The sequence below is a fragment of the Streptomyces sp. Tu6071 genome (assembly GCF_000213055.1).
Lineage (GTDB): Bacteria > Actinomycetota > Actinomycetes > Streptomycetales > Streptomycetaceae > Streptomyces > Streptomyces evansiae.
This window is the reverse complement of sequence record NZ_CM001165.1, coordinates 3,727,674-3,784,711: the sequence shown is the minus strand read 5'-3', so window position 1 is coordinate 3,784,711 and position 57,038 is coordinate 3,727,674. Positions and strand designations below refer to the sequence as shown.

Here is a 57,038-nt window from a genome sequence, read left to right as displayed (position 1 = left end):
CTCCTGGCTCCTCGACCTCGCGGTCAACGCGCTCGACGAGGACGAGCACCTGGAGCAGCTTCGCGGCTACGCGGCCGACTCCGGCGAGGGCCGCTGGACGGTCGAGGCCGCGATCGACAAGTCCGTGCCGCTCCCCGCCATCACGGCCTCGCTCTTCGCGCGCTTCTCCTCGCGGCAGGAGGACTCGCCGCAGATGAAGATGATCGCCGCGCTGCGCAATCAGTTCGGTGGCCACGCGGTCGAGAAGAACAGCAAGTAGGACGCCGGCGGGGCGGTGTGCGGCACGGTCGACGTGACGCGCACCGCCCCGCGCCGGTGAGTCCCGCGTCGGGAGTCGAGGAGCCCGCTCAGCCCATGCACGTCACGCATCTGTCGCTGGCCGATTTCCGCTCGTACGAGCGTGCCGAGGTGAGCCTCGAACCGGGCGTCACCGCCTTCGTGGGGCCCAACGGGCAGGGCAAGACCAACCTCGTCGAGGCGGTCGGCTACCTCGCGACCCTCGGCAGCCACCGCGTCGCCTCCGACGCGCCCCTCGTCCGCGCGGGCGCCGAGCGCGCCTTCGTACGCGCCGCCGTGACCCAGGGCGAGCGCAGTCAGCTCGTCGAGCTGGAGATCAACCCGGGCCGCGCCAACCGGGCCCGGATCAACCGCTCCTCGCAGGTCCGCCCGCGCGATGTGCTCGGCATCGTACGCACCGTGCTCTTCGCCCCCGAGGACCTCGCCCTCGTCAAGGGCGACCCCGGCGAGCGGCGCCGCTTCCTCGACGAGCTCCTCACCGCCCGCCACCCCCGGATGGCCGGGGTCCGCTCCGACTACGAGCGCGTCCTCAAGCAGCGCAACACCCTGCTGAAGTCCGCCGCGCTCGCGCGCCGCCACGGCGGGCGCACCCTCGACCTGTCCACGCTCGACATCTGGGACCAGCACCTCGCCCGCGCGGGCGCCGAACTCCTCGCCCAGCGCACCGACCTCATCGCCGCGCTGCAACCCCTCGTCGACAAGTCCTACGAGCAGCTCGCCCCCGGCGGCGGGCCCGCTCTCCTGGAGTACCGGCCGTCCGCGCCCGGCACCGCGCAGGGCCGCGAGGAGTTCTACGCGCAGTTGCTCGCCGCGCTCGGCGAGGTCCGCAAGCAGGAGATCGAGCGCGGCGTGACCCTCGTCGGGCCGCACCGCGACGACCTCCTCCTCAAGCTCGGCGACCTCCCCGCCAAGGGGTACGCGAGCCACGGCGAGTCCTGGTCGTACGCGCTCGCGCTCCGCCTCGCCTCGTACGACCTGCTCCGCGCCGAGCCCTGGGCCCCGCAGACGGCCCCGGGGCCCGAGGGGCAGCGCAGCGGCGAGCCGGTCCTGATCCTCGACGACGTCTTCGCCGAACTCGACGCCCGCCGCCGTGACCGCCTCGCCGAGCACGTCGCTCCCGGCGAGCAGGTCCTCGTCACCGCGGCCGTCGAGGAGGACGTGCCCGCCCCGCTCAAGGGCACCCGGTACGCGGTCTCCGAAGGGACGGTGCGGCGCGCATGAGCGAGGAACAGGCGAGGGGCGGGCGTCCGCGCGGGCAGGCGTCGGGGCAGTCCTCGGGGGCGCACCAGCCCGCCCTCGACGCCGCCGCCGTGCCCGAACAGCCCGCGAAGCCCGCGCCGAAGACCGGGTCAGGTGCCGACCTCGCGCGCGAGGCGCTGCGCGCCGCCCAGAAGCAGGCCCGCGAACAGGGGCTCGGCGTCCACGCGCACGGCCCCGGGCGGCGGGGCGGCCGGCGCGGGGCACGCGGCGAGGGACGCGAGCCGCTCGCCTTCGGCGCCGCGATCCACCGGCTCATGTCCGACCGCGGCTGGGAGACCCGCGCGGCCGTCGGCGGCGTCATGAACCGCTGGCCGCAGATCGTCGGCGAGGACGTGGCGCGCAACAGCGAGCCCCTGCACTACGACGAGGACGAGCGGGTCCTGCGCGTGCGCTGCCAGTCCAACAGCTGGGCCACCGAGCTGCGCCTCCTCGCCCCCCAGCTCGTCGCCCGCCTCAACGAGGCCCTCGGCCACGACACCGTGCGGCTGCTGCGCATCGAGGGCCCCTCCAGCCCGGCCCGCCGCTACGGCCCCCTGCGGGCCCCCGGCAGCCGCGGCGACAGGGACACCTGGGGCTAGGGCTCCGCGCCCGGCCGTACGGGCATCGGCACGCGCGCGTCGCCACGCGTACGGCCACCGCCACGCGTACGCCCGCCAGCACCCGCCCGCCCCGTACAGGCCCCGCGCGGCCCGGTTCCCCGGCGGTCCCCCGCGCCGCCACCGCCCCCCGATCGCCCACTCGACCGCGATCCGCTCATGTGTCCCTCCCCACCCCCGTCGCCTCCCGTACGCCCCGTGCACAGGAGCCCCGTGGGCACGTCCTTCGCCGCCCCGATCCTCGCTCTGTTCCTCGCGTCGCGTCGGGAGCCGTCGCCGCCCGGCCGAAAGGGCTTGCCCGCCGCCGAGTGCACCCTTCTGACCTGGGCATCTTCGGGGCTTCGGCGGGGGTGGCGCGCAGCCGTCACCGGTGGTTGACACCCCGGAGCCGGGCCGAAGCGCTGAGTGCCGCTGTGAGCCCCCTGGAGCCCCGGTCCGTATATGGGGAGTCGGAAGTGGTCGGTTGAGGGCGGCACATGCGTACTCAGCTACCCGCAAACCCCCATCACTGTCGGCGTTACCGGTAGACTGAGCAGTAATCCCGTCCCCGGAGCGGGGGCTTGGCGAGTGACGAGGCATCGACGCTCGGTGAGCACCGCTCCCGCACCACCGCACCACCCGCAGCAGCTCGCACCGCGAGCACCGCACCGCCGACTAACGCCGAGTAGAACGACGCAGCCGCTCCCGCCCTTCGGGTTCAGGTCTGTGCTGTGCCAGAAAGGGCGCTTCGTGGCCGATTCCGGCAACCCCAACGAGAACAATCCGTCGACCCCGGACGAGGACGGCCGCAGCGCCGTGCCCGAGCCGGGGCAGAGCGATGTTTCACGTGAAACATCGGCGGCGGCCGAGGCGGAGGCGGACGCGGTGAGCGGCGATGTTTCACGTGAAACATCGAGCATTGCCGAGCCCTCCTACGACGCCAACGCGATCACGGTCCTGGAGGGACTGGACGCGGTACGCAAGCGCCCCGGCATGTACATCGGCTCGACCGGTGAGCGCGGCCTGCACCACCTCGTCCAGGAAGTCGTGGACAACTCGGTCGACGAGGCCCTCGCGGGGCACGCCGACACGATCGACGTCACGATCCTTTCCGACGGCGGCGTCCGGGTCGTCGACAACGGGCGAGGCATCCCCGTGGGCATCGTGCCCTCCGAGGGGAAGCCGGCCGTCGAGGTCGTGCTGACCGTCCTGCACGCGGGCGGCAAGTTCGGCGGGGGCGGCTACGCGGTCTCCGGCGGTCTGCACGGGGTGGGTGTCTCGGTCGTCAACGCGCTCTCCACGCGCGTCGAGGTCGAGGTGAAGACCGACGGCCACGTCTGGACGCAGCAGTACGAGCGCGGCGTGCCCATCGCCCCCCTGCACAAGGGCGAGGCGACCCAGGAGCACGGCACCTCGGTGACCTTCTGGGCCGATGGTGACGTCTTCGAGACCACCGAGTACTCCTTCGAGACGCTCGCGCGCCGCTTCCAGGAGATGGCCTTCCTCAACAAGGGCCTCACCATCAAGCTCACCGACGAGCGCGACTCCGCGAAGGCCACGGCCGGTGCGGACAGCGCCGAGGTCGTGGACGCGGAGGAGGCCCCCGAGGCCCGCACCGTCACGTACCACTACGAGGGCGGCATCGTCGACTTCGTGAAGTACCTCAACTCCCGCAAGGGCGAGGTCATTCACCCCTCCGTCATCGACGTCGAGGCCGAGGACAAGGAGAAGCTGCTCTCCGTCGAGGTCGCGATGCAGTGGAACGCCGGGTACACGGAGGGGGTCTACTCCTTCGCGAACACGATCCACACGCACGAGGGCGGTACGCACGAGGAAGGCTTCCGCGGCGCGCTCACGACGATCGTCAACAAGTACGCGCGCGACAAGAAGCTCCTGCGCGAGAAGGACGGCAACCTCACGGGTGACGACATCCGCGAGGGCCTGACGGCGATCATCTCCGTGAAGCTCGGTGAGCCCCAGTTCGAGGGCCAGACGAAGACGAAGCTCGGCAACACCGAGGCCCGTACCTTCGTGCAGAAGATCGTCTACGAGCGCCTCGCGGACTGGTTCGACCGGAACCCGAACGAAGCCTCGGACATCATCCGCAAGGGCATCTCCGCCGCGACCGCCCGTGTCGCCGCCCGCAAGGCCCGCGACCTCACGCGTCGCAAGGGCCTCCTGGAGACGGCCTCGCTCCCGGGGAAGCTCTCGGACTGCCAGTCGAACGACCCGACCAAGTGCGAGATCTTCATCGTCGAGGGTGACTCCGCCGGTGGTTCGGCGAAGTCCGGCCGTGACCCGATGTACCAGGCGATCCTGCCGATCCGCGGCAAGATCCTGAACGTCGAGAAGGCCCGCGTCGACAAGATCCTCCACAACCAGGAGATCCAGGCGCTCATCTCGGCCTTCGGCGCCGGGGTGCACGACGACTTCGACATCGAGAAGCTCCGCTACCACAAGATCATCCTGATGGCGGACGCCGATGTCGACGGGCAGCACATCAACACGCTGCTCCTGACCTTCCTCTTCCGCTTCATGCGCCCGCTCGTCGAGGCCGGGCACGTCTACCTCTCGCGTCCCCCGCTCTACAAGATCAAGTGGGGCAAGGACGACGTGGACTACGCCTACTCCGACCGCGAGCGGGACGCGCTCATCACCCTGGGCCGCGAGAACGGCAAGCGGCTGCGCGAGGGCGCGGTGCAGCGCTTCAAGGGGCTCGGCGAGATGGACGCCGAGGAGCTGCGGGTGACGACGATGGACCAGGACCACCGGGTCCTCGGCCAGGTCACCCTCGACGACGCCGCTCAGGCAGACGACCTCTTCTCCGTCCTCATGGGCGAGGACGTCGAGGCGCGCCGCCAGTTCATCCAGCGCAACGCCAAGGACGTCCGCTTCCTCGACATCTAGGCATCCCCCTCCGGTGTCCGGCGGCCCGCGCGCCCCCGGACACCGGAGCCCGGCCCCGGAGCACCGGGCCGGACAGCCCCTGGATAGCGAGCAGGCCGAAAGGACCAGTACGGCACATGGCCGACGAGAACACCCCCACTCCCGACGAGGAACCCACGGGGCCGATCCCCGGAGCCGACGACGGCGTCTCAGGACTCGCGATGCGCGTCGAGCCCGTCGGGCTCGAAACCGAGATGCAGCGCTCGTACCTCGACTACGCGATGTCGGTCATCGTCTCGCGGGCGCTGCCCGACGTGCGGGACGGGCTCAAGCCCGTGCACCGCCGCGTGCTCTACGCGATGTACGACGGCGGCTACCGGCCCGAGAAGGGCTTCTACAAGTGCGCCCGCGTCGTCGGCGACGTCATGGGCAACTACCACCCGCACGGTGACTCCTCGATCTACGACGCCCTCGTCCGTCTCGCCCAGACCTGGGCGATGCGCATGCCGCTCGTCGACTCCAACGGCAACTTCGGCTCCCCGGGCAACGACCCGGCCGCCGCCATGCGGTACACCGAGTGCAAGATGGCCCCCCTCTCGATGGAGATGGTGCGGGACATCGACGAGGAGACCGTCGACTTCTCGGACAACTACGACGGCCGCTCCCAGGAGCCGGACGTCCTGCCCGCGCGCTTCCCGAACCTGCTGATCAACGGCTCGGCGGGCATCGCGGTCGGCATGGCCACCAACATCCCCCCGCACAACCTGCGCGAGGTCGCGGCCGGTGCCCAGTGGTACCTGGCCCACCCCGAGGCGAGCAACGAGGAACTCCTCGACGCGCTCATCGAGCGGATCAAGGGCCCCGACTTCCCCACCGGTGCCCTCGTGGTCGGCCGCAAGGGCATCGAGGAGGCCTACCGGACCGGGCGCGGCTCCATCCCCATGCGCGCGGTCGTCGAGGTCGAGGAGATCCAGAACCGGCAGTGCCTCGTCGTCACCGAGCTGCCGTACCAGGTCAACCCCGACAACCTCGCCCAGAAGATCGCCGACCTGGTCAAGGACGGCAAGATCGGCGGCATCGCCGACGTCCGCGACGAGACCTCCTCGCGCACCGGGCAGCGCCTCGTCGTCGTCCTCAAGCGGGACGCGGTCGCGAAGGTCGTCCTCAACAACCTCTTCAAGCACACCGATCTCCAGACCAACTTCAGCGCGAACATGCTGGCTCTGGTCGACGGTGTGCCGCGCACGCTCTCCCTCGACGCCTTCATCCGGCACTGGGTCACCCACCAGATCGAGGTCATCGTCCGGCGCACGCGGTTCCGGCTGCGCAAGGCCGAGGAGCGCGCCCACATCCTGCGCGGTCTGCTCAAGGCGCTCGACGCGATCGACGAGGTCATCGCGCTCATCCGCCGCAGCGACACCGTCGAGGACGCGCGCGGCGGCCTGATGGGCCTCCTGGAGATCGACGAGATCCAGGCGAACGCGATCCTGGAGATGCAGCTCCGCCGCCTCGCGGCCCTGGAGCGCCAGAAGCTCATCCAGGAGCACGACGAGCTCCAGCGGCGCATCGACGAGTACAAGGCGATCCTCGCCTCGCCCGAGCGCCAGCGGCAGATCGTCAACGACGAACTCGGCCAGATCGTCGACAAGTTCGGCGACGACCGCCGCAGCCAGCTCGTGCCCTTCGACGGCGACATGTCCATGGAGGACCTGATCGCCGAGGAGGACATCGTCGTCACGATCAGCCGCAGCGGTTACGTCAAGCGGACCCGTACCGACGACTACCGCTCGCAGAAGCGGGGCGGCAAGGGCGTGCGTGGCGCGAAGCTGAAGGAAGACGACATCGTCGACCACTTCTTCGTCACCACGACCCACCACTGGCTGCTCTTCTTCACCAACAAGGGCCGGGTCTACCGGGCAAAGGCGTACGAGCTGCCGGACGCGGGCCGCGACGCCCGCGGGCAGCACGTCGCGAACCTCCTCGCCTTCCAGCCGGACGAGTCGATCGCGCAGATCCTCGCGATCAAGGACTACGAGGCGGCCCCGTACCTGGTCCTCGCGACCAAGGGCGGCCTGGTCAAGAAGACTTCGCTCAAGGACTACGACTCGCCCCGCTCCGGCGGCGTCATCGCGATCAACCTGCGCGAGACCGACGACGGCAACGACGACGAGCTGATCGGCGCCGAACTCGTCTCGGCCGACGACGACCTGCTGCTCATCAGCAGGAAGGCACAGTCGATCCGGTTCACCGCGACCGACGACACGCTGCGCCCGATGGGCCGTGCCACGTCGGGCGTGAAGGGCATGAGTTTCCGCGACGGAGACGAACTGCTCTCGATGAATGTCGTGCGTACGGGTACTTTCGTCTTCACCGCGACCGACGGCGGCTACGCGAAGCGCAGCCCCGTCGACGAGTACCGCGTCCAGGGACGTGGCGGCCTCGGCATCAAGGCTGCCAAGATCGTCGAGGACCGGGGTTCGCTCGTCGGTGCGCTGGTGGTCGAGGAGACCGATGAGATCCTCGCCATCACGCTCGGGGGCGGTGTGATTCGTACGCGAGTCAATGAGATCAGGCAGACGGGCCGTGACACCATGGGCGTCCAACTGATCAACCTGGGCAAGCGCGATGCCGTCGTGGCCGTCGCGCGCAACGCCGAGGCCGGACGCGAGGCCGAAGAGGTCGACGCGGACGGTCCTGACGACGAGCCCCAGGCGGACCCGGCCGAGGGCACGGTCGAGGGCACGGCGCCTTCGGCCGAATAAGCGCGAGGAGTGAGGACGTGACTGGAACCACGGGCGCGGGCACCAGCGGGACCCCGCCGGAGGGCGCCCGTGGTTCCGGCAGCGGAAGACGCCGGCGCGCACCGGATTCCCAGGGGGGAACTGTGACCGATACCCGAGGCCCGCAGGCGCAGCAGTACGGCGGCGGGCCCGATCCCTACGGCAGTGGCCCGGCGGGCCCGCAGCCGCAGGGGCAGACAGGCCAGCCGGGTGCTGCCGCCGGTGGCCGCCACGGCGGCTCCGGTGGCCACGCGGCGACGAGCACGCAGTCCGCGGGCGCCGCCCCGTACCAGCCCCCGCAGGCGTACCAGCCGCCCACCGGCGGTCAGGGCCCTGGGGGCGGCCTGGGCGGGACGATGTCGGGCGGCGGCTCGACGGGGCGCGGTGTGCGCAAGCCGCGGACGGGCGCCCGTCCGGTGCCCCGCACGCGCAAGGCACGGCTGCGGGTGGCGAAGGCCGACCCGTGGTCGGTCATGAAGGTGAGCTTCCTGCTCTCCATCGCGCTCGGCATCTGCACGATCGTCGCCGCGGCGGTGCTGTGGATGGTGATGGATGCCATGGGCGTCTTCTCCACCGTCGGCGACACGGTCTCGGAGGCGACGAGCTCCAGCGACGGGGGCGGCTTCGATCTGGAGTCCTTCCTCTCGCTGCCGCGCGTGCTCATGTTCACCTCGGTGATCGCGATCATCGACGTCGTTCTGATGACCGCGCTGGCCACGCTCGGGGCCTTCATCTACAACCTCTCGGCCGGCTTCGTCGGCGGCGTCGAGCTGACGCTCGCCGAGGACGAGTAACCGATTTTGGGACTGGCCGCCTCGTGCGCTAATCTTCAGAGGTCAGCGCGCGAGCGCGCGGGGCTATAGCTCAGACGGTTAGAGCGCTTCCCTGATAAGGAAGAGGCCACAGGTTCAAGTCCTGTTAGCCCCACCGACACGAAAGACCCCCGGTCTCAGGACCGGGGGTCTTTCGCTGTGTCCGGGGAGGGGCGGTGCCCGGCGGGGTGGGCGCGGGCACCGGGGAGGGACAGCGCGTGGGATGCGCGCGGATACGGCGAACAGCCCCTGCGGCCGGGGGCCGGGGGCGGGATGCGCGGGGAGGCGCAGAGCGTGCGGGAGAGGGGTGGGACGTGCGGGCGGGGACGGCAAAGGGGTACGCAACAGAGGGACGTGGGTGGGCGCGCGGACGAGGGCGTGCGGAGGTGGCGGGGCGTTGAGCGCGGGCTGCGTGGCAGGGCGTTGAGAGCGCGGTGCGTGAGGGACGCGGTGCGCTGAAGGGACGGGGCGCCGTGGGGGCGTGCTGAGGGGATGGGGGTCTGGCTGCTCGGGGTGGCCGTCGGCTGGGGTGCGGGCGGGTCCTGGAGGGGATGCCGCGCGGGTCGTACGGGCTGCGGGGCTGCGTGCCCCGGTGGTGGTGCCGGTGGTGCCGGTGGTGGCGGTGGGTCCGGTGGTCCTGCCGAGGAGGTTCCCTGGCCGTGGGCGAGCGCGGGTGGGTCGTGGTTCTCACGCGGTAGGGGGCAAGGTGGCGCGTGTGCGCCCGTACGGGGACGGCTCACGAGGCGGAGGTGATGAGCGGGGCCGTCTCGCGGGAAGCGGTGGACGACGTGTGCGCCTGCGCGCCGTCGCGGTGCTCGCGGGCGGCCGGGATGCCGGGAAGCGTGAGCGGGGCGTCGGCGGAGCGGGGGAGGGCGGCGTCGAGCGCGTCGGCGGGGCCGGGGATGCCGCGCGCGAACGGGGCGGGGTCCGTCTCCGGTGTCGGCTCGGCGGGCCGGGCGGCGGGCAGCGGGTGCGCGAGCGCGTCGGCGGCCGGCTCGGGGGTTCCTGCCGTGGTGTGCTCGGTCGCCGTGGCCGGGGACACGGCCGCCGCCGTACGGGGTGTGCCGAGCGCCGTGCGTGCGGCGGGCAGTGCGGGGGCCGCTCCCGTGGTGTACGGGTGGTCGAGCGGGATGACGAGCTGGCGGCAGGACGGTGAGGAACCGTGCTGCTCGGCCCTGATGCGCTGCTTCATCGTGGGCGGCAGCGAACGCCCCTGGACGAGCGGTGGCCCGAAGAGGGCCGTCGCGACGGCGAAGCCCTGCGGGCCGTTCTCCTCGCAGGGGAGTTCGCGCGGCTGCGGCGCCGGGGTCGCGGGGGCGGCGGCCTGGGCGGGGACGGCCGCGAGGCCGAGGAAGGCGAAGAGCGCGAGGAAAGCGCCGACGAGCGCCTTCCACAGCGTCGAGAAGGTCTGGGCAGCCACGGTGTGCTCACTTTCAGCTTGGTCGATTTGCGTACTTCCTCATGATGTGTACCGGGGGTGTCCAGGGAGGGAGCGACGCCCGTGGCGCGCAGATCTTCTGATGAACGTCACCCGGACGGAGGTCCCGTGCCGGACCGGGGGGCGGCTGCCGCCCGGGTGCCGAAGGGGGCGCCGAGTGGTATGGGCCGGTGTGTATAGTCGGGCGACAGAGGTCCCTGAACGTCAAAGAAGGACGAGGTCGCGCGGTGAAGAAGCTTCTCCTGGTCGCACTGGCCGCCATCGGCGGGCTCCTCGTGTACCGCCAGATCCAGGCGGATCGCGCCGAGCAGGATCTGTGGACGGAGGCGACGGACTCGGTTCCCTCGGGTTCCTGAGCAGTCGCGCTCCCGCTGAACGGGCTCCAGCCGCCGAGGGCGGCCGGGGCCCGTTGCCGTATCCGCTCCCGGGAGCGCCGAGGCGCACGGCGAGGGTGCTCCGGGGCTTCCCCGCCGTCTCAACAGGCCCACCGCTCCCGTGAATTCGGTGCGCGGCCGGGACAACGGGCCGTGCGGGGCGGCAGGATGGGCCGGGCGTGGGGGCGCGGGCTCCCGGGGGACAGGGGGCGGCGGATGCGGGGCAGGCGGGTACGGACGGCGTGGCGCGGCGGCGCGGGCGCGGTGCTCGGGCTGAGCCTCGTCCTCGCGGGGACGGGCCCCGTAGCGGCGGCTCAGGACCCCTTCGGCGACTACGCCTTCGCTCCCGGCACACGGACCGTCCGGGGCGTCGCGTCGAGCGCGGAGGCGCCCGTACTGGACGGCGGCACCCCGTACCGCAGCAGCGTGCGGCCCGCCGACGGGGCGCTGTACTACCGCGTCGAACTCCCGGGCGGCGGCGAGTCCTACGCCTCCGTCGTCGCCGTGCCGCCTGCGGGGACGCGGCTGACCTACGGGGACGGGGTGCGCGTCACGCTGCGGAACCCGGCGGGCGGTTTCTGCGACAGCGCGGACGCGAACGCGGCCGGGACGCTGTGGGCGCGCCCCCTGGGCGCCGTCGTCGAGCAGGCGCCCCGGCCCACCGGGCAGTGCGCGGCGCCCGGCACGTACTACGTCGTCGTGGAGCGCACGACCGGGCACGGCACGGACGAGGTGGCGCCCTCGCTCGACGCCTGGGCGCTCGACCTGCGGCTCTTCACCGAGCCCGCGCCGCGCACCGCTCCCCCGGCCTCCGCCCCGCCGCGCGCCACGAGCACCCCGCCCGCGCCGCCCGGCGGGACGCCCCGCGAGCGCGAGGGCGGCAAGGGCCCCGCGGACCTGGGCGACGCGGCGCGGGTCGGGCCGGGCACCTGGCGCGACCGGCTGCGTCCAGGCACGACCCGCTACTACGCCCTGCCGCTCGACTGGGGACAGCGCGCCTCCGTCGAGGTCGAGTTGGGCAGCGCCGTCGCGGGCGGCTCGGGCGGGAAGACCGTGGCCTCGGCGCTGCGTGCCGCGCTCGACAGCCCCGTACGGGCCGAGGTCGTCTCGGACGCCGCCTTCTACGCGGGCACGCCCGCCTCGGCGCACCTCGACGCGGGAGCCCCCGTCGCCTTCGCCAACCGCTACGCGGGCGGCGGCCTGCGCGCGCTGCGCTTCCCGGGCACCTACGTCGTGCGGGTCTCGCTGAGCCCGGAACTCGCGGCGGCGTACGGGGACGAGCCGCTCGGGGTCGTGCTGCGGGTCGCGGTGCGGGACGAGGGACGCGCGGGCAAGGCCGTCACGTACCCCGGGGGCGCCGGGATCTTCCAGGTCGGCGGGGACCGGGCGGGGAGCGGCCCGGAGGGGGAGCGACGGGCCGCGGCGCCGGGTGGCGCGGGGATGCGGTGGCTCGCGGTGGGCAGTTTCGCGGCCGGTCTCGCGCTGGTGGGGTGGCTCGGCGCGTGGCGGCTGCGCGGGCGGCGCGCCGCCTGACGTGACCTCAGGGGGCCTGTGTGAGCGCCCAGAAGCCGACCGCGAAGCACAGCAGCGCGAGCAGCAGCACGGGCACCGCGACCCGGGCCGGTGGCCCGCCGCCGCGCCGCCGTTCGGGCGCCGCGGGGTGCGGGGCCGCAGGCGCAGGGGCCGGCGGGTGCGCGGGTGGCGGGGGCACGGGGCGGGCCACGGTCGTCGTCGGGGCCGCGTGCGGCAGGGAGGCCGAAGGCGGCGTCGTGCCGTGCGCGGACGGCGGCGCGCTCTCCCCGTACGGGACCTCGGGGTCGAAGGGGCGCGGCAGCGGGCCCTGCTCGGTGAAACCGGGCGGGGGCGGGCCGAGTTGGTCGAAGACCTCGATGGGCTCCTCGTACGTGCCCGTGCCCGGCAGGAGCCGCGCGGCCTCGGCGAGCGCCTTGCGCACGGCCGTCGCGGTACGGAAGCGGTGCTGCGGATCGGGGTGCAGGAGCGGGCCGAGCACGCTCCACAGCGGCGCGGGGACGTCGCGCGGGGCGGGCGGGACGCCGCGCGCGTAGGCCGAGACGAGGCCCTGCGCGTCGGGACGGCCGCCGGTGAGGAGGTGGATCGCGACGAGCCCGGCGGCGTAGAGGTCGGCGGGTACGTCCGGTTCGGCGCCGAGGAGCTGTTCGGGGGCGATCCAGCCGGGGGTGCCGACGACGTGGTCCGGTTCGGTCAGGCGCGGTTCGTCGCGGTGCGCCGCGATGCCGAAATCGGAGAGCCACAGGTGCGGAGGGCCGGTGCCGGTCGCTTCGAGGAGGAGGTTCGCCGGTTTCACGTCGCGGTGGACGACGCCCTCGGCGTGCACCGCGCCGAGCCCGGCGAGGAGCTGGTCGAGCAGGACGCACACGTACGCGGGCGGCAGGGGCCCGTAGTCGCCGACGAGGCGCTCGACGCTGCCGCCGCGCGCGAGGTCCATCGTGAAGAGGACCTGCTCGTCGTCGGCGGCCCAGCTGCGCGGGGCGAGGACGTGCGGGTGGTCGATGCGCAGGGCCTGTTCCCGTACGAAGCGCAGCAGCGTGTGCGCGTCGCGGCGGTGCAGCACCTTCGCCGCGACGTAGCGGCGGCGTCGCCGGTCCCAGGCGCGCCAGACGGCGCCCGCGCCGCCGCGCCCGATGGGGTCGGCGAGGACGTAGCGGCCCGCGAAGATCTCGGCCACGGCGGCGCTCAGCCCTGGTGGGTGGCGTAGTGGTCGATGGCCTCCGAGGTGCGCCCGGCCCCGTAGACCCGCAGCAGTTCGGCGAGTTCGGGGTGGTCGTCGGCGATGAGCGCGGCGGCGGCGACGATGTCCTGTGCGGAGGCGACCGAGCGCAGGAGGGCCTGCATCTCGCGGACGACGCGGCGCACGGTGGGGGCTCCGCCGCTCGTCGAGCCGGTCTGGCCCGTCGAGAGCACGGAGCCGCCGCGCGAGGCGCGGATCTCGTCCATGCGCACGGTGGCCTCGGCCGCGGGAACGCTGCCGTCGGCGACCTGCGCCGCGAGGTCCTGGAGGAGCTGGACCCGTTGGACGACGCTCGGGTTGCCGATCTTGGCGCGCTGGCCGCTCATGAGCTGCGAGAGCATCGGCGCGGAGAGGCCGAGGACGGCGGCGAGGCGGGCCTGGTTGAGGCCGAGGTCGTCGATGAGACGGCGGAAGAGCGTGCCGAGCGGCTCCCCGTACCAGACGCGCTGCAACTCCCGTGACTTCGCGGCGGTTTCCTGATGACGGTCCCGGTCCTCGTGCGCGCGTGCCGCCTCCGGGACGTTCTCCTGCGGGAGCCGGGCGCTCTCCGCGGCGGGCTGCGGGAGCCGGGCGCTCTCCGCCGTCGCCGCTCTCGCCGCCGCTTCCTGGTGTGCTGCGTCCATGGTGCGTCTCCCCTTGGCTTCCCCACAGGCGCGGTTCGTACGGGCGAACCACCGGCCGTGCGGCGGCGGTCCGTTCCCCGGTCCCGCTCCGGCCCCACGTGCCTGAGCGCATCCTACGGAGCGGCCCGCGCCGAGGGCAGCCCCAACGACGTCCTGCCGCGCCCCCGGTATCGCTTTTGCGGAAGCCGGGGGGTGTACCGCTATCCTGTGCCAGGTGTCAGCGTCGGTTCCGGCGCTGGTACGGCATCCAGGGCCCTTAGCTCAGTTGGTAGAGCGCCGTCTTTGCATGGCGGATGTCAGGAGTTCGACTCTCCTAGGGTCCACCGCAGGTCAGAGCCCCCCTCGTCGCGTGCGAGGGGGGCTTTCGCGTGGGCCGGGTCCATGAGCCGCCGTGCGCGCCCGCCGTGCCCTTCGCCGTGCCCTTCGCCGGGGAACGGCGGGTTCGCCGCCGGGAAGGCTGGGGAGGAGACCGGGAAACGACAGGGCGAGGGGGATGGCGATGAGTGGTGACGTGGTGCTGTACGGCGGGATGGTCGTGGTCCTGGTGGCCGTGGTGTTGAGCCGGCTGGGCACGCGGAGGCAGGCGCGGGCCTTCGAGGAGCGGTACGGGTCCTACGAGAGCTTCCGGCGGCAGGTGGACGCGGGGCGGGTGCGGGAGGTCGCGCGCGAGCGCGGGAAGATCGCGGCCGTCAAGGAGGTGCGGGAGCGCCATCCGGGGGTCTCGCTGGTGATGGCCAAGCGGTACGTGGACCAGTTGCCGGTCTGAGGCGGCGGGGCGGGCCGACCGCGCGGAGCGATGTTTCACGTGAAACATCGCCCTGGTCCGGTTGGCCCATGTTTCACGTGGAACATCACGCGGGCCTCGGGCGTCCTTGTTCCACGTGAAACATCGCGCGCTCCCGGCTCGCCCCTGTTCCACGGGGAACATCGCCCGGCGCGTGCAAAGCCCCCGGACGGAAGGGTTCCGTCCGGGGGCGTACGCGTGCGGGAGGGCCGGTGGGTCAGCCCTTCGGCTCGGCGCTCGACGGGGATTCGGCGTCGAGGCTCCCGTCGACCGCGCTCAGGTGGCTGCCGTCCTCCGGGACCTCGGTGGGGGCCGGGGGCTCGACGAGCCAGTCCGGGTTCGCCTGCTTGTCCCACCACTTCCAGGCGGCGTAGGCGCCGCCCGCGAGCAGGGTGACGACGGCGATGCCCTTGAAGAAGCCGCCGCCGCGACGGCGCTGGTTCTTCTTGGCGAGCTTCTTCACGTCCTTCGGCGAGACCTGGCCGCGCAGTGCGGCGAGTGCCGCGGCGCTGCGCGCGCTCGCCTCCTCCGCGACCGGGGTCGCGGCGGCGCGTGCCTGCTCGATGCGCGGACGCGAGTAGTCGGCGGCCTGGTGGGCCGCCTTACGGGTGTGCTTGGCCGCCTTGCGGGCCTGGACCGCGGCCTGTTGCGCCGCTTCGTCGAAGCGCGGCGGGATGTGGGTACGGGCCTGCTCCAGGCGCGGGGCCAGGTAGGCGTCGTACTGGACCTTGGCCTGGTCGGCGGCCTGGGCGACCTTCGGCGCGAGCCGGGCGCGGGCCTCTCCGGCGTAGAGTGCGGCGCGCTCTCGGGCGGTGTCGGCGTAGGGAGCAACCGCTTCCGCGGCGTGCTGCACGCTCTCCCTCGCCGAGCCCGTCGCGGCGCGCACGCTGTCGATGCGTGTCACGGGTTCCTCCTCCTCGGTGGCGTACGGTATTTCACCTTTCCACCCCCGGCGCGATCATGCCCGCCGGATCGCCGTGAGGGGGCCAAGTGGCGGGCCATCCGGGTCAGCAGGGACTCAGGAGGGGGTCGGCGGCGGGGCCCGGACAGGCCGGAGGGCCCCGTCCGTCCCCGTACAGAGGTTCGACGGGACGTGGCTCCTGGCGTCGTCCGTGCGAGGATCGGGGCGAGAGCTTCAAGGACAACGGAAGGCACATCGTGGCTGAGCAGCTTTACGCCACCCTCAAGACCACCTTCGGCGACATCCAGGTCCGGCTGCTGCCGAACCACGCCCCGAAGACGGTCGCGAACTTCGTCGAGCTGGCCAAGGGCGAGCGCGAGTGGGTCAACCCGGCGACCGGCGAGAAGACCAACGCGCCGCTCTACGACGGCACGATCTTCCACCGCGTGATCGAGAACTTCATGATCCAGGGCGGGGACCCGCTCGGCAACGGCACCGGCGGCCCCGGCTACCAGTTCGCCGACGAGTTCCACCCCGACCTGCGCTTCGACCGCGAGTACCTGCTCGCCATGGCGAACGCGGGTCCGGGCACCAACGGCTCGCAGTTCTTCATCACCGTGAGCAAGCCGGACTGGCTGAACAACAAGCACACGATCTTCGGCGCGGTCGAGGACGAGGCGAGCCAGAAGGTCGTCGACGCGATCGCCACCACCGACACCAACCCGCGCACCGACCGTCCGCTCAAGGACGCCGTCATCGAGCACGTGGTGATCGAGAGCCGCTGAGGCCGCTCTCGCACGTCCCCGCGCGGCAACCGGGCGCGGACACCAGGCGCGGGAACAAAACGCCCCGTCCATCCGTCAAGGGGGACGGGGCGTGCCCACGTCCCGACCCCGCCGAGCGGCGGTGGCGCACTCGGCTCAGGGAGGAGCCCCATGGACCCGAAGGACCAGCCCGGCAGCGCCGGTGGGCCGGGCGGGGAGCCGACGGGACCCGGCGGGCCCGAGGCGGGCGCCCCCGCGTGCTATCGCCACCCGGACCGCGAGACGGGCATTCGCTGCACCCGCTGCAAGCGCCCCATCTGCACGGACTGCATGATCAGCGCCTCGGTCGGCTTCCAGTGCCCCGACTGCGTCCGGCAGGGCGGCGGCGGCCCGGAGCCGGTCCCGGCGGGGGCGCCCGGCGGGGCGAGCGCCGCGGCGCGCGTGCCCCGTCCGTGGCAGCGGGGCGGCAGCGGTACGGGCCGCACACCGCGCGGGGACGCGCGGCCACGCACCCTCGCCGGGGGCGTGGTGCAAGGCGATCCGCGGCTGTTCACCAAGATCCTGATCGCGCTCAACCTCGCGGTCTTCCTGCTCGTGCAGGCCGTGCCCGACCAGCAGCGGCTGCTCGACGACCTGGAGATGCTCGGGCGGGCACTTCCCTACTACGGCGCCGACCACCTCGTGGGGGTCGCCGAGGGCGAGTGGTACCGGCTGCTCACCGCCGCCTTCCTGCACCAGGAGATCTGGCACATCGCGGTCAACATGCTGAGCCTGTGGTTCCTCGGCCCGGCCATCGAGTCGATGCTCGGGCGGGCGCGCTTCCTCGCCCTCTACCTGATCGCCGCCGTGGGCGGCAGCGTGGCCAGCTACCTCTTCGCGGCCCCGAACGCCGCCTCGCTCGGCGCCTCCGGCGCGATCTTCGGCCTCTTCGGCGCGACCGGCATCCTCGTGCTGCGCGTCCGGGCCGACGTCCGGCCCTTCGTCGCGCTGCTCGTGATCAACCTGATCATCACCTTCGGCTGGAGCAACATCGCCTGGCAGGCCCACATCGGCGGCCTCGTCGTCGGCGTGCTCGTCGCCGCCGGGCTCGTCTACGCGCCCCGGCGACACCGCGCGCTCGTGCAGTGGGGGACGTGCGCCGTCGTCCTCGCCGGGCTCGTCGTCTGCGTCCTCGCCCGTACCGCCGCCCTGACCTGACCCCTACCGGGTGCCTCACCTGAGCGGGCCCCCGCTCCCCGGTTATGCACAGGTGTTCGAATGTTCGGGCGGAGTTGTCCACAGCTCGTACACGGGAAGCGGCGCGGGGTGTGGATTCGGTGCAGGGCGGCTCGGGTGCGGCTTGCGGCACCCGCTGCGACCTGCGGGTTCACGAGAAGTCGGCAGGGTGGCCCGCGTTCGAACGTGCGCGCTAGAGGGCTTCGCCCGTGCCTCCGGCGGTCATACCGGCGTCAACTCTCCGAGAGTTATCCACAGATCGTCTGAACTTTTCCCCAGTGTGGATAGCGCTGTGGATAACTCAGGGCAGGGCTTGTGCGCGGACCTGTGCGCGGGCACGCCGAAGGCCGGGGTCGCGGTGGATCGGGACCCCGGCCGGTACGGCCCGCGCACTACTTCCAGCGGGTCGATACGCCGAAGCCCGCGGCGATGAAGCCGAAGCCGACGAGGATGTTCCAGTTGTTGAGCGAGTCGATCGGCAGACTGCCGTCCGTCACATAGAAGACGACGATCCAGGCGAGCCCGAGGGCGAACATCGCCAGCATCAGCGGGGCGACCCAGCTTCCGTTGCTGAGCTTGACCGTCGTCGCCTGCTGCTTCGCTGCGGGCGGCGGCGTGTAGTCGGCCTTCTTGCGGATACGGGACTTCGGCACGAGGGGGCTCTCCTGTCGATGCGCTGTTCGGTGCGGAGCCGTGCGAGGCCGGCCGCAGGGAACGGGGCGGGCGCTCTTCGGGCGCTCGGGCGGACCCCGGGGCCCTCCGGGCGTCCGTTAGCGTAGTGCTTCCACGGCGCCGAAGGAGATCAGGGTACGTTGAGCAATTCTGCCGACTCCCCCCCGAAGCGATCCAGCCCCGGAGGCCACGGGTTCCGCTTCCGTCCCGCGAGAATCCTCACCCTCGCGGTCTTCGCCCTCGCCGGGCTGATCTTCTTCACGAGTTTCCACACCGCGCGCGGCACCAACATCCGCACCGACGCCTCGCTCCTCAAGCTCTCCGACCTCATCAAGGAGCGCAGCGACAAGAACGGCGACGCCGAGCACGAGAACGCCGCGCTGCGCCGCCGCGTCGAATCGCTCGCCGCCCGCGACGACGGGCGCAGCGAGGCCGAGGACCAGCGGCTGACCACGATCGAGGACCGCGCGGGCACGCGACCTGTGCGCGGCAGGACGGTCTCCGTCACGCTCCAGGACGCGCCGCCGGACGCCGGGCCCAAGCTCCCCGGCTACCCGGAGCCGCAGCCCAACGACCTCGTCATCCACCAGCAGGACCTCCAGGCGGTCGTCAACGCGCTGTGGCAGGGCGGGGCGCGCGGCATCGAGGTCATGGGGCAGCGGCTCATCTCCACGAGCGCCGTGCGCTGCGTCGGCAACACCCTGATCCTCCAGGGCCGCGTCTACTCGCCGCCCTACAAGATCACCGCCGTCGGTGACCCCGACGACCTGCGGACGGCTCTCTCGGAGTCCTCCGCGATCCAGAACTACATGCTCTACGTCAACGCCTACGGGCTCGGCTGGAAGGCCGAGGACGAGGGCACGAAGACCCTCCCCGGGTACACGGGCACGGTGGACCTGCACTACGCGCAGCCGGTGGACTGAGGCGCCGCGCGGTCCCGCAAGGCCTCGCGCGGCCCCGCAGGGTAAAGAACACCCTCGCGCCGCACCAAGGCTTTCCGCAGCACGCCCACGCGAGCGGCCCCCGTCCCTTTAGGCTGGGGCCGCACCCTCGGAGCCTTCGGGAAGGCCGGGGTGACGGCAAGGAACGGCACAGCGGCAAGAGCGACAGCAGGGGCGGCGCGGCACATGTACGGGTGGATCTGGCGGCATCTGCCGGGCAACACGTGGATCAAGGCGCTGCTCTCGCTCGTCCTCGCCCTCGCCGTGGTCTTCCTCCTCTTCCAGTACGTCTTCCCGTGGGCGGAGCCGCTGCTCCCCTTCAACGACGTCACCGTCGACCAGGGAATGCGAGCAGCGCGATGACCACCGAGGCCCCCGCCCGTACCGCGAGCCGGGTGCTCGTCGTCGACAACTACGACAGCTTCGTCTTCAACATCGTCCAGTACCTCCACCAGCTCGGCGCCGAGTGCGAGGTGCTGCGCAACGACGAGGTGAGCACCGCCGACGCCGACCCCGCGCGCTACGACGGCGTCCTCCTCTCCCCGGGCCCCGGCACCCCCGAGGAGGCCGGGGTGTGCGTCGAGATGGTGCGGCACTGCGGCGCCACGGGGCTGCCCGTCTTCGGGGTCTGCCTCGGGATGCAGTCGATGGTCGTCGCGTACGGGGGCGTCGTGGGCCGGGCCCCCGAGCTGCTCCACGGGCGGACCTCCGAGGTGCTGCACGAGGGCGGGGGCGTCTTCTCCGGGCTCCCCTCGCCCTTCACCGCGACGCGCTACCACTCGCTCGCCGCCGAGCCCGCCGAACTGCCCGGCGTCCTGGAGGTCACCGCACGCACCCGCGACGGGATCATCATGGGCGTGCGCCACCGCGAACTCGCCGTCGAGGGTGTGCAGTTCCACCCCGAGTCGGTGCTCACCGAGCACGGGCACCTCATGCTCGCCAACTGGCTCACCGCCTGCGGCGACACGGGCGCGGTCGGCCGCTCGGCCGGACTCGCGCCGGTGGTGGGCAGGGCCTCGGCGTGACCGCGCTGCGGCCCGAGCACGAGACGGGACGCGAGCCGGGGGCGCCGTTAACGGACACGCCGGTCATGGGCACGCCGGTCGTTCCCGGACCCGCGCAGGCCCAGACGCGGGCGCGGGCACAGGCGCAGGGGCACGAGGAGTCGGGGGCTCCCGGGGTCCCAGGGCCTCGCGACGAGTCCACGATGGCCCTGCGGCTCCCGGCGGGCCTCCTGGACGCGCGGGGGGCCGTCCCCGCGCGGTCCCCGGCCGCCGTGCCGCCCGCCTCCGCCCCGTTGCCCGGCGAGGGCCGTGCCGCACGCCGCCGCGCCGCCGCGAAGGGCGGCAGGGGTACGGGCTCCGCCGGGTCGCCCCGCACCGGCCAGGGCCGCCGCCGGGCCGGGGGGCACCGCCGTACCGCCGCCGGAGCCGCCGGAGCCGCCGCTCCCGTCGCCGCGAGCGCCGCGAACAGCCCGCAGGACGGGCGCCCCCTCTCGCGCGTCGAGGCCCGCAGGGCGGAGCGGGCGCGCAGGCCGAGTGCGGGGACGCGGGCGAGCGCGGCGCTCGGCGAGGGCTTCATCACGCTCGGCCTCGTGATGCTCCTCTTCGTCGCGTACCAGCTCTGGTGGACGAACGTGCGCGCGCACCACGAGGCGAACGGCGCCGCGCACCGGCTCCAGGACGACTGGGCGGACGGCAAGCGCAGCCCCGGCGCCTTCCAGCCCGGCGAGGGCTTCGCGATCCTCACGATCCCCAAGCTCGACGTCGTCGTGCCGATCGCCGAGGGCGTCAGCAAGGCGAAGGTCCTCGACAAGGGGATGGTCGGCCACTACGGACAGGGCGCGCTCAAGACGGCGATGCCGGCCGCGAAGAGCGGCAACTTCGCGCTCGCGGGGCACCGCAACACGCACGGGGAGCCCTTCCGTTACCTCAATCGGCTCAAGCCGGGCGACCCGATTGTCGTAGAGACCCGCGATACGTATTTCGTGTACAAGATGACGAGCATCCTGCCGCAGACCTCGCCCGCGAACACCGCCGTTCTGCGCCCCGTACCGGCCGGATCGGGCTTCACGGAGCCGGGTCGCTACCTCACCCTGACGACCTGTACCCCTGAATTCACCAGTACGTACCGGATGATCGTCTGGGGCAAGATGGTCGAGGAACGGCCGCGCGGCGAAGGCAAGCCCGACGCGCTGCTGTGAGCGAGCGCGCGGGCCGAGGAACGGGGCGTACACAGTGTCGGCAACCAGGGACGAGGCGGCGCCGGCGGACGGGGCGGCCACCGGGCCGTCCGGGCCCGCCGGGCGACCGCGCCGGAGCAGGGCCGCCGGGTTCGTCGCCTTCCTCGGCGAGCTGCTGATCACCGCCGGGCTCGTCCTCGCCCTCTTCGTCGTCTACTCGCTGTGGTGGACCAACGTCGTCGCCGACCACGAGGCCGGCCGCCAGGGCGACCGCGTGCGCGACCACTGGGCGCAGCCGCCGAAGGGGGGGCCGGGGGCGCTCGACACGAAGAGCGGCATCGGCTTCCTGCACGTACCGGCGATGAAGAACGGCGAGGTGCTGGTCAGGAAGGGCACCTCGACGGACATCCTCAACGACGGCGTCGCCGGTTACTACACCGACCCGGTCAAGTCCGCGCTGCCGCAGGACGCGAAGGGGAACTTCACGCTCGCCGCGCACCGCGACGGGCACGGCGCGAAGTTCCACAACATCGACAAGCTCAAGAAGGGCGACCCGATCGTCTTCGAGTCGAAGGACCGCTGGTACGTCTACCGCGTCTTCGCGATCCTTCCGCAGACCTCGAAGTACGACGTCGAGGTGCTCGACCAGGTGCCGGGCAAGGCGGGCGTGAAGAAGCCCGGCCGGTACATCACGCTCACGACGTGCACGCCGGTCTACACGTCCACCTACCGGTACATCGTGTGGGGAAAGCTCGAACGGGTCGACCAGGTCGACGCGGAGCGGACGCTCCCTGCGGAGCTGCGGTAGCGGGTCCGCGAGGACGAAGAGGGCGCGGCCGAGGACGGAGCGCTCACGCGGGCGGAGCGCGTGCGGACGGCGCGCGTACGAAGGCGGTACGTACGCGTACGGAGCGCCCGCGCCCGCGAGGAAGGGGCGCCCCCTGACAGCGGGGGCGCCCCTTCCTCGTACGCGTACAGCCCTACCGGCTCACGGCATCGTGTAGACCGTCACCGGCGTGTTCTTGTCGACCTCCGTGCCCGGTCCCGGGTTGGAGTTGATGACCTTCGAGCCCGGGTCGCCCGGCAGCCCCGGCTGGACGTTCACCTGGAGGCCGAGGCCGCCGAGGATGCCCTGCACCTCCTGGAGGGTCTTGCCCCGGATGTCGTCCGGGATCTTGACCTTCTCGGGCTCCTGCTCCTCCGGCTTCTTGGCGACCGAGAGGGTCACCACGGAGTCCGGTTCGGCCTGCGTGTTCGGCGCGAGGCTCTGCTCGAAGACGGTGCCCTCGGGGACGGTGTCGTTCTCCTTCTCGACACAGTTCGCCTTGAGCTTGCTCTTCTCCAGCTGGGCCGTCGCGTCGTCGCAGCTCTGGTTGACGACGCTCGGGACCGTGGACATCTCCTTGGCGCGCGCCACGGTGAGCGTGATCGTCTTGCCGATCTGGAGGTCGGTGTCACCGTTCGGGCTCTGCTCGATGACCACGCCCTCCTTCTGCTCCGACTCCTTCGTCTCCTGCTTCACCTCGAAACCGAGCTTCTGGAGCTTGGCCTGTGCCGTCTCGTAGGTGAGCCCGGTGACGTCGGGGACGGTCTCCTTGGGGGCGCCCGTGGAGATGGTGAGGGTGATCGTGGAGCCCTTGTCGACCTCGGTGCCCGCGACCGGGTCCTGCTTGCAGACCTTCTTCGCCGGCTGGTCCTTGCAGGGCTCGCTGACCCTCTTCAGGTCGAAGTCGCCGTTGTTCTGCGCCATGAGCTTCGCCTCGGCGAAGGTCTTGCCGACGTAGCTCGGCGCGGCGATCTTGTCGCTCGTCTTGTCGTCGCCCCCGATGAACTTGCTGCCGATGAGGATCGCGCCGACGAGGACGAGGACACCGGCGACGACGAGGAGGATCGTCGAGGTGTGGTTCTTCTTCGGCGGGGCCTGCCTGCGCCGTCCGCGCGGCTCCTCGCCGTAGCCGTAGCCGCCGTCGTCCGGGTTGACCGGGGGCAGCATCGAGGTGGGGCCCGCGCCGCCGTTCTGCGCGTGGAACGCCTGCGTCGGCTGGTCGCCGTAGCCGTAGCCGCCGCCCGCGCCCGCCATGCCCATCGCGGCGCTGGCGGCGACCGGACGGCCTTCGAGGAGCGCCTCGATGTCGGCGCGCATGTCGTCGGCGGACTGGTAGCGGTAGTTCGGGTCCTTCACGAGCGCCTTCAGCACGATCGCGTCCATGTCGGGCGTGATCTCCGGGTCGAAGACGCTCGGCGGCTGCGGCTCCTCCCGCACGTGCTGGTAGGCGACCGCGACGGGCGAGTCCCCGATGAACGGGGGCCGCACGGTGAGCAGTTCGTAGAGCAGGCAGCCCGTCGAGTACAGGTCGGAGCGCGCGTCGACCGTCTCGCCCTGAGCCTGCTCGGGCGAGAGGTACTGCGCGGTGCCGATGACCGCGGCGGTCTGCGTCATCGTCATACCGGAGTCGCCCATCGCGCGGGCGATGCCGAAGTCCATGACCTTGACCTGCCCGGTGCGCGTCAGCATGACGTTCGCGGGCTTGATGTCGCGGTGCACGATCCCGGCGCGGTGCGAGTACTCCAGCGCCTGGAGGATGCCGATGGTCATCTCCATCGAGCGCTCCGGCAGCAGCTTGCGCCCCGAGTGCAGGAGTTCGCGCAGCGTCGAGCCGTCCACGTACTCCATGACGATGTACGGGATCGAGACGCCGTCGACGTAGTCCTCGCCGGTGTCGTAGACCGCGACGATCGCCGGGTGGTTGAGCGAGGCGGCGGACTGGGCCTCACGCCGGAACCGGGCCTGGAACGAGGGATCACGGGCGAGATCGACGCGCAGGGTCTTGACCGCGACGGTGCGGCCGAGACGGGTGTCGTGGGCGAGGTACACCTCGGCCATGCCACCGCGGCCGAGCACGTGGCCCAGCTCGTACCGGCCGCCGAGGCGACGCGGCTCTTCCATAACTGATCCAGCCCTCTCCGTCGATCCCGACCGCACCCGTGTGTGGTCCGGCGGTGTGCTGTCCGGCTTACCGTACCCGCCCCGTACCACGCCTCCCGGCCCGGACCGGGAAGCTGATACCGGACCGGTACCGCCACGTGCGCGGATGCGGCCGGCCCGTGACCGGCTTCACCCGTGAGGGGCGATTTCGGTCACCGCCCGCACCGCCGGGGCACGCTTCCGGGGCACGAACGGGTCACTTCTTGACGACCGCCTCCATGACCGACTTCGCGATCGGAGCGGCGAGGCCGCCGCCGGAGATGTCGTCGTGGTTGGCGGCACCGTCCTCGACCACGACGGCGACCGCGACCGGGGAACCCTGGTCGGTCTTGGCGTAGCTGACGAACCAGGCGTAGGGCAGCTCGCTGTTGGCGACACCGTGCTGCGCCGTACCGGTCTTGCCGCCCACGGTGACGCCGGGGATCTTCGCGTTGGTTCCCGTGCCCTCGTTGACGACGGTCTCCATCATCGACTGGAGCTTCTGCGCGTTCTCCGCCGAGAGCGGCCGGCTCATCTCCTTCGGCTCGGTCTTCTCGATCGTGTCGAGGCTCGGCGACTGGAGCTCGCTCACCATGTACGGCTTCATGAGCTTGCCGTCATTGGCGACCGCCGAGACGACCATCGCCATCTGGAGGGGGGTCGCCGCCGTGTTGAACTGGCCGATCGAGGACTGCGCGACGCCGTCGGGCGACATGTCCTTGGAGAAGTTCGACGCGGCGGAGCGCACCGGGACGTCGTGCTTGGCGTTGAAGCCGAACTTCTCGGCCTCCTCCAGCATCGTGTCCTGCCCGAGGTCGGCGCCGATCTTGCCGAAGACGGTGTTGCACGAGTACTTGAGCGCGTTGCGCAGCGTCGCGTCCTTGCAGGGGATGTTCCCCTCGTTGTTCAGCGGCGTCCTCGTGCCGGGCATGATCCACGGCAGCGGCGTGTCCGTCTTCTGGTCCGGCTGGTACTTGCCGCTCTCCAGGGCCGCGGCGGCCGTCACGACCTTGAACGTCGAGCCGGGCGGGTACGTCTCGCGCAGCGCGCGGTTCGTGAGCGGCTTGTCCTTGTTCTTCTCCAGCTTCGAGAAGGTCTGGCCGTCCTCGGTGGACATCCCGGCGAAGGACGAGGGGTCGTACGAGGGGGTCGAGGCCAGCGCGAGGATCGCGCCCGTCGAGGGGTCGAGCGCGACGACGGCGCCCTTCTTGGAGCCGAGCCCGTTGAACGCGGCCTTCTGCGCGGCCGTGTTGATCGTCGTGACGACGTTGCCGCCCTGCTTCGGCTTGCCCGTGAGCATGTCGAGCTGATTGCGGAAGAAGAGCCGGTCGTCGTTGCCGGTCAGGATGTCGTCGTTGAGGCTTTCGAGCTGGGTCGCGCCGATGAGCTGCGAGGAGTACCCGGTGACCGGCGCCCACATGGGGCCGTTCTTCCAGGTCCGCTTGTACTTGTAGCTGATCCCGTTGGTGTTCTTCGAGCCGGTGACCGGCTTGCCGTCCGCGATGATGTCGCCGCGCGGCTGGGCGTAGCGCTCGATCGTGACGCGCGGGTTGTTCGTGTCGCTCTGGAGGCTGTCGGCCTTGACGTACTGGATCCAGTTGTCACGGAGCAGCAGCGCCAGGACGAGCAGCCCGCAGAAGATGGCGATGCGACGGAGCGGCTTGTTCACGGGCGGACCACCTGCGTCATCTCGGCATCGGAGTTCTGTGCGGGTGCCGGGGCCGGCCTGCGGGCCGTATCGCTGATACGGAGCAGGATGGCGATGAGCGCCCAGTTGGCGATGACGGAGGAGCCGCCGTACGCGAGGAACGGCATCGTCATACCGGTGAGCGGGATGAGGCCCATGACACCACCCGCGACGACGAAGACCTGGATCGCGAAGGCCCCGGCGAGACCGGCGGCGAGGAGCTTGCCGAAGGGGTCGCGCGCGGCGAGGGCGGTGCGCAGCCCCCGCTCCGCGATCAAGGCGTAGATGATCAGGATCGCCATGAGCCCGGTGAGGCCCAGCTCCTCACCGAAGGTCGCGAGGATGAAGTCGGAGTTCGCGGCGAAGCCGATGAGGTCCGAGTTGCCCTGGCCGAGACCGGTGCCCAGGGTGCCGCCGGAGCCGAAGGACCACAGCGCCTCCATCGACTGCTGCGTGTGACCGAGCTGCGTCTTCGCCAGCTCCCACTCGTGCGCCGGGTCGAGCCACGCCTGCACACGGCTGTGCACGTGCGGTTCGAAGGAGGCGACGCCGACCGCGCCCGCCGCCGACATGAGCAGACCGAAGACGATCCAGCTCGTGCGCTCGGTCGCCACGTACAGCATGACGATGAACATCCCGAAGAAGAGCAGCGAGGTACCGAGGTCGGTCTCGAAGATCAGGATGAGGATCGACATGATCCACACGGCGATGATCGGGCCGAGGTCGCGCCCGCGCGGCAGGTACAGGCCGAGGACGCGGCGGCTCGCGAGGGCGAGCGCGTCCCGCTTCACCATGAGGTACCCGGCGAAGAAGACCGTGATGACGATCTTCGCGAACTCCCCCGGCTGGATCTGGAATCCGGCGACGCGGATCCAGATCTTCGCGCCGAAGATGTTCACGCCGAGCCCCGGCACGAGCGGCAGGAGCAGCAGGAAGATCGCGCCGACCATGGAGATGTACGTGTACCGCTGGAGGATGCGGTGGTCCTTGAGGACCATGAGCACGGCGGCGAAGAGCGCGATGCCGATCGCCGAGTACAGGAGCTGCTTGGGCGCGGCGGGCGCGAACGTCTTCACCTGCTGGAGCCGCTCGGACTGGTCCAGTCGCCAGATGACGACGAGCCCCAGCCCGTTGAGCAGCGTCGCGAGCGGCAGCAGCAGCGGGTCCGCGTACGGCGCGAAGCGGCGCACCACGAGGTGCGCGACGCCCGCGAGGAGGCCGAGCCCGATCCCGTACCCGAGGAGGCCCGCGGGGAGCGAGCCGTCGATCGCGAGCCCGACGTTCGCGTAGGCGAAGACGGGGATGACGACGGCGAAGACGAGAAGGGCGAGTTCGGTGTTGCGGCGGCTGGGCGCGCCGATGGAACCGATGGTCGAGGTCTGTGTCGTACTGCTGCTCATGGTGTGATCCGGCCCCCTGTGGTGCTTACTGCTTTCCGCACAGCGGGACCAGCTTCTGCTCTTCCTCCGAGAGGCTGGGGCCGGGCGACGGGCTTGCTGCGGTCGTGGTGGCGTGCCAGGCGACGGGGTTCGCGGTGCTCGTGCCGCCGGGCGTGGTGCCCGGGGTGGCGTCCTGCGGGGTGCCCGCGCTGCCCTGCTGCTCCTTCTCCCGCTGCTCCTTCGCGCGCTTGTCCCTGGCCTCCTTCTCGGCCTGGGCCCTGGCGGCGGCCTTGCGGCGCTCGGCGTCCTTCTTGCACGCCCCGGCCTGGGTGTCCAGTTCGTCGATCTTCTTCTGGGCCTCGGCGCGCGAGGACTCCGTGATCGTGCTCTCGACCTGCTTCTGCTGGTAGGGCGGCAGGTACTTGAGTTCGATCTCGGGGTGGGAGCGGTCGACCTTCGAGAGGTCGATCCAGGCGAGGTCCTGGCTGATGCCCTGGTAGAGGGCGACGTGGTCGTCCTCGACGCCCACGTAGTACTGGTTCTGGGTCCAGCGGTAGCCGCCGTAGAGGCCGCCGCCGATCACGGCGAGCGCGACGACGGTCCACAGGCTCCGCTTGAGCCAGCGCCTGCCGCCGCGCGGTTTCCCGTAGTCGCCGTCGTCGTCCCAGTCGTCCGGGGCGTACGAGGGCGCGGCGCCGGAGCCCGCGGCACCGTAGCCGCCGCCCTGCGCCTGGCGGCCGAGGCCGGAGGCGCGACCGGCCGGGGTCTGCATCGCGCCGTCGTCGTGGGACTGGTGCTGGTTCTCGGCGACCGCGCCGACGACGACGGGGGTGTCGTTGAGGGCGACGGACATCGTGTCGCCGTGGTCGACGTCGAGGACGTCGGCGACGATGACCGTCACGTTGTCGGGGCCGCCGCCGCGCAGCGCGAGCTGGATGAGGTCCTGGACCGTCTCCTGCGGGCCCTGGTAGCTCGCGAGGGTCTCCTCCATCGTCTGGTGGCTGACGACACCGGAGAGCCCGTCGGAGCAGAGCAGGTAGCGGTCGCCCGGGCGCACCTCGCGGATCGAGAGATCGGGTTCGACCTGGTCGGCGCTGCCGAGGTTGCGCATGAGCAGCGAGCGCTGCGGGTGCGTCGTGGCCTCTTCCTCGGTGATCCGGCCCTCGTCGACGAGGCGCGCGACCCAGGTGTGGTCCTGGGTGATCTGGGTGAGGACGCCGTCGCGCAGGAGGTACGCGCGGGAGTCGCCGACGTGGACGAGGCCGAGGCGCTGCCCGGTCCAGAGCAGCGCCGTGAGCGTCGTGCCCATGCCGTCGAGCTGGGGGTCCTCCTCGACCATGAGCCGCAGGCGCTCGTTGGCGCGCTGCACGGCGACGCCGAGCGAGGTGAGGATGTCGGAGCCGGGGATCTCGTCGTCGAGATCGACGAGCGAGGAGATCACCTCGGAGCTGGCGACCTCGCCCGCCGCCGCGCCGCCCATGCCGTCGGCGATGGCGAGCAGCCGGGGACCGGCGTAGCCGGAGTCCTCGTTGCCCTGACGGATCATGCCCTTGTGCGAGCCGGCGGCGAAACGCAGGGAAAGACTCATGCGTACCTCGCCTCTCGGCTGGTCCGGGGACAACCGGTCCTGTCGAGCCACACTGCCCACCCTCCGGTCGGGAGCACGGTCGGTTCCGCGTCGGGGACCGCCGCGGCGGACGCCTTCGTGGCCGCCGGGGTTCGCTCGCTCCGCTCGCTCATTTGTCGTACTACTTCCGCAGCTCGATCACGGTCTTGCCGATGCGGATCGGCGCGCCCAGCGGGACGGGGGCCGGCGTGGTGAGCCGGTTGCGGTCCAGGTAGGTGCCGTTGGTGGAACCGAGGTCCTCGACGATCCACTGCCCGTCGCGATCGGGGTAGATCCTGGCATGGCGGCTGGAGGCGTAGTCGTCGTCGAGGACGATCGTGGAGTCGTGCGCGCGGCCGAGCGTGATGGTCTGCCCCTGGAGGGCGACCGTCGTGCCCGTGAGGCTGCCCTCGCTGATGATCAGCTTGGTGGGCGCGCCCCGGCGCTGCCTGCCGCCCTGCTGCTGGCGCTGCGGCGGGGGGCTGCTCGCGGCGCGCGCCCTGCCCCCGTCGCCACCCCCGCGCTGGGCCCGGCGCTGCGAACCGCGCTGGGTGACTCGCGTACCGAAGAGGTCGCTGCGGATGACCTGGACGGCCACGATGACGAACAGCCACAGAACAGCCAGGAAACCCAGCCGCATGACCGTCAGGGTCAGCTCTGACATTGCCCCCGCTTCACCCTTCGGCTTGCCGGAAAATAATGGTCGTGTTGCCCACGACGATCCGCGAGCCGTCGCGGAGCGTAGCGCGGGTGGTGTGCTGCCCGTCCACCACGATGCCGTTGGTGGACCCGAGATCCTGGATCGTCGAGGGCGTTCCGGTCCGGATCTCGCAGTGCCGGCGCGAGACGCCGGGATCGTCGATCCGCACATCGGCTTCGGTGCTGCGGCCGAGCACCAGCGTCGAGCGGGTGATCTGGTGGCGGTTGTTGTTGATCTCCACCCAGCGTCTGGTCCGGTCCTGCCCGCCGAAACCTCCGCCGGGCGCGGGCGCGGGGCGCACCGGCTGGGCGTGGGGCTGCCCGGGGGGCGGTCCCTGGGGCATCGGCGGCGCGCTCGCGGGGCGGGGCGGGTAGCCGTAGCCGGGCGGTGCGGCGTGGGGCTGGGACTGCGGGGCCTGCTGCTGCGCCTCGGCGCTCGTGCTGGAGGCGAGCGTGCGGCTGCGGACGCGGTAGAGGCCGGTGTCGAGGTCCTCGGCACGTTCCAGGTGGACCTTGATGGGACCCATGAACGTGTACCGCTGCTGCTGCGCGTAGTCGCGCACCATGCCCGCCAGCTCGTCGCCGAGCTGCCCGGAGTACGGGCTGAGGCGCTCGAAGTCGGGGGCGCTCAGCTCGACGATGAAGTCGTTGGGCACGACGGTCCGGTCACGGTTCCAGATCGTCGCGTTGTTGTCGCACTCGCGCTGGAGCGCTCCGGCGATCTCGACGGGCTGCACCTCGGACTTGAAGACCTTCGCGAAGGTGCCGTTGACCAGACCTTCGAGGCGCTGCTCGAACCGTTTCATGACTCCCATGAGGGCACCTCCCAAGCCGTGCTCGTCGCTGTACTGCGTCTGTACCGCGTCTTGTACTTCGTCCGTACCGCTACTGGTACTGCTTACTGATCGTATCCACGCGCGGGGAAAACGGGTGGTTCCCCCTGTCGCCCCCGGTCACGAGTGTCGCCCCTCACAAGACGTACCCGCCGACAGCGCCGCGAGTGCGCCGAATCCGGTACAGATACGCGGTGTTGGACCGTGGACCGCTTCCGCCCCCGTCCTCTCGAACAGGGATCGTAAAGCCGCTCACCGCCCAGTGTCCCCCACCTCGGCCACGAGCTGCGCGGGGGCGGGGTCGGGGGCGGGGGCGACAGCGGGAGCGAAGGGGGCGGGCGGGGGCGCTCCGGGCGGGGGTGGGGGCGCGTGGCCAGGGGGGTTCGGAGCGCGTGGCGGCGGGGGGAAAGCGGGGGCGCTGGGGCGGAAGGCGGGTGGTGGTGGGGCTTCGGCCGGGGGCTGTTGTCGGGTCGGGGGTGCTTGGCGGTGGGGCTTCCGCTGAGGGTGGGGGCGTTGTGGGGGGAGGGGTGGGGGCGGCGTCGGGCGGGGGCGAGGGGCGGTCCGTACGGTGTGGCAGGTCTCTCCGCGTGGTCTCCGTGCGCGGGTGCGGCGGGTCTCCCGCGCGGGTGCGGCGGGCCTGTCCGGGCCGGGTCCGGCGGGGTGGTGGGGGTCACCGGAAGCGAGATGAATCCGACCCGGTCAGCGTGCTAATCTTCTGATGTCGCCAGGGCAACACGGCGGCAGACACCCAATATGCGCGGGTGGCGGAATAGGCAGACGCGCTGGATTCAGGTTCCAGTGCCCGAAAGGGCGTGGGGGTTCAACTCCCCCCTCGCGCACACAGTAAGAGGCGGCACCGTGACAACGGTGCCGCCTCTTTTTGCGTCGGTGCCGATCCGTACCGGGCCGAGGGGCGGGCCGGGGCGCGGGCTGAGGGGCGGGCCGGGCCTTGACCACGAGGCCGGCCGACGGGCCGGGGCCCCGGGGCGAAGCCCCGGAACCCCGCCGGAGGGTGAGACCTCACACAGTCAGTCGCGCGGCCAGCGCCCTCGCCTTGACGTCCGCCTCCTCGAATGCCTTCTCGCGGCTCGCGTGCGCCAGCGGTCGCAGCTCCGCCATCTCCTCCTTGACGGGCGCCAGCGTCAGCTCCGGCACGATGAAGTCGACCTCGGCCCCCAGCATCCCGGTGATCAGCTTCTCGACGTAGTTCGTCACGAACTCGAAGCTCTCGCGCGGCGTCCCGGGCGCGTACGAACCGCCCCGGCTCGCGATCACGGTGAACGGCAGCCCCTTGACGGTGCTCTCGGGACCGCCGGTGCGCCCGACGACGATGACCTGGTCCAGCCACGCCTTGAGCGTCGAGGGGATCAAGAAGTTGTACATGGGCGCGGCGAGCAGCACCGCGTCGGCGGCCTCCAGCTCGGCGACCAGTTCCTCGCGCACCGCGACGGCCGCGCGCTGCTCCTCGGTGTGCTGCCCGGCGGGCACGAAGTCGGCCGAGAGGGCCTCCCAGCCGAGGTGCGGCACGGGGTGCGCGGCGAGGTCGCGGTGGACGACGGTGCCGCCGGGGTGCGCCTCCAGCCAGTTCTTGACGAAGGCGGCGCCGACCTCGCGCGAGGAGGACTGCTGGGGCGCGAGGGCCGAGTCGATGTGCAGCAGGGTTGCCATGGGGACTCCAGGTACTTCGTGCTTCCGGACGGTGCCGGACGGACGGGAACGGGGGTGGGACACGGGCGCGGCGGCCCGGGGACGCGAGCCGGTGCGCCGCGTTCACGCCGGGGGCGTGCCGGAAGGGCGAGCCGGAACGGTGCGCCGAGGGCGTGTCCAGGGCGCACCGATGGCGTGCCGAGGGCGCACCAGCGGCGTACCCGGGGGTGTCACCCGGGGGCGTGCCGAGGCGTGAACTTTCCTCTGCAACTAGTAGTAACACAGGTGCTTACTTTTCCGCAGTGGACTTCGGGTGGGCAGTACCCTGGGAGGCATGGCGGAGAAGACGGAGAGCGACGCGGCGTGTACCGAGGTCGGCAGAGGGATGACCCTCGTCTTCAACCTCCTGGGCAAACGCTGGACCGGACTGATCGTCGCCGTGCTGATCCCGGGCCCCGCGCACTTCGCCGATCTGCGCCGGGCCGTCCCCGGCATCAGCGAGCGGATGCTCTCGGACCGCCTCACCGAACTCGCGGGCGCGCGCCTCGTCGTGCGCGAGGTCGACGAGGGCCCGCCCCTGCGCGTCCGCTACCGCCTCACCGAGGCCGGCGAGGCGCTCGGCCCCTCGCTCGCCTCGCTCGGCGACTGGGCGGAGCAGTACCTGGAGAACGTGGGCTCCCCCTGCACGGAGGCGCGTGCGGCGGTCCGCCGCGCGACAGGGGACGCGGACCCGGGCTGTTGAGGTCCGGGCCGGTCCGCTGAGGGCGCGGTGCCAGGGGACCTCGGGGAGCGGCGCGGTCGCGTCGTAGGGTGCCTGCCACACGTACAGCGCCCGGAACCCGCACCCCCGTGGGGCGGGAGGGCGCGCGGACGAGGGGGCGGTCGGCGCATGACGGAGACGGTGGCGGCGGGCACGGCGTCGGGGGACCGTACGGGAACGGGCGGGGTGGCCCGTACGGAGACGGGTGCCGCGACCCGTACCGGGGAGCCCGTGCCCCGTGCCGAGGACCCGGCTCGTGCCGGTGAGCCCGCGACCCGTGCCGGGGACCCGGTTCGTGCCGGGGAGCCCGCGGTGATACGTACCGGGGCGGAGGACGGGACGTCGGCGGGACGGATACCCGAGGTGGCCGGTTTCGCGCGGCGGGGCGGGGCCGGGGGCGGCAAGGCGTACGGGAAGGCGTTGCGCGCGCGGGTGCCGCGCGGCGCGCACGCGGAGTTCGTCCGCGATCCCGCCCGGCCCGATCCGCTCGACGCCGTCGCGGAGTCGAACCGGGGGCGGCTGCCCGCGCTCACGCCGCTGCGCGCCGAGCGGATGGCCGCGAGCCCCTTCGCGTTCCTGCGCGGCACGGCCGGGCTGATGGCGTACGACCTCGCGCGCACGCCCGTGACCGGTGTGGGCGCCCAGCTGTGCGGCGACGCGCACGCGGCGAACTTCGGGCTCTACGGGGACGCGCGCGGCGAACTCGTCATCGACCTCAACGACTTCGACGAGACCGTGCACGGGCCCTGGGAGTGGGACGTGAAGCGGCTCGCGACCTCACTCGTCCTCGCGGGGCGCGAGGCGGGGGCGGGCGAGGACGTGTGCGCGGACGCGGCGCGCGACGCGGCGGGCGCGTACCGGCGCACGATGCGGCTGCTCGCGAAGCTCCCCGCGTTCGACGCCTGGCACGCCGTCGCCGACGAGAGCCTCGTCTCGCACGCCGACGCGAAGGACCTCGCGGGCACGCTCGCGCGCGTCGCGGCGAAGGCGCGCCGCAACACGAGCGCGCGCTTCGCGGCGCGTTCGACCGAGGCGACGCCGGACGGCGGGCGGCGCTTCGTGGACGCGCCGCCCGTACTGCGCCGCGTCGGGGACGCGGAGGCGGCGGCCGTCGCGCGGGCGCTCGGCGACTGGCTCCCGACGCTCGCCGAGGACCGGCTCCCGCTGCTCGCCCGTTACGCGGTGCACGACGTCGCCTTCCGCGTCGTCGGCACGGGCAGTGTCGGCACGCGCGCGTACGTGGTGCTGCTCCTCGACCACCGGGGCGAGCCGCTCGTCCTCCAGGTGAAGGAGGCGCGCCCCTCGGTGCTCCTGCCGCACCTCGCGACGGCCGGATTCCCCCCGCCCGAGCCCGTGACGCACGAGGGGCGGCGCGTGGTGCTCGGGCAGCGGCGGATGCAGGTCGTCAGCGACCACTTGCTGGGCTGGACGACGATCGAAGAACGCCCCTATCAGGTAAGGCAGTTCCGAAACCGGAAGGGCAGCGTCGATCCGGTGTCGCTGGAACCGGCGGAGCTGGACGACTACGCGCGCATGACGGGGGCGCTGCTGGCGCGCGCCCACGCGCACACGGCCGACCCTCGGGTGATCGCCGGATACTGCGGGAAGGGCGGGGAGTTCGAGGAGGCGGTGGGGCAATTCGCGTGCGTGTACGCGAATGTGACGGAGAGGGACCATGCGCGATTTGTGGCGGGGCGGTGAGGTGGGGGCAGAAGAATCAACCCAGTTGTCCACAGATTTCGGCCCGAAAACCCAAACCCTCATATCATCCGCCGCGTGACCTAGGCTGGCCTGGTGACGACCCCGGAAGACGAGTCCCCGCAGCCCGCCCCGCCGACGCCGCAGGGCGAGGGCGCCGCCCCCGCGCCGGACCCCGCCTCACCCTCCGCACCGGCTGCCGGATCACCCGGCGGGACACCCCCCGCCGGAGAAGCACCCGCCGACGGGACCCCCCGTCCCGAGGCGCGCCTGGAGCGGGCCGTACGCGCCGCCGAACAGGCGCTCATCGAGTACGAGATCGCCGTCGAGACCTTCCGTATCGAGGTCGAGAACTTCTCCCGCCTCCACCACCAGCGGCTCGGCCCCGTCTACGCCCGTCTCGACGAGCTGGACGCGCTCATCGCCGAGGCCCGCGCGGCGCGTACCGGCAGCGACGAGGACCGGCTCACCGCCGCGCGGCTGCGCGCGGAGGCCATGCCCATGCCCGCCGTCGAGGAGCTGTTCCACGGCTGGATGGGCGCGGAGGGCCTGTGGCCCGAGGCCGCCGCGATGCTCACCGAGCAGCCCGTGCGCCCCCCGGAGCGCGTCCGCCCGAGCGAGGAGGCCCGCGCGCTCTACCGCGACCTCGTCCGCAAGGCCCACCCCGACCTCGTGCAGGACGAGAAGGAACGCGCGCGGCGGGACGAGTTCATCAGCCGCGTCACCACGGCGTACGGGCGCGGCGACGAGGCCGCGCTGCGCGCGCTCGCCACCGAGTGGGAGGCGGGCCCGGCGCCCCAGCCCGCCTTCCCGAGCCGCAGCGAGGAGCTGTACGCGCGCCTGGAGTGGCTGGCACAGCGCAAGGACATGATCGCGGCGGCGGCGCACGAGCTGGAGGAGAGCGCGATCGGCTCGATGCTCCGCCTCGCCCCCGACGACCCCGACCGCCTCATCGAGGAGGTCGCCGAGCAACTCCTCGCCCAGGTGGCCGAGAAGGAGCACGAACTGCTCCGCTGGACCTCGGGAGAGACGCAGCCCGGCGGCGATACGGGTACGGGTACGGCGCCGGATGCGGGTACGGGTACGGATACGGAGCAGGCCGGGCCCGCGACGGACCCCGGCGACCCCGCGGGCGCCGCCGGGTCCACCGGCTCCGCCGGTTCGGGGGACGACTCCGCGCCCGGCGGCGGGCGGGTCGGGTAGCGTCTCAGCCATGCATTTCGGATCTCTGCCCAGTGTCGGTGTCGGTGAGCTGAAGGCCGACGACTTCCTCCTCGACGTCCGCGAGGACGACGAATGGCAGGCGGGTCACATCGAGGGCGCCCTGCACATCCCGATGAGCGATTTCGTCGCGCGGTACGGCGAAGTCACCGAGGCCGCCCCGCAGGACGGCACGGTCAACGTCATCTGCCGCTCCGGCGGCCGTTCGGCCCAGGTCACGATGTACCTCGCCCAGCAGGGCATCGACGCCGTCAACGTCGAGGGCGGGATGCAGGCGTGGGAAGCCGCGGGCAAGCCCGTCGTCGACGACAAGGGCGCCGCCGGCTTCGTCATGTGAGCCGGCGCTGGGGCGGCAAGGGATGAGCGCGGACGACGGCACGGCGGACGACGGCATAGGCGTCGACGGCACGGAGGCCGGTGGCACACCGGCCGCGGGCGGACAGGACCCCCGCGCCACGGACCCGACGCGCGACCCCGCGCCGGACGCCGCCCCCGTGCCGGACGCGGCGTCGGAGCCGGACGCCGCCCCCGCGCCGGACACGCCCCTCCTGTCCGCCCCCGCCACCGGGCTCGCCGCGCTCTCCCTCCCCTTCCGCGTCGTCGGCGCGCTCGCGCTCGCCGCCGTGCTCGTCCTCACCGGGCTGCACCTCTCGTTCCTCTTCCTCCACGTCGCCCCGGCGAACACGGTGAGCACACGGCAGGCGAAGGCCGTGAACGCCTGGATCTACCCGGAGTTCGAGCAGAACTGGAAGCTGTTCGCGCCCAACCCGATCCAGCAGAACACCACCGTGCAGGCGCGCGCGAGCGGCCTGCACGCGGACGGCACCAGCTTCCTCACCGGCTGGTACGACCTGTCCGCGCGCGACGGCGCCGCGCTGCACGGTGAGCCGCTGCCGAGCCACACGCGGCAGAACGTCCTGCGCCGCGCCTGGGACCTCTACGCCTCCTCGCACGACGACGACGGCCGTCCCGTCGGCACCAGGGGCGAGCTGTCGGCCGCGTACCTCACCCGGCTCGCGACCCAGCGCCTGGAGCGCGCGGGCGCGGGCGGGCCGGGAGCCGAGCTGACCCGGATACGGGTACGGGCCCGGTTCACCCCCGTACCGCCTCCGCCCTGGAGCGGCGAGAAGCTCGCCGGGCGCCCCGCCTACCGCACGCTCGACTGGGCGGAGGCCCACCGATGACCCGGCCCACGCCGCGGGGCACACCGGAACCCGTCGCCGTCCCCCGGCCCCGCGCCCCCGCGACACCCCCCGCACGGCAGCGCCCGGCCCCCTCCGCCGCCGCCCGCGCGGCGCTCCGTACCGCCGTCGCGCGGGTCACCGGCTCGACGCTCGGCGCCCGGCAGACCGCCGCCGTACGGATCGGGGTCGCCGGGACGTGGGGTGTCTACCTGCTGCGCGAGTGGCCGCACCGCGCGGAGCTGTACGGCCCAGGCAGCGCCTGGGGCTGGGACCTCGCGCGGCGCCTCGTGTCCGGCAACGGGGCCTTCACCGCGCTGCTGTGGTCGCGGAGCGAGGCGTGGTTCACCTGCGTGTACGTGCTCGCCCTGCTCGTCTCCTTCCTGCTCGTGCTCGGCTGGCGCACGCGGACGATGTCCGTGCTCTTCGCGCTGACCCTGCTCTCGCTCCAGAACCGGTCGGTCTTCGTCGGCGACGGAGGCGACAACCTCCTGCACCTGCTCGCCCTCTACCTGTGCCTCACCCGCTGCGGACAGGTGTGGTCGCTCGACGCCCGCCGCCGCGCCCTCGGCCGCCCCGACCGCGCGGGCCCCTGGCTGTGGGGCCTGCTCGGCACCGCGCTGCTCGCCGCCCGGCTGAGCGACCGGCTCACCCCCGGCTGGACCCTCACCCTCGCGGCCACCTGGGCGGCCCTCGGCGCCTGGTGGTTCCTCGAACGCCACCCGCTCGGCGAGACCCGCGCGCTCGCCGACGTCCTCGGCAACCTCCTGCACCACGCCGGAGTGCTGATCATCATGGCGGAGACCTGCCTCGTCTACGCCACCGCCGGCTGGTACAAGATCCAGGGGAGTCGCTGGCAGGACGGCACCGCTGTCTACTACCCCCTCGAACTCGACTCCTTCTCGCCCTGGCCGGCGCTCTCCCACGCCCTCGCCGCCCACGGGACCCTGATCGCCCTGCTGACCTACGGAACGGTCTTCGCGCAGGTCTCGTTCCCGTTCTCGCTCCTGAATCGCCGGGCCAAGAATGTTCTGATCATCGTGCTGGTGGGCGAACACCTCGGGATCGCCTTCCTCCTCGGCCTCCCCTTCTTCTCCCTCGCGATGCTCGCCGCCGACGCGGTCTTCCTGCCGACCGGCTTCCTGCGCGCGGTGGAGCGCGGGGCGCGCCGGGTGACGCATCGCAGGACGCGCCCGACGACGCGGCACGGGCCCCGTCGCACGGTCCGTACCGCCGACGCGGAGGCCCCCGTGCGGCCGGGAACGGGGAGTGTCAGTGCAGCCCCGTAGGGTGCACGGCATGCGCGAGAACGAGGTGGCCGGAGAGGCCGCGCGGGAGGCCGCCGCCCGAGAGGCGGCAGGGCGCTGGCACGCGCTCGCGGCCGGTCTGGACGGCATGGCCGTCGTGCTCCTCGACGGTTTTCACGCGCTGAAGCACGCCCTGCGCTTCGGCGCGGACGTGCCGCTCGCGGTCGCCGAGGACCGCGCGGCGGTGCTCGCCCTCGCCGACGAGCTGGCCCCCGACCTCGCGCCACGCCTCGCCGAACTGCTCGTCCCCGTCCCCCCGGCGCTCTACCGCTCGCTGGTGCCGCGCCCGCACCCGACCGGCGTCGCCGCGCTCGCGGGCCGACCACCCGAGCCCGGCTTCGCCGGGCCCCGTACGAGCCCGCTCCTCGTGCTCGACGAGCCGCGCAACCTGGGCAACGCGGGCGCGGTGATCCGCCTCGCGGCCGGTTTCGGGGCGAGCGGCGTCGTGACGACGGGCGACCTCGACCCCTGGCACCCCGCCGTGGTCCGCGCGGGCGCCGGGCTGCACTTCGCGACCCCGGTCGCGCGCCGCGCCGTGCCCGAGCTGCCCGCTGGGCCGCTCTGGGCCTTCGACGCGGAGGGCGAGGACCTGCGCGGCCTGCGCGTCCCCGACGACGCGCTGCTCGCCTTCGGCTCCGAACGGCACGGGCTCACGGCCGCCGTACGGGAACGGGCCGACCGCCTCGTCGCACTGCCCATGCGCCCCCACGTCTCCAGCTACAACCTCGCGACGAGCGTGGGCATGGCCCTCTACCACTGGTCGCTCGGCGCCGGACGACCATGAAGCGGGGCCGGGGAGCCGGGTGCGAGGGGTGCGGGGCGCAGGACATGCGGGGCAGGGCGCGAGGGGCGTGGGCCTGAGGCCGGGGCGAGGGGCCGGGAACCGGAGCGGGTCCGGGGGACGACGCTCCCCGGTCTCAGCGCGGGCGCAGGCCGTCGAAGGCCAGGTGGAGCACGGCGTCCGCGAGGTCCTTCGCACGTTCCCGCTCCCGCTCGCGCGCGTCCGCGTCCCCGTCGTCCGCCGGGCGGTACCACTCGACGATCGAGTTGATCATGCCGTAGAGGAGGCGGGTCGCGAGCCGGGGGCTGAGGTCCGCGCGCAGCCCGCCCTCCGTGACGGCGGCCTGCACGAGGTCCGCGAGGCGGTGGTCGAAGTCGCGGCGGCGCTCCATCGCCCAGCGCTCCGCGTCCGTGTTGCCCCGCACCCGCAGGAGGAGCGTCACGTACGGAAGCTCGGCGACCAGGAGGGCGACCGTCCCCCGTACGACGTGCTCCAGGCGCTCCGTCGCCGTGCCCGCCCGCGCGCCCTCCTCGTCCAGCACCCCGAAGAGGCCGTCGAGGGCGCGGCTCACGGCCCTGCGCAGCAGCTCCTCCTTGCTGGAGACGTGGTGGTAGATCGAGGACTTCGAGATCCCGGCGGCCCGCGCCAGGTGCTCCATCGAGGTGCCGTCGTACCCGCGTTCGTTGAAGACGCCGACGGCGACCGAGAGGAGGGATTCCGGCGTGTAGGCATCGCGCTTGACCGCAGCCGTCATGATCAGGACCACCGTTCCGGGGAGGGCTCAGCGGCTCTCCTTTGTGCCGACCGATCGTTCGGTCACTCTAACGCCGCCGCGCGGCCTTGCCCAGGGCGGAGGCGCGCGGTGGGGGCGCTCAGCGGGCCGGGTGGTCCGCCGGGTGTTCGGGCGCGGCGGAGGACTCGGGGCTCTGGCCGACCTCTTCCTCCTCGAACACGAGCAGCGTACGGGTGCTGAGGATCTCGGGGATCGCCTGGAGGCGGGTGAGGACGAGTTCCCGCAGGGCCCGGTTGTCCGGCGAGTGCACGAGGACCAGGACGTCGAAGTCGCCCGAGACGAGCGCGATGTGCGCGACCCCCGGCAGCCCGCGCAACTGGCGGTGCACGGTGCGCCAGGAGTTCTGCACGATGCGCAGGGTCAGGTAGGCGGAGGCGCCCTGGCCCGCGCGCTCGTGGTGCACGCGGGCGCCGAAGCCGAGGATCACGCCGTCCTCGACGAGGCGGTTGATGCGCGCGTACGCGTTCGCGCGCGAGACGTGCACCTGCTCGGCGACCGAGCGGATCGAGGCGCGCCCGTCCGCCTGGAGGATGCGCAGGATGTCGTGGTCCACCGCGTCGAGCGGGCGCGGCTCGCGGGGGCGCGCGGCGGCCGGGGACGCGGAGGCGCGCTCGGCCGGAGGCGTGGTAGCGCCCGTGCCCGCCGTGCCGCCCGGGGCCGTGCGGGGCGCCGGGGGGCGCAGCCGGGGCGGGGCCGGGGCCTCGCGCGGGCGCGCCTCGGCCTGCGGCGCCGCCTCGTGGTGCGGGCGGGCGTGCCCGGCCGCGCGGCCCTGCTCGCCGGGCCTGCTGTCGTCGGTTCGTTCCCGTCGTGTCATGTCCCGCCCCGTGCCCTGTCGGTCCTGCCGCTGTCATCGCTGCCGTGCCCACGTACCACCGCGTACGACGCCGGGCCGGCTCGTGCCCGTGGCGCCCCGGTACGCGTCGGCTCGTACCCGTACCGCCGTGCGCGAGCCGCGCGCCGGCCGTTCCACCGCGCCCGTGCCCGAGGGCTCGCGCCCGGCACTCCGCGCCGTGCGGCCCGCACGCGGTTCTCGCTTACTTGTTCCTACCCTCCCGCACTCCCCTGTCGCCCTGTGCCCCCGGCGCCGCCGTGGGACGGCTGGGGGTGGCGCGGCCATTCGTTCAGGCGGGACCGGCCGCGAAAGGGCCGCCATGGACGCCTGGTCGACATCACACGCCCACTGACGCAGATTGTCCACAGGCCCGGGGTGCCTGTGGCCAAAATGCGCTGATCCTCGCACCATCAGGAGGTGAAGCGGGTCACGTGGCGACCCGCCGCGCCCTGCTTTCTCACGAGTGGTGTTCTCACAAGGAGGTGCCGGACATGACGGTCGTCGAGCATCAGGGGCAGACAGACGCGCCCCGCCCCGCCCCGCCCCCGCACTGGCGGCCCCGTACCGACCCGGTCCCCCTGCTGCCCGACGCCGAGCCCTACCGGCTCCTCGGCGTCGCCGCCGCGCCCGCCAAGCCCGGCGCCCGCCGCACCAAGGCGTCCGCGAAGAAGTCCCCGGCCGCCGCGGCCGACCCCGCCCTGCTGCGCCGCCTGTACGCCGAGCTGGTGCGCGGGCGGCGCTACAACGCGCAGGCCACGGCCCTCACCCGGCAGGGGCGGCTCGCCGTCTACCCCTCGACCACCGGGCAGGAGGCCGCCGAGATCGCGGCGGCGCTCGTGCTCCAGGACCAGGACTGGCTCTTCCCCAGCTACCGCGACACCCTCGCGGTCGTCGCGCGCGGCGTCGACCCGCTGGAGACCCTGACGCTCCTGCGCGGCGACAAGCACACCGGCTACGACCCGCACGCGACCCGCGTCGCGCCCCTGTCCACGCCGCTCGCCACGCACCTGCCGCACGCGGTGGGCCTCGCGCACGCCGCCCGGCTGCGCGGCGACGACGTCGTGGCGCTCGCGATGTGCGGCGACGGCGGCACGAGCGAGGGCGACTTCCACGAGGCGCTCAACTTCGCCGCCGTCTGGCAGGCACCCGTCGTCTTCCTCGTGCAGAACAACGGCTACGCGATCTCCGTGCCCCTCGACAAGCAGACCGCCGCCCCCTCCCTCGCCCACAAGGCCGTGGGCTACGGCATGCCGGGCAGGCTCGTCGACGGCAACGACGTCCTCGCCCTCCACGAAGTCCTCGGCGAGGCCGTCCTGCGGGCCCGTACGGGCGGCGGACCGACGCTCGTCGAGGCCGTCACGTACCGCCTCGACGCGCACACCAACGCCGACGACGCGACGCGCTACCGCGAGGCCGAGGAGGTCGAGGTCTGGCGCGCGCACGACCCCGTGCGGCTCCTGGAACGCGAACTGCTCGCGCTCGGCATCCTCGACGAGGACGCGATCGACGCGGAACGCGAGCGCGCCGAGGAGTTCGCCGCCGGGCTCCGCGCCCGCCTCAACGCCGACGCGGACCCGCACCCCGAGGAACTCTTCGCCCACGTCTACGCCACGCCGACCCCGCACCTCGCCGAGCAGGCGGAGCAACTGCGCGCGGAACGCGAGGCCGAGGCCGAGGGCGCCGCGCACGACGACGCGGCCACGCACGACGACGAACGGGAGAGCGGCCGATGACGACGGCCACGACGGTCACCAGCACGCCCACGACGGGCGCGCCCAAGCCCACCACGATGGCCGCCGCGCTCAACCGCGCCCTGCGCGACGCGCTGACCGAGGACCCCGCCGTGCACGTGCTCGGCGAGGACGTCGGCACCCTCGGCGGTGTCTTCCGCATCACCGACGGCCTCGCCGCCGAGTTCGGCGACCAGCGCTGCCTCGACACCCCGCTCGCCGAGGCCGGCATCCTCGGCGCGGCGGTCGGCATGGCGATGTACGGGCTGCGCCCCGTCGTCGAGATGCAGTTCGACGCCTTCGCCTACCCCGCCTTCGAGCAGGTCGTCAGCCACGTCGCGAAGATGCGCAACCGCACCGGCGGGCGCCTCCCGCTCCCGCTCACGATCCGCATCCCCTACGGCGGCGGCATCGGCGGCGTCGAGCACCACAGCGACTCCTCCGAGATCTACTACATGGCGACGCCGGGCCTGCACGTCGTCACGCCCGCGACCGTCGCCGACGCCTACGGCCTCCTGCGCGCCGCGATCGCCTCGGACGACCCGGTCGTCCTCATGGAGCCGAAGCGGCTCTACTGGTCGAAGGCCGACTGGTCGCCCGAGAATCCCGAGCCCGTCGAACCCCTCGGACGCGCCGTCGTGCGCCGCCCCGGCCGCAGCGCGACGCTCCTCACGTACGGCCCCTCGCTGCCCGTCTGCCTGGAGGCCGCCGAGGCCGCCGTCGCCGAGGGCTGGGACCTGGAGGTCGTCGACCTGCGCTCGCTCGTCCCCTTCGACGACGAGACCGTCGCCGCCTCCGTGCGCCGCACGGGCCGCGCCGTCGTCGTCCACGAGGCGCAGGGCTTCGCGGGGCCCGGCGGCGAGATCGCCGCGCGCGTCACCGAGCGCTGCTTCCACCACCTGGAGGCACCCGTGCTGCGCGTCACGGGTTTCGACATCCCCTTCCCGCCCCCCATGCTGGAGCGGCACCATCTTCCTGGTGTGGACCGCATTCTCGACGCCGTCGCGCGCTTGCAGTGGGAGGCTGAACGCTGATGCCGCAGGTCCTGGAGTTCGCCCTGCCCGATCTCGGTGAGGGGCTGACGGAAGCACAGATCGTCACGTGGCTCGTGGAGGTCGGCGACACCGTCGCGATCGACCAGCCCGTCGTGGAGGTCGAGACCGCCAAGGCGATGGTCGAGGTCCCGTGCCCGCACGGCGGCGTCGTCACCGCGCGCCACGGCGACGAGGGCCAGTCCCTGCCGGTCGGCGCGCCGCTCGTGAGCATCGCCGTGGAGGGGGAGGGCGGTACGGGGGCCGGTGGCGGCGCCGGTACGGGCGCGGGCGCCGCGCCCGCCGGTCCGGCGGCCTCCGACGCGTCCGGGGACCCCGCCGCCTCCGCCGACGACGGCGGCTCCGGGAACGTGCTCGTCGGCTACGGCACGGGGACGGCGACCGCGGTACGGCGCCGCAGGGTCCGTACGAGTACGACGACCGCCCCGGCGGTACGGGTCCGCGAGGCCGAGGCCCCCGCCCCGGCGGCTCCCGCGTCCGCCGTCACCGTCACGGCCGAGGTGGCCGAGGGCCCGGTGCCCGTCATCTCGCCGCTCGTGCGCAAGCTCGCCCGGGACAACGGCATCGACCTGCGCGCCCTCAGCGGCAGCGGGCCCGAGGGCCTCATCGTGCGGGCCGACGTCGAGCGCGCGGTCGCCGAACCGGCCCGCACCCCCGCCGCGGCCGAGCCCGTGCCGGACGCCGCCGAGGAACGCGTGCCCCTGAGCGGGATGCGCGGCGCGGCGGCCGAGAAGCTCTCGCGCAGCCGCACCGAGATCCCCGACGCCACGTGCTGGGTCGACGCGGACGCCACCGCGTTCCTCGCCGCGCGTGCGGCGATGAACGCGGCAGACGGCGAGAAGATCTCCGTCCTCGCGCTCTTCGCCCGCGTCACGAGCGCCGCGCTGGCCCGTTTCCCCGAACTGAACTCGCGCGTGGACACGGTCACCCACGAGATCGTGCGGCTGAAATCCGTGCACCTCGGCTTCGCGGCGCAGACCGAACGCGGTCTCGTCGTGCCCGTGCTGCGCGAGGTCCAGGACCAGAACGCCGAACAGCTCTCCGCCGGGCTCGCCGCCCTGACCCGCACCGCGCGCGAGGGACGCCTGACCCCGGCCCAGCTCACCGGCGGGACCTTCACGCTCAACAACTACGGCGTCTTCGGCGTGGACGGATCGACGCCGATCATCAACCACCCCGAGGCCGCGATGCTCGGCATCGGCCGCATCACGCCGAAGCCGTGGGTCCACGAGGGCGAACTCGCCGTCCGCCAGGTCGTGCAGCTCTCCCTCACCTTCGACCACCGCGTGTGCGACGGCGGCGTCGCGGGCGGCTTCCTCCGGTACGTCGCCGACTGCGTCGAACACCCCGCCCTCCTCCTCCGCACCCTCTGACCCGCCACGCCCCGCACCACCCTTCGCCCCGTCCCGTCCGCCCCACCCGCGCATACTGCGGGCATGCGGATGGTGGCGGGGCGCTGGAGTCGAAGCGGTGAGGTGGGGGCGACGGCGGGGGGAGGCGCGGTGGCGACGGCTGAGGGCGGCGCGGTGGCGAGGGCGGGGGGCGGCGCGGGTCCCGGGGCGGGGCAGGACGGCGGTGACCCGGCTCCCACCGCCCGGCCCGGTGGGTCCGGCGCGGACGCGGGCGGGGCGACGGCGGAGGTGCGCGTGGGGCGTGGAGGCGGGGCGGGCGGCGCGTCCGGGGCGTACGACGCCGTCGTGCTCGCCGGGGGCGGGGCGCGGCGGCTCGGGGGCGCGGACAAGCCGGGGCTGCGCGTCGGCGCCCGGACGCTCCTCGACCGGGTGCTCACCGCGTGCGAGGGAGCCCGTACGACCGTCGTCGTCGCCGTGCCGCGCCCCGTCGCGCGGCCCGTCGTGTGGGCGCGCGAGGACCCGCCGGGCGGCGGGCCGCTCGCCGCGCTCGACGCGGGGCTGCGCCACGTCACCGCCGCGCGCCTGTGCCTGCTCTCCGCCGACCTCCCCTTCCTCACCTCCGCCGCCCTGACCCGCCTGCACGCCGCGCTCGACGCGGCGCCCGAGAAGGACGGCGCCCTCTACGTCGACGCGGACGGCCGCGAGCAGTACCTCACCGCCGTCTACCGCACCGCGCCGCTGCGCGAGGGCCTGGAACGCCTGAAGGACGGGCCGGACAGCACGCCCGGAGTACTGCCGCGGGGGACCGGCGGGCAGGTGAGGACCGGCGGGCTGTCCCTGCGGCGGTTGCTCGGCCCGCTGGACCTCGTCCGGGTGCCCGATGAGGAGCGCGTCTCCTTCGACTGCGACACCTGGGAGGACCTCGCCGCCGCCCGGGACCGGATCAGGGAGCATGGTCACGTGCTGGATGAATGGATTTCCGCGGTCAAGGCCGAACTCGGCATCACCCTCGACGTGGACGTACGTCTGCTGCTCGACCTCGCCCGCGACGCGGCCCACGGTGTCGACCGCCCGGCGGCGCCGCTCACGACCTTCCTGGTCGGCTACGCGGCGGGGCGGGCCGAGGGCGGCCCCGAGGCGGTCGCCGATGCGGTGCGCAAGGCGGAGGCCCTCGCGCAGCGCTGGGCGGCTGAGGCGAAGTGAGCGCGCCACGCGGTACGAACCCGCACGACCCGCGACAGGACTCGCGGCCGGACCCGCGGGGCTCGCGGCGGGACCCGGAGGACCCGTGGCCGGACCGGCAGGGCTCGCGGCCGGACCCGGGAGCGGCTGACGACACGCCGCGCACCCCCGCCACCTCCCCGGTGGACTCCGACCCCGACGCCGTCGAGGCCGCCTACGACGCGGCGTTCGACCAGGCCCTCGCCCTCGCCCGCGCCCACACCACGACTCCCCACCCGCGTCCGGCTCCCACGGACGCCCCCGACCCCGCTTCCGCACTCGCCGAGGAGGACGCTCCGGAGAAGCCCCGCGAGGCGTACGACTGGGCCGCCGTCTACGACGCGGAGGACGAGACCGGCGGGGCGGAGGCCAGGACCGGCGACGCGTGGACCGCGATCGAGGAGGCGTGGACCGGCGACGTACCGGCGACCGAGACGCGGGCGGACGACACCCCCGCGGGTGACGGGCGCCGCGACGCCGGACTCGTACCGCCGCACCGGGACAACGCCTCCGCCGAGGACACCACGCACGGCCCGGACCGTCGTGCCGTCCCCTCCTCCCGCGCGCGGGTCGCCGTCGTGCGGACCTGGGAGGAGGCACGCGGGATCGCGCTCCGGGCGGCACGCGAGACCGTGGCACGCACGGCGGCCCGGCCCGTACCGCTCCTGCCCCTGGAGGAGGCGCGCGGGCTCGCCCTCGCGGAACCGCTCACCGCCCTCACCGACCTCCCCTCCTTCGACACCTCTGCCATGGACGGCTGGGCCGTCGCCGGGCCGGGACCCTGGCGGCTGCTCCCCGGCGCGAAGGTGCTGGCGGGGCATCAGCTCACGGGTGCCGATGGGCGTCTTGAGGACGGGGCCGCCGTCCGCGTGGCGACCGGCGCACGGGTCCCCGGCGGGACGACCGGCGTGCTCCGCAGCGAGCACGGCGAGGTGACGGCCGAGGGCACGCGCCTGCACGCCCTGCGCCCGCTCGCGCAGGGCGAGGACATCCGCCCGCGCGGGCAGGAGTGCCGTACGGGCGACGCGCTCGTCGACGAGGGCACCGTCGTGACCGCCCCGGTCCTCGGACTCGCTGCCGCCGCCGGCTACGACGCCGTACGCGCCCACCCCCGCCCCACCGCCGAGATCTTCGTCCTCGGCGACGAACTCCTCGGCAAGGGCATCCCCACGGACGGCCTGATCCGCGACGCGCTCGGCCCGATGCTCCCCGCCTGGCTCGACGCGCTCGGTACCCGCGTCCTCGGCGTGCACCGCCTGCGCGACGAGGAGGACTGCCTCGCCGAAGCGCTCGCCGCCTCGGAAGCGGACCTCGTCCTCACGACGGGCGGAACGGCGGCGGGCCCCGTCGACCACGTACGTCCCGTCCTCTCCCGGCTCGGCGCCCGCCTCCTCGTCGACGGCGTCGCGGTCCGGCCGGGGCACCCGATGCTGCTCGCCGCGACCGCGCCGGGCCAGCACCTCGTGGGTCTGCCGGGCAACCCGCTCGCGGCCGTCGCGGGACTGCTGACGCTCGCCGCCCCGCTGCTCGCCGTCCTCGCGGGCCGTGACGAACTCCCCCTCGCCCGCCTGCCGCTCGCCGAGAGGGCTGAGGGGCATCCCCGGGACACGCGGCTCCTGCCGGTGCGTGTGCATGAGGGAAGGCTGTGTCCACTGCGCTACAACGGCCCCGCGATGTTGCGCGGAATCGCGAATGCCGACAGTCTCGCGGTCGTCCCTCCGGGCGGGGCCGAGGCCGGAACCGCCGTGGAGGTGCTCGACCTGCCACGAGCGGGCGGATGTTTCACGTGAAACATGGCCCGGTTGGACGAGCACGATGTTTCACGTGAAACATCGTGGGGCGGTGTGAAGGGCGATGTTTCACGTGAAACATCACCAGGGCCTGATGGAGGATGCACGTGAAACTGCCCGGACAGGACGCGATCGCGCGTCAGGCGGGTGAGCAACTGGTCGCCACGCGCATCAAATTGCCGCGCCGCGTCGTCGAGCGGCCATTCCGTCAGGTCGCCAAGCGCATCGCCATGGCGCTCGCGGTGCTCGTGGGCACCGCGCTCCTCGTCTACGCGGGCCGCGACGGCTACGGGGACAACTCCGACCACAAGGTCGATCTCCTCGACGCCTTCTACTACGCGACCGTGACGCTCTCCACGACCGGGTACGGCGACATCGTGCCGGTGAGCGACACGGCGCGGCTGATCAATATCCTCGTCGTCACGCCCCTGCGCGTGCTCTTCCTGATCATCCTGGTCGGGACCACCTTGGAGGTCCTCACGGAACGAACCCGTGAGGAATGGCGGCTGCACCGCTGGAGGCATGCTTTGAGGGACCACACCGTCGTCGTCGGCTTCGGCACGAAGGGACGTTCGGCGATCAAGACCGTGCTGGCGGCGGGCTCCCTGACCCCGCAGCAGGTCGTCGTCGTCGATCCGAGCGAGAAGGTGATCGAACTCGCCACGGCCGAGGGCTTCGCGGGCGTCGTCGGCGACGCCACACGCAGCGATGTCCTCGCGCGCGCGGAGGTGGGCAAGGCGCGGCAGATCATCATCGCCACCCAACGCGACGACACCGCCGTCCTCGTGGCCCTGACGGCACGGCAGCTCAACCGGGCCGCGCACATCGTCGCGGCCGTGCGCGAGGAGGAGAACGCCCCGCTGCTGCGGCAGTCCGGCGCGGACGCGGTCATCACGAGCGCGAGCGCGGCGGGACGCCTTCTCGGGCTCTCGGTCCTCAGCCCCAGTGCCGGCACGGTGATGGAGGACCTCATCCAGCAGGGCACGGGCCTCGACCTCGTCGAACGGCCGGTGATAAAGGCCGAGATCGGGCGCGGCCCGCGCGAGACGGACGACCTCGTGGTCAGCGTCGTTCGCGGCCACCGGGTCCTCGGCTACGACGATCCGGCGGTCGGCACTCTCCAGGCCACGGACCGCCTCATCACCATCGTCCGCGCGGGCCCCGACCCACGAGCCCTCCGCGACACCCGACCCCTGCGGGGACACCCGTCCTGAGCGGGGGCCGTCCTGAGGGGGGGCGTGCTGAGGGGGGGCGTGCTGAGGGGGGCCGTCCTGAGCGGGGCCATCCTGAGCGGGGTGGACGGAGGGCGGGGGCAGCCGTCCTGAGCGGGGCGGTGGGGTCGCGGGGGCACCCGTCCTGAGCGGGTTGGCGGGGTGGCGGGGCGCCCGTCCTGAGCGGGTCGGCGGGGTGGCGGGGTGGCCGGGCCGCGGGTGTCGGCCGGGCGGCGGGTGTCGGCCGGGCGGAGGGGTGTCGGCCGGTTGGTTGGGGGAGTGGGTGGGCAGGACGCTGGCCCGTGGCGGAACGAGGTGGGGTGGGTGGCCGCGTCCGATCGCGGGCTGCTGCGGCGCGGGCAGTCGTCCGCCGGGCGGTCGGCGGGAGCGCGGCCTGACCGGGCAGGGCAGGGCAGGGCCGTGCCGGGCAGGGGGTCCGGCCGCCGACCGCGCGGCGGGCGGTGTGGGGCTGGTGGGCCGCGCGGTCCTAAGCGGGCGGCCGTCGGGCCCGGTCCAGGCAGGAGAGACCTACGTGCGGGAGGCGCCCTCTTCGGGTGCGGGGGAGAGTCGTACGCCGTACCGGAGCGAGCCGTCGCGGGGAAGGGTCGGCGGGTCCTCGGGACGGATTCGGACCGGCGAGTAGCCTCGCGAGCATGCATGCGATCACGATTTCCGAACCCGGTGGACCGGACGTGCTCCTCTGGTCCGAGGTCGACGATCCCCGCCCGGCGCCCGGCGAGGTGCTGGTCGAGGTGGTGGCGAGCGCGGTGAACCGCGCCGACCTCCTCCAGCGGCAGGGCTTCTACGACCCGCCGCCCGGCGCGTCCCCGTACCCGGGGCTGGAGGTCTCCGGCCGGATCGCCGCGCTCGGCGCGGGTGTCTCGGGCTGGGCGGTGGGCGACGAGGTGTGCGCGCTCCTCGGCGGCGGTGGCTACGCCGAGAAGGTCGCCGTACCGGCCGGCCAGCTCCTTCCGGTGCCCTCCGGCGTCGACCTGGTCGAGGCGGCGGCCTTGCCGGAGGTGGTGTGCACGGTCTGGTCGAACGTGTTCATGGTCGCCGGGCTGAGGCCGGGGGAAACCCTTCTCGTGCACGGCGGTTCGAGCGGGATCGGGACGATGGCGATCCAGCTCGCGAGGGCGGTCGACGCACGCGTGGCGGTCACCGCGGGCACGGCCGCGAAGCTGGAGAGCTGCCGTGAACTCGGAGCCGACATCCTGATCAACTATCGCGAGCAGGACTTCGTCGCCGAGTTGGGGAAGGCGACGGAAGGACACGGCGCCGACGTGATCCTGGACAACATGGGCGCGAAGTACCTGGACCGCAACATCCAGGCCCTGGCCACGAGTGGCCGCCTCGCGATCATCGGTATGCAGGGCGGGGTCAAGGGCGAACTGAACCTCTCCGCGCTGATGAACAAGCGCGCCGCCGTCACCGCGACGTCGCTGCGCGCCCGCCCGGCGGCGGAGAAGGCCGCGGTGGTGGCTGCGGTACGCGAACATGTATGGCCCCTCCTTTCCTCGGGCGCGGTCAAGCCGGTCGTGGACCGCCGCATCCCCATGAGCGAAGCGGCGACCGGACACCGTGTCCTCGACGAGAGCACCCACATCGGCAAGGTCCTGCTGACGACGGGCTGAACTCCGCGGACGCGCAACCGTGGTGGGCCGGTCGGCACCCGCGAAGCCCCTCTGCATTCGGGGAACTCGGTGTGTTCACAAGTCTGGTCCGCGATCCCGGCGCTTTGGCCTCGAAGAGGATCAAAGCGCTGAATCTGTGGATAACTTCGGTGAATTCGTCACGTCGCTCACTCTTCGGAGTGAGCGGCGTCGCGGGTTTCGGGGACTTATCCACAGATTTGGGGGGATGGGGGCGGGGGTGCCTCGGGGCCTGAAAGGATGGTCACAGGGGAGCCCCCCCGGGTGGGTGGGGGTCTGTCCTGGGGCAGGTGCGCCGACGCCCCGCGCTCTGGCGACAAGCCACCGGACCAGCGCACGCCCGGACGTCTCCTAGGCGCAGTCCACGCCCGCACGACCCGCAGGCAAACAGTCCGCTTCACGCCCGGCAACCCGCGCAACGCCCTGAGCGCACGGCCCCCTTCGCCCTCTCCCGCGCCCTGCCACACCCCTCGGCGTTGTGTCGCCCCGCGCGTGCCTCCCCGCCCTCTCGCGCGCCTTGCCACGCCTCTCGGCGTTGTGTCGCCCCGCGCGTGCCTCCCCGCTCTCTCCCGTGCCCTGCCACGCCCCACGGCCTCGTCGCCCCGCGCGTGCCGCCCCCTCTCCCGCGCCTGCCACACCCCACGGCCTCCACACCCACGACCTCGTCGCCCCGCCCGTCCCTCCGCCCCCGCCCCCTCGGCCTCGTCATCTCGCGCGCCCTTCGGCCACGTCGCCACCCACCGTGCCCCCGCCCCTCCCGTGCCCCCCGCCCCGCCACCCTCGGCCTCGTCGCCCCTCCCTCGCCCCCTCTCCCCCGCCCCCCTCCTCCCGCCCGTCCTGCACCCTCCCCCCACCCCCTTCACCTGCGCGCCCCCGCGTTCCCGGTCGCCGACCTCGGCGCTCCGTGTGAGGCTGGTCACGTGGAATGGGGTTCTGTGGGAGGGACGACATGACCGCTGGGCTGCGTGTGGTGACGGCTCCCGCCGCGTTGGTGGTGTTCCTCCTGGCCCTGGTGCTGGTTCTTCTGCTGCCGGACGGGCTGGCGTACGCGAGGGGACGGGTGCCGCGCGGGGTTCCGCACAGCACGGCGTCCGCTTCGCCCCTCGCCCCCTTCGTCGAGCTTCCCCAGCCCCTCACCGGCTACGGGGCCCCGCAGAGCCACGCCCCGGCTCCCGCGCCACCCCCCGAACACCCGGGCCCCTCTCGCAGCGGCACCCCCCACTCGCCCGCGCCCGGTCCGAGCGCCGCCCTCGACCCGCACACGGCCCCCGCGTTCCCCGGCACCGAGTTTCCGCCCCCGTTCACGGCTCTCCCTGTGCCTCTCCTTCCCGCAGTCCCCGCCACCGCGGCCACCCCGCCCGGCGCCCCGCACCGTCCCGGGACCCCGAGCCCCGCTGCGGCCTCCGCCTCGCCCGGCGGCAGTGCGGCAGCAGGGCTCGCGCGCGTCTCGCCCTCCCGTACGGGGCCCCCGAAGGCCCCGTCGCCCCGTGTCGTTCCGGCTCACCCCGCACTGGAACCGCTCGCGCCCCCGGAGCCGCCGCGTGGTCGCGCGCCCCTCGCTTCGCCCTCGCGTGCATCCGGAGGGGCGCCCGAGGAGGACGAGGCGCTTGCCGAGGAGATGCCGCTCGCCGACGAGGTGCCCTTCACCGTGGGTACGAGAGGCACGGGATTCCTCACGGACGGGCGCAGCCGCCTCGCCCTCGGCGGCGGCCTGATCTGCCTGGGCTGCGGCCTCGCGACGGCGCTCCTCGCCTTCCGCCTGCGCCGCGCCTGACGCCGTACGAGCGCCTGACGCCGTACGAGCGCCTGACGCCGTACGGGCGCCTGACGCCGTACGAGCGCCTGGCGGCGTACGGGCGCCCGACGCCCCACGGGGCGCATGACACAGAACGGACGTGTGACGGCGTACGAGCGTCACCCGCCGCCCCGACCACCCCTGCCCGTACCGGCCCCCCCGCCCCGCCCCCACCCGCCCCGCTCCGCCCCCGTACCGATCACCCCCCCGGCTCCCTTCAGGCATTCCCGGGCCGTGCGACAGAATGGACGTATGGAGATCCCGAGGAACGAACGGTCGCAGGAGCAGCCGCAGGTCCTGGTCGTCGGGCAGGAGGGGATGGCGCTCGGCGGCGGTGGTGTGGATGACGAGTCGGGCGAGACCCCGATCACCGAGATGGTCGCCCAGCCCGCGAAGGTCATGCGCATCGGCAGCATGATCAAGCAGTTGCTGGAGGAGGTGCGGGCCGCGCCTCTCGACGAGGCGAGCCGGGCCCGGCTGCGGGAGATCCACGCCAGCTCGGTCAAGGAGCTGGAGGACGGGCTCGCCCCGGAGCTGGTGGAGGAGCTGGAACGGATCTCGCTTCCCTTCACCGACGACGTCACGCCGAGCGATGCCGAGCTTCGCATCGCGCAGGCGCAGCTCGTGGGCTGGCTGGAGGGCCTCTTCCACGGCATCCAGACGACGCTCTTCGCCCAGCAGATGGCCGCCCGCGCCCAGCTTGAGCAGATGCGGCGCGCACTGCCGCCCGGCAGCGGCGGCGAAGAGGGCGACCTCAGCGGCGGCCGGACGGGCGGTCCCTACCTCTGACCGTGAGCGCGGACACCTCCTTCTGACCGCGCCCGGACACCCGGACCTTCAGGACCGGCGAAGCGAAGAAGGGCGGCGACCGGACGCTGGATTCCGGCGCCGCCCTTCGCCGTCCGCGCCCCACTGCACTCCGCGCGGACCGGCCTCTCCGCGCCCGACTGCACTCCGCGCGGACCGGCCTCTCCGCGCCCGACTGCACTCCGCGCGGACCGGCCTCTCCGCGCCCCACTGCACTCCGCGCGGACCGGCCTCTCCGCGCCCCGCCACCTTTCGCCCATCAGCCTCTCCGCACCCCCGCCGCTCCGCGCGCACCAGGCCGCCCTCACCCACCCTCACCGAGGCCGACCAGTCAACCGGCTGCCAGTCCCCGCCCCCGGAGAGAAGCCCCGGCCGGCAGTCCCGCCCCAGTAGGGAAACGGCCCCTAAAACGCGCCCCCGCCGCGAAGCCGCCCCCAAGAAGCAACCACTCGCCGAGTGCCCCCCACGGAGAGCCCAACGGGGAGTCCTCCGCCGAGCGCTCCCCACCGAGAACCCCACACCGAGAACCCCGCGCCGACCAGCCCGCCCCCCGCCGTGTCCCTCAGGCCGGGTTCCCCGTCGAGACCCGCAGGGTGATCGACGGCTTGTCCTTCTTGTCGACCTCCTTGTTCGGGTCCGGCTTCTGGCTGATCACCGTGCCCTCGCCGAAGGTGTTGTTGTCGACCTTCTCGACCGTCCACTTCCAGCCGCCCGCGCTCAGGCACTCCTCCGCTGACTTCAGGTACTTGTACTGGACGTCCGGCACCATCACCTTGTCCGGGGCCCAGGTCAGCGGTGTGCGGGAGACGCACTTGTCGGGGTCCATCGTCCGGTCCGTCTCGGGGCTCCGGTAGCCGGGCGGGTGCGCGCCGGACTCCTTCGCGACCGGCTTGGGGTCGGGCTCGTCCTTCGTGCCGTCCGGCCCGAACGCGATCCACAGCCCTCCGCCCACGAGGACGACCGCCGTGATCGCGAGCGTGAGGACCGTCCGCCGCCGCTTGCTCCCGGGCCCCGGCGCACCGCCGCCCGTCGCCCCGCCCGGTCCTCCCGCGCCGTTCCCGTCGTGTCCCGTCCCGGCCTGCGGGTATCCGTACGCGCCGGAGCCCTGCCCGTACGAGGGCGTGCCGCCGCCGTACGCGGCACCCCCGTTCGCGTACGGCGGCGTCTGCCCGTACGGGTTCGGCGGCGGGCTCTGGTAGCCGCCCTGCGGGGAGCCGTACGCGGGCGGGGGCGTGCCGTACGCCTGCGGCTGCGGAGCCGGCGAAAAGCCCTGCTGCGGCACGGGCGGGAAAATCGCCTGCTCCGCCTGCCCGCTCACACCCTGCCCGGCACCCGGACCGCCCAGGCCGCCCGAACCTCCCGGACCACCCGCGCCACCCGAACCACCCAGGCCAGCCGAATCACCAGCGCCCCCCGGACCGCCCGCACTCCCCCCTCCCCCCACACTCGGCGCCGCCCCGGTCAGCGCCCCCGCCACCCGCTCGCACTCCTCCCGCATCGCCTCCGCGTGCGGGAAGCGCTCGGCGGGGTTCTTGCGCAGGGCGCGGGCGATGAGCGCGTCGATCGCCGGGGGGAGCGCGCTGTTCAGCGTCGAGGGGACGGGCGGGGGCTCCTGAACGTGCGCGTACGCGATCGCGAAGGGCGAGTCGGCATCGAAGGGGAGCCGTCCCGTGAGGAGCTGGAAGAGCATGACGCCGACGGAGTAGATGTCGCTGCGCGCGTCCACGGGTCGGCCGAGCGCCTGCTCGGGGGAGAGGTACTGCGGGGTGCCGACGACCATCCCCGTCTGCGTCATCGACGTGACTCCGGACTGGATGGCGCGCGCGATGCCGAAGTCCATGACCTTCACGACTCCGCGCCGGTTCACCATGACGTTGCCCGGCTTGATGTCGCGGTGCACGAGCCCCATCTCGTGGCTCAGCTCCAGGGCCGCGAGCACGTCCCCGGTGATCTTCAGCGCGCGCTGCGCGGGCATCGCGCCGTGGGCCCGTACGTCCCGTTCGAAGAGCGTGCCGAGCGCGTCGCCCTCGATGTACTCCATGACGATGTACGGGGTCGTCGCGCCGTCGAGCTGGTCCTCGCCGGTGTCGAAGACCGAGACGATGTGCGGGTGCGCGAGCTTCGCGACCGCCTGGGCCTCGCGGCGGAAGCGCTCGCGGAAGGCGGGTTCGCGGCCGAGGTCGGTGTGGAGGGTCTTGATCGCGACGCGGCGGTCGAGCGCGGAGTCGTAGGCGAGGTGGACGGAGGCCATGCCCCCGGCCCCGAGCAGTTCCTCCAGCCGGTACCGGCCGCCCGCCACGGTCTTCCCGGTGTACCGGTCGCGCGTCTCGTCGCCGTTCGCCGTGTCCCGGTCGCGCGCGTCGTCGTCCTGGCTCATGTCCCCCGCCGTCCCCGCTGTACCCGTGCCGCTCCGGGTGCGTCCCGGCCTCCCGGCCGTCCTTGCCGTTCCCGTGTGCTCCGGCCGCGTGCGATGATCCCTGACCGGTCCCGGCCAAGTCTGCCCCAGGGCACGGGAAGGTCAAGCGAGGTGCCCGAGTCGTGACCGTACGCGGTACGACCGTGAGGAGGGCGTGACGCGGCGCACACTCGCGGGGCCAGGGAATATGCCCGGCCTGCCGCGTGGCGGGCCGGATGGTCGTTCCGTCCCGGACCGCGAGGCCCCTGTGAGGCTGTAGCGTGGCGATGGAGGACCGTAACAACCCCCGCACGGACCGCGGGACAGAAACGACGGCGAGGACCGATGGCACAGACGCAGCGCGCCCAGGGCCCGTCCGACCCGGAGGCGACTGGCGGCCCCCTGTCGGACGCCCCCGAGTCCTTCGGTAACGGAGGACTGGTCGGCGATGGCCGCTACCGGCTGACCCACCGGCTCGGACGCGGGGGCATGGCGGAGGTGTGGGCCGCCGAGGACGTACGTCTCGGCCGCACCGTCGCGGTCAAGCTGCTGCGCGCCGACCTCGCCGAAGACCCGGTCTCCAAGGCCCGGTTCACGCGGGAGGCACAGTCCGTCGCGGGCCTCAACCACCACGCGGTCGTCGCGGTCTACGACTCGGGCGAGGACACGGTCGGCGGCAACGTCGTCCCGTACATCGTCATGGAACTGGTCGAGGGCCGTACGATCCGTGAGCTGCTGCTCAGCGCGGAGGCGCCGACCGCCGACCAGGCGCTGATCATCGTCTCCGGCGTCCTCGACGCGCTCGCCTACTCGCACCAGCACGGCATCGTGCACCGCGACATCAAGCCGGCGAACGTCATCATCACGCACTCCGGCGCCGTCAAGGTCATGGACTTCGGCATCGCCCGCGCGCTGCACGGCGCGCAGTCCACGATGACGCAGACCGGCATGGTCATGGGCACCCCCCAGTACCTCTCCCCCGAGCAGGCGCTCGGCAAGGCCGTCGACCACCGCAGCGACCTCTACGCGACCGGCTGCCTCCTCTACGAACTCCTCGCCTCGCGCCCGCCCTTCACCGGCGAGACCCCGCTCTCGGTGGTCTACCAGCACGTGCAGGACCCGCCCGTGCCGCCCTCGCAGATGGCGGAGAACTGCCCGCCCGAGCTGGACGGCCTCGTCCTGCGCGCGCTCGCCAAGGAGCCGGACGACCGGTTCCAGAGCGCCGAGGAGATGAGCGGGCTCGTCCAGTACGCGCTGCAAATGCTGCACGACCAGGGCGCGTTCACCGGTACGTGGAACACCGGGCAGGTCGATCCCGCCGCCTTCGCCGCGGGCGCGATGGCAGCCGGTCCCGCCACGACGCCCTTCGG

The 57,038-nt window shown here is 73.1% G+C and carries 48 protein-coding genes, 3 tRNA genes and 1 pseudogene (2 of these 52 cut by a window edge); 37 read left to right on the top strand and 15 right to left on the bottom strand.

The genetic code is table 11. From position 1 onward, the window contains the following. The 7 genes from gnd to STTU_RS15595 all read left to right on the top strand — a co-directional run. Positions 1–259, top strand: partial view of a phosphogluconate dehydrogenase (NAD(+)-dependent, decarboxylating) gene (gene gnd, locus STTU_RS15625; protein ID WP_043255319.1) — the final stretch only. 623 nt of this gene lie to the left of the window's left edge; the window shows 259 of its 882 coding nt (coding positions 624–882); its start codon lies off the left edge, out of view; it ends in the stop codon at positions 257–259. A gap of 95 nt (positions 260–354) precedes the next feature. Further along, on the top strand, positions 355–1,518 hold the full coding sequence (gene recF / locus STTU_RS15620; protein ID WP_043255317.1) for a DNA replication/repair protein RecF: 1,164 nt from the start codon (positions 355–357) through the stop codon (positions 1,516–1,518). Then, positions 1,515–2,135, top strand: coding sequence for a DUF721 domain-containing protein (locus STTU_RS15615; RefSeq protein ID WP_399048639.1), 621 nt, complete (start codon positions 1,515–1,517; stop codon positions 2,133–2,135). The genes recF and STTU_RS15615 overlap by 4 nt, the downstream gene beginning before the upstream one ends. A gap of 723 nt (positions 2,136–2,858) precedes the next feature. Next, on the top strand, positions 2,859–5,039 hold the full coding sequence (gene gyrB / locus STTU_RS15610) for a DNA topoisomerase (ATP-hydrolyzing) subunit B (protein ID WP_106432141.1): 2,181 nt from the start codon (positions 2,859–2,861) through the stop codon (positions 5,037–5,039). Between the two features lie 116 nt (positions 5,040–5,155). Continuing rightward, positions 5,156–7,780 (top strand): DNA gyrase subunit A, encoded by a 2,625-nt coding sequence (gene gyrA / locus STTU_RS15605; RefSeq protein WP_043255314.1) that lies wholly within the window; start codon positions 5,156–5,158, stop codon positions 7,778–7,780. Positions 7,781–7,797: 17 nt separating this feature from the next. Further along, complete coding sequence (locus STTU_RS32480; protein ID WP_063894608.1) at positions 7,798–8,592, top strand: DUF3566 domain-containing protein; 795 nt, start codon at positions 7,798–7,800, stop codon at positions 8,590–8,592. Positions 8,593–8,651: 59 nt separating this feature from the next. Further along, a tRNA-Ile gene (locus tag STTU_RS15595) sits at positions 8,652–8,725 on the top strand. A 621-nt stretch (positions 8,726–9,346) separates the two neighbouring features. On the opposite strand, the gene STTU_RS15590 is transcribed toward STTU_RS15595, so the two are convergent. Beyond that, the gene (locus STTU_RS15590; RefSeq protein WP_007824485.1) at positions 9,347–10,030 is read right to left on the bottom strand and encodes a DUF6344 domain-containing protein; all 684 of its coding nucleotides are present in this window, start codon (positions 10,028–10,030) and stop codon (positions 9,347–9,349) included. Between the two features lie 245 nt (positions 10,031–10,275). Between STTU_RS15590 and STTU_RS33135 the strand changes: the two genes are divergently transcribed. Both STTU_RS33135 and STTU_RS15585 read left to right on the top strand, forming a co-directional pair. Next, entirely contained in the window at positions 10,276–10,404 is a 129-nt protein-coding gene (locus STTU_RS33135) for a DLW-39 family protein (protein WP_007824483.1), read from the top strand. 234 nt (positions 10,405–10,638) lie between these two features. Then, positions 10,639–11,955 (top strand): hypothetical protein, encoded by a 1,317-nt coding sequence (locus STTU_RS15585; protein ID WP_007824481.1) that lies wholly within the window; start codon positions 10,639–10,641, stop codon positions 11,953–11,955. A gap of 7 nt (positions 11,956–11,962) precedes the next feature. Here STTU_RS15585 and STTU_RS15580 read toward each other — a convergent pair whose 3' ends face one another. Both STTU_RS15580 and STTU_RS15575 read right to left on the bottom strand, forming a co-directional pair. Continuing rightward, positions 11,963–13,129 (bottom strand): serine/threonine-protein kinase, encoded by a 1,167-nt coding sequence (locus tag STTU_RS15580; RefSeq protein ID WP_007824479.1) that lies wholly within the window; start codon positions 13,127–13,129, stop codon positions 11,963–11,965. 8 nt (positions 13,130–13,137) lie between these two features. After that, positions 13,138–13,815 (bottom strand): helix-turn-helix domain-containing protein, encoded by a 678-nt coding sequence (locus STTU_RS15575; protein WP_007824477.1) that lies wholly within the window; start codon positions 13,813–13,815, stop codon positions 13,138–13,140. Between the two features lie 250 nt (positions 13,816–14,065). Between STTU_RS15575 and STTU_RS15570 the strand changes: the two genes are divergently transcribed. Then, positions 14,066–14,138, top strand: a tRNA-Ala gene (locus STTU_RS15570). A gap of 176 nt (positions 14,139–14,314) precedes the next feature. Next, on the top strand, positions 14,315–14,581 hold the full coding sequence (locus tag STTU_RS15565; protein WP_234019240.1) for a hypothetical protein: 267 nt from the start codon (positions 14,315–14,317) through the stop codon (positions 14,579–14,581). 235 nt (positions 14,582–14,816) lie between these two features. Here the strand turns inward: STTU_RS15565 and STTU_RS15560 are convergent, their stop codons facing one another. Then, positions 14,817–15,503, bottom strand: a complete 687-nt coding sequence (locus tag STTU_RS15560) for a DUF5324 family protein (RefSeq protein ID WP_007824473.1) — start codon at positions 15,501–15,503, stop codon at positions 14,817–14,819. 254 nt (positions 15,504–15,757) lie between these two features. On the opposite strand from STTU_RS15560, the gene STTU_RS15555 reads away from it, so the two are divergent. Both STTU_RS15555 and STTU_RS15550 read left to right on the top strand, forming a co-directional pair. Next, positions 15,758–16,285, top strand: coding sequence for a peptidylprolyl isomerase (locus STTU_RS15555; RefSeq protein WP_007824471.1), 528 nt, complete (start codon positions 15,758–15,760; stop codon positions 16,283–16,285). Between the two features lie 150 nt (positions 16,286–16,435). Next, complete coding sequence (locus STTU_RS15550) at positions 16,436–17,461, top strand: rhomboid family intramembrane serine protease (protein ID WP_007824469.1); 1,026 nt, start codon at positions 16,436–16,438, stop codon at positions 17,459–17,461. Between the two features lie 410 nt (positions 17,462–17,871). Here the strand turns inward: STTU_RS15550 and crgA are convergent, their stop codons facing one another. Further along, positions 17,872–18,132 carry a cell division protein CrgA gene (crgA, locus tag STTU_RS15545; protein ID WP_007824467.1) on the bottom strand — a complete coding sequence of 87 codons (261 nt, stop codon included), beginning with the start codon at positions 18,130–18,132 and terminating at the stop codon, positions 17,872–17,874. A 159-nt stretch (positions 18,133–18,291) separates the two neighbouring features. Between crgA and STTU_RS15540 the strand changes: the two genes are divergently transcribed. The 5 genes from STTU_RS15540 to STTU_RS15520 all read left to right on the top strand — a co-directional run bounded on the left by STTU_RS15540 (position 18,292) and on the right by STTU_RS15520 (position 22,082). Next, positions 18,292–19,074, top strand: a complete 783-nt coding sequence (locus STTU_RS15540; RefSeq protein WP_007824465.1) for a DUF881 domain-containing protein — start codon at positions 18,292–18,294, stop codon at positions 19,072–19,074. Between the two features lie 204 nt (positions 19,075–19,278). Beyond that, entirely contained in the window at positions 19,279–19,455 is a 177-nt protein-coding gene (locus tag STTU_RS34940) for a hypothetical protein (protein WP_007824463.1), read from the top strand. After that, positions 19,452–20,117 (top strand): aminodeoxychorismate/anthranilate synthase component II, encoded by a 666-nt coding sequence (locus STTU_RS15530; protein ID WP_010264299.1) that lies wholly within the window; start codon positions 19,452–19,454, stop codon positions 20,115–20,117. Before STTU_RS34940 ends, STTU_RS15530 begins: the two co-directional genes overlap by 4 nt. Before the next feature lie 65 nt (positions 20,118–20,182). Beyond that, complete coding sequence (locus STTU_RS33130) at positions 20,183–21,295, top strand: class E sortase (RefSeq protein WP_007824459.1); 1,113 nt, start codon at positions 20,183–20,185, stop codon at positions 21,293–21,295. 34 nt (positions 21,296–21,329) lie between these two features. Beyond that, positions 21,330–22,082 (top strand): class E sortase, encoded by a 753-nt coding sequence (locus tag STTU_RS15520; protein ID WP_007824450.1) that lies wholly within the window; start codon positions 21,330–21,332, stop codon positions 22,080–22,082. Between the two features lie 180 nt (positions 22,083–22,262). Here the strand turns inward: STTU_RS15520 and pknB are convergent, their stop codons facing one another. The 6 genes from pknB to STTU_RS15490 all read right to left on the bottom strand — a co-directional run bounded on the left by pknB (position 22,263) and on the right by STTU_RS15490 (position 30,425). Then, positions 22,263–24,221 (bottom strand): Stk1 family PASTA domain-containing Ser/Thr kinase, encoded by a 1,959-nt coding sequence (pknB, locus tag STTU_RS15515; protein WP_007824448.1) that lies wholly within the window; start codon positions 24,219–24,221, stop codon positions 22,263–22,265. Positions 24,222–24,456: 235 nt separating this feature from the next. Beyond that, a complete protein-coding gene (locus tag STTU_RS15510) occupies positions 24,457–25,908 on the bottom strand; it encodes a peptidoglycan D,D-transpeptidase FtsI family protein (RefSeq protein WP_043255308.1) in 1,452 nt (483 codons plus the stop codon). After that, positions 25,905–27,326 carry an FtsW/RodA/SpoVE family cell cycle protein gene (locus STTU_RS15505; protein ID WP_007824444.1) on the bottom strand — a complete coding sequence of 474 codons (1,422 nt, stop codon included), beginning with the start codon at positions 27,324–27,326 and terminating at the stop codon, positions 25,905–25,907. The genes STTU_RS15510 and STTU_RS15505 overlap by 4 nt, the downstream gene beginning before the upstream one ends. A 25-nt stretch (positions 27,327–27,351) precedes the next feature. Then, positions 27,352–28,893 (bottom strand): PP2C family protein-serine/threonine phosphatase, encoded by a 1,542-nt coding sequence (locus STTU_RS15500; protein ID WP_043255306.1) that lies wholly within the window; start codon positions 28,891–28,893, stop codon positions 27,352–27,354. 160 nt (positions 28,894–29,053) lie between these two features. Beyond that, positions 29,054–29,575 carry an FHA domain-containing protein FhaB/FipA gene (locus tag STTU_RS15495; protein WP_007824441.1) on the bottom strand — a complete coding sequence of 174 codons (522 nt, stop codon included), beginning with the start codon at positions 29,573–29,575 and terminating at the stop codon, positions 29,054–29,056. A 10-nt stretch (positions 29,576–29,585) separates the two neighbouring features. Beyond that, the gene (locus tag STTU_RS15490; RefSeq protein ID WP_009067364.1) at positions 29,586–30,425 is read right to left on the bottom strand and encodes an FhaA domain-containing protein; all 840 of its coding nucleotides are present in this window, start codon (positions 30,423–30,425) and stop codon (positions 29,586–29,588) included. Between the two features lie 773 nt (positions 30,426–31,198). Between STTU_RS15490 and STTU_RS15485 the strand changes: the two genes are divergently transcribed. Further along, positions 31,199–31,282: transfer RNA gene (locus STTU_RS15485), tRNA-Leu, on the top strand. Between the two features lie 181 nt (positions 31,283–31,463). On the opposite strand, the gene STTU_RS15480 is transcribed toward STTU_RS15485, so the two are convergent. Further along, positions 31,464–32,111, bottom strand: coding sequence for an FMN-dependent NADH-azoreductase (locus tag STTU_RS15480; protein WP_043255304.1), 648 nt, complete (start codon positions 32,109–32,111; stop codon positions 31,464–31,466). A 313-nt stretch (positions 32,112–32,424) separates the two neighbouring features. On the opposite strand from STTU_RS15480, the gene STTU_RS15475 reads away from it, so the two are divergent. From STTU_RS15475 to STTU_RS15445, 7 genes and pseudogenes are all read left to right on the top strand, one after another. Further along, positions 32,425–32,832, top strand: coding sequence for a winged helix-turn-helix transcriptional regulator (locus STTU_RS15475; protein ID WP_007824434.1), 408 nt, complete (start codon positions 32,425–32,427; stop codon positions 32,830–32,832). 147 nt (positions 32,833–32,979) lie between these two features. Continuing rightward, positions 32,980–34,551, top strand: a complete 1,572-nt coding sequence (locus tag STTU_RS15470; RefSeq protein ID WP_106432139.1) for a DUF2252 domain-containing protein — start codon at positions 32,980–32,982, stop codon at positions 34,549–34,551. Between the two features lie 93 nt (positions 34,552–34,644). Further along, positions 34,645–35,556: pseudogene (locus STTU_RS35475) on the top strand (hypothetical protein); the annotation flags it as partial. Positions 35,557–35,761: 205 nt separating this feature from the next. Continuing rightward, positions 35,762–36,106, top strand: coding sequence for a rhodanese-like domain-containing protein (locus STTU_RS15460; protein WP_007824431.1), 345 nt, complete (start codon positions 35,762–35,764; stop codon positions 36,104–36,106). 22 nt (positions 36,107–36,128) lie between these two features. Continuing rightward, complete coding sequence (locus STTU_RS15455; protein WP_007824429.1) at positions 36,129–36,953, top strand: DUF5819 family protein; 825 nt, start codon at positions 36,129–36,131, stop codon at positions 36,951–36,953. Next, positions 36,950–38,239, top strand: a complete 1,290-nt coding sequence (locus STTU_RS15450) for an HTTM domain-containing protein (RefSeq protein WP_043255302.1) — start codon at positions 36,950–36,952, stop codon at positions 38,237–38,239. The genes STTU_RS15455 and STTU_RS15450 overlap by 4 nt, the downstream gene beginning before the upstream one ends. A 1-nt stretch (position 38,240) precedes the next feature. Beyond that, positions 38,241–39,041 (top strand): TrmH family RNA methyltransferase, encoded by an 801-nt coding sequence (locus STTU_RS15445; RefSeq protein WP_007824425.1) that lies wholly within the window; start codon positions 38,241–38,243, stop codon positions 39,039–39,041. Between the two features lie 133 nt (positions 39,042–39,174). On the opposite strand, the gene STTU_RS15440 is transcribed toward STTU_RS15445, so the two are convergent. Together STTU_RS15440 and STTU_RS15435 are read right to left on the bottom strand one after the other, a co-directional pair. Continuing rightward, on the bottom strand, positions 39,175–39,792 hold the full coding sequence (locus tag STTU_RS15440) for a TetR/AcrR family transcriptional regulator (RefSeq protein WP_043257436.1): 618 nt from the start codon (positions 39,790–39,792) through the stop codon (positions 39,175–39,177). Between the two features lie 118 nt (positions 39,793–39,910). Continuing rightward, positions 39,911–40,645 carry an Lrp/AsnC family transcriptional regulator gene (locus STTU_RS15435; RefSeq protein WP_007824421.1) on the bottom strand — a complete coding sequence of 245 codons (735 nt, stop codon included), beginning with the start codon at positions 40,643–40,645 and terminating at the stop codon, positions 39,911–39,913. 509 nt (positions 40,646–41,154) lie between these two features. Between STTU_RS15435 and pdhA the strand changes: the two genes are divergently transcribed. The 10 genes from pdhA (at position 41,155) to STTU_RS15395 (ending at position 53,255) form a co-directional block, all read left to right on the top strand. Continuing rightward, entirely contained in the window at positions 41,155–42,396 is a 1,242-nt protein-coding gene (gene pdhA, locus STTU_RS15430) for a pyruvate dehydrogenase (acetyl-transferring) E1 component subunit alpha (protein WP_043255301.1), read from the top strand. Continuing rightward, entirely contained in the window at positions 42,393–43,427 is a 1,035-nt protein-coding gene (locus tag STTU_RS15425; protein ID WP_043255299.1) for an alpha-ketoacid dehydrogenase subunit beta, read from the top strand. The genes pdhA and STTU_RS15425 overlap by 4 nt, the downstream gene beginning before the upstream one ends. Next, the gene (locus STTU_RS15420; RefSeq protein WP_007824414.1) at positions 43,427–44,818 is read left to right on the top strand and encodes a dihydrolipoamide acetyltransferase family protein; all 1,392 of its coding nucleotides are present in this window, start codon (positions 43,427–43,429) and stop codon (positions 44,816–44,818) included. The genes STTU_RS15425 and STTU_RS15420 overlap by 1 nt, the downstream gene beginning before the upstream one ends. A 267-nt stretch (positions 44,819–45,085) precedes the next feature. Next, positions 45,086–46,000: a DUF6457 domain-containing protein gene (locus STTU_RS15415; protein ID WP_043257433.1), complete on the top strand. Its 915-nt coding sequence runs from the start codon at positions 45,086–45,088 to the stop codon at positions 45,998–46,000. A gap of 161 nt (positions 46,001–46,161) precedes the next feature. Then, complete coding sequence (locus STTU_RS15410; RefSeq protein WP_007824411.1) at positions 46,162–47,808, top strand: molybdopterin molybdotransferase MoeA; 1,647 nt, start codon at positions 46,162–46,164, stop codon at positions 47,806–47,808. A 101-nt stretch (positions 47,809–47,909) separates the two neighbouring features. Then, the gene (locus STTU_RS15405; protein ID WP_007824409.1) at positions 47,910–49,022 is read left to right on the top strand and encodes a potassium channel family protein; all 1,113 of its coding nucleotides are present in this window, start codon (positions 47,910–47,912) and stop codon (positions 49,020–49,022) included. A 12-nt stretch (positions 49,023–49,034) separates the two neighbouring features. Then, complete coding sequence (locus tag STTU_RS36200; RefSeq protein WP_158678818.1) at positions 49,035–49,133, top strand: hypothetical protein; 99 nt, start codon at positions 49,035–49,037, stop codon at positions 49,131–49,133. Positions 49,134–49,672: 539 nt separating this feature from the next. Then, positions 49,673–50,653 (top strand): NAD(P)H-quinone oxidoreductase, encoded by a 981-nt coding sequence (locus STTU_RS15400; RefSeq protein WP_007824407.1) that lies wholly within the window; start codon positions 49,673–49,675, stop codon positions 50,651–50,653. Between the two features lie 1,636 nt (positions 50,654–52,289). Continuing rightward, positions 52,290–52,445, top strand: a complete 156-nt coding sequence (locus tag STTU_RS34935) for a hypothetical protein (RefSeq protein ID WP_167907318.1) — start codon at positions 52,290–52,292, stop codon at positions 52,443–52,445. A 273-nt stretch (positions 52,446–52,718) separates the two neighbouring features. Further along, entirely contained in the window at positions 52,719–53,255 is a 537-nt protein-coding gene (locus tag STTU_RS15395) for a bacterial proteasome activator family protein (RefSeq protein WP_010278152.1), read from the top strand. 580 nt (positions 53,256–53,835) lie between these two features. On the opposite strand, the gene STTU_RS15390 is transcribed toward STTU_RS15395, so the two are convergent. Further along, positions 53,836–55,650 (bottom strand): protein kinase domain-containing protein, encoded by a 1,815-nt coding sequence (locus STTU_RS15390; RefSeq protein ID WP_007824404.1) that lies wholly within the window; start codon positions 55,648–55,650, stop codon positions 53,836–53,838. Positions 55,651–56,013: 363 nt separating this feature from the next. On the opposite strand from STTU_RS15390, the gene STTU_RS15385 reads away from it, so the two are divergent. Beyond that, positions 56,014–57,038, top strand: the 5' portion of a protein-coding gene (locus tag STTU_RS15385; protein WP_007824403.1) for a protein kinase domain-containing protein. It continues 625 nt past the right edge of the window; only the first 1,025 of its 1,650 coding nucleotides appear in the window; its start codon is at positions 56,014–56,016; the stop codon falls past the right edge of the window.

Bases quoted from the DNA above. Each gene is read 5' to 3' on its own strand.
- STTU_RS15505 (WP_007824444.1), bottom strand. From the start codon at position 27,326: ATGAGCAGCAGTACGACACAGACCTCGACCATCGGTTCCATCGGCGCG.
- STTU_RS15615 (WP_399048639.1), top strand. From the start codon at position 1,515: ATGAGCGAGGAACAGGCGAGGGGCGGGCGTCCGCGCGGGCAGGCGTCG.
- recF (WP_043255317.1), top strand. From the start codon at position 355: ATGCACGTCACGCATCTGTCGCTGGCCGATTTCCGCTCGTACGAGCGT.
- pknB (WP_007824448.1), bottom strand. From the start codon at position 24,221: ATGGAAGAGCCGCGTCGCCTCGGCGGCCGGTACGAGCTGGGCCACGTG.
- STTU_RS15450 (WP_043255302.1), top strand. From the start codon at position 36,950: ATGACCCGGCCCACGCCGCGGGGCACACCGGAACCCGTCGCCGTCCCC.
- STTU_RS34935 (WP_167907318.1), top strand. From the start codon at position 52,290: ATGCCGCTCGCCGACGAGGTGCCCTTCACCGTGGGTACGAGAGGCACG.
- STTU_RS15490 (WP_009067364.1), bottom strand. From the start codon at position 30,425: ATGGGAGTCATGAAACGGTTCGAGCAGCGCCTCGAAGGTCTGGTCAAC.
- STTU_RS15460 (WP_007824431.1), top strand. From the start codon at position 35,762: ATGCATTTCGGATCTCTGCCCAGTGTCGGTGTCGGTGAGCTGAAGGCC.
- STTU_RS15440 (WP_043257436.1), bottom strand. From the start codon at position 39,792: ATGACGGCTGCGGTCAAGCGCGATGCCTACACGCCGGAATCCCTCCTC.
- STTU_RS34940 (WP_007824463.1), top strand. From the start codon at position 19,279: ATGTACGGGTGGATCTGGCGGCATCTGCCGGGCAACACGTGGATCAAG.
- STTU_RS15420 (WP_007824414.1), top strand. From the start codon at position 43,427: ATGCCGCAGGTCCTGGAGTTCGCCCTGCCCGATCTCGGTGAGGGGCTG.
- STTU_RS33130 (WP_007824459.1), top strand. From the start codon at position 20,183: ATGGGCACGCCGGTCGTTCCCGGACCCGCGCAGGCCCAGACGCGGGCG.
- STTU_RS15585 (WP_007824481.1), top strand. From the start codon at position 10,639: ATGCGGGGCAGGCGGGTACGGACGGCGTGGCGCGGCGGCGCGGGCGCG.
- STTU_RS15575 (WP_007824477.1), bottom strand. From the start codon at position 13,815: ATGGACGCAGCACACCAGGAAGCGGCGGCGAGAGCGGCGACGGCGGAG.
- STTU_RS15500 (WP_043255306.1), bottom strand. From the start codon at position 28,893: ATGAGTCTTTCCCTGCGTTTCGCCGCCGGCTCGCACAAGGGCATGATC.
- STTU_RS15455 (WP_007824429.1), top strand. From the start codon at position 36,129: ATGAGCGCGGACGACGGCACGGCGGACGACGGCATAGGCGTCGACGGC.
- STTU_RS15530 (WP_010264299.1), top strand. From the start codon at position 19,452: ATGACCACCGAGGCCCCCGCCCGTACCGCGAGCCGGGTGCTCGTCGTC.
- STTU_RS15495 (WP_007824441.1), bottom strand. From the start codon at position 29,575: ATGTCAGAGCTGACCCTGACGGTCATGCGGCTGGGTTTCCTGGCTGTT.
- STTU_RS15475 (WP_007824434.1), top strand. From the start codon at position 32,425: ATGGCGGAGAAGACGGAGAGCGACGCGGCGTGTACCGAGGTCGGCAGA.
- gyrA (WP_043255314.1), top strand. From the start codon at position 5,156: ATGGCCGACGAGAACACCCCCACTCCCGACGAGGAACCCACGGGGCCG.
- STTU_RS15435 (WP_007824421.1), bottom strand. From the start codon at position 40,645: ATGACACGACGGGAACGAACCGACGACAGCAGGCCCGGCGAGCAGGGC.
- STTU_RS15390 (WP_007824404.1), bottom strand. From the start codon at position 55,650: ATGAGCCAGGACGACGACGCGCGCGACCGGGACACGGCGAACGGCGAC.
- STTU_RS15565 (WP_234019240.1), top strand. From the start codon at position 14,315: ATGAGTGGTGACGTGGTGCTGTACGGCGGGATGGTCGTGGTCCTGGTG.
- STTU_RS15480 (WP_043255304.1), bottom strand. From the start codon at position 32,111: ATGGCAACCCTGCTGCACATCGACTCGGCCCTCGCGCCCCAGCAGTCC.
- STTU_RS15425 (WP_043255299.1), top strand. From the start codon at position 42,393: ATGACGACGGCCACGACGGTCACCAGCACGCCCACGACGGGCGCGCCC.
- STTU_RS15395 (WP_010278152.1), top strand. From the start codon at position 52,719: ATGGAGATCCCGAGGAACGAACGGTCGCAGGAGCAGCCGCAGGTCCTG.
- STTU_RS15400 (WP_007824407.1), top strand. From the start codon at position 49,673: ATGCATGCGATCACGATTTCCGAACCCGGTGGACCGGACGTGCTCCTC.
- STTU_RS15405 (WP_007824409.1), top strand. From the start codon at position 47,910: ATGCACGTGAAACTGCCCGGACAGGACGCGATCGCGCGTCAGGCGGGT.
- STTU_RS15550 (WP_007824469.1), top strand. From the start codon at position 16,436: ATGGACCCGAAGGACCAGCCCGGCAGCGCCGGTGGGCCGGGCGGGGAG.
- STTU_RS15470 (WP_106432139.1), top strand. From the start codon at position 32,980: ATGACGGAGACGGTGGCGGCGGGCACGGCGTCGGGGGACCGTACGGGA.
- pdhA (WP_043255301.1), top strand. From the start codon at position 41,155: ATGACGGTCGTCGAGCATCAGGGGCAGACAGACGCGCCCCGCCCCGCC.